Source organism: Aliihoeflea sp. (assembly GCF_052435475.1).
GTDB lineage: Bacteria > Pseudomonadota > Alphaproteobacteria > Rhizobiales > Rhizobiaceae > Aliihoeflea.
In genome coordinates, this window is sequence record NZ_JBQVMV010000012.1 from 1 (window position 1) to 55,074 (window position 55,074).

At 65.7% G+C, this 55,074-nt stretch carries 57 protein-coding genes (1 of these 57 only partly in view); 29 read left to right on the forward strand and 28 right to left on the reverse strand.

The genetic code is table 11. The annotated features are described in order from the left end of the window. Positions 1–204: 204 nt before the first annotated feature. From ACT6QU_RS13495 to ACT6QU_RS13510, 4 genes are all read right to left on the reverse strand, one after another. Positions 205–1,578, reverse strand: coding sequence for a glutamate--cysteine ligase (locus tag ACT6QU_RS13495; RefSeq protein ID WP_444564863.1), 1,374 nt, complete (start codon positions 1,576–1,578; stop codon positions 205–207). A gap of 115 nt (positions 1,579–1,693) precedes the next feature. Then, positions 1,694–2,428 (reverse strand): 16S rRNA (uracil(1498)-N(3))-methyltransferase, encoded by a 735-nt coding sequence (locus tag ACT6QU_RS13500; protein WP_444564864.1) that lies wholly within the window; start codon positions 2,426–2,428, stop codon positions 1,694–1,696. 57 nt (positions 2,429–2,485) lie between these two features. Beyond that, positions 2,486–2,908, reverse strand: a complete 423-nt coding sequence (locus tag ACT6QU_RS13505; protein WP_444564865.1) for a hypothetical protein — start codon at positions 2,906–2,908, stop codon at positions 2,486–2,488. Between the two features lie 72 nt (positions 2,909–2,980). Then, on the reverse strand, positions 2,981–3,628 hold the full coding sequence (locus ACT6QU_RS13510) for a DNA-3-methyladenine glycosylase I (protein ID WP_444564866.1): 648 nt from the start codon (positions 3,626–3,628) through the stop codon (positions 2,981–2,983). 172 nt (positions 3,629–3,800) lie between these two features. Between ACT6QU_RS13510 and ACT6QU_RS13515 the strand changes: the two genes are divergently transcribed. After that, positions 3,801–4,571 carry a L,D-transpeptidase gene (locus tag ACT6QU_RS13515; protein WP_444564867.1) on the forward strand — a complete coding sequence of 257 codons (771 nt, stop codon included), beginning with the start codon at positions 3,801–3,803 and terminating at the stop codon, positions 4,569–4,571. A gap of 152 nt (positions 4,572–4,723) precedes the next feature. Here ACT6QU_RS13515 and glcF read toward each other — a convergent pair whose 3' ends face one another. From glcF to ACT6QU_RS13540, 5 genes are read right to left on the reverse strand one after another with little or no spacing between them, the layout of a single operon-like run. Continuing rightward, a complete protein-coding gene (gene glcF, locus ACT6QU_RS13520; RefSeq protein WP_444564868.1) occupies positions 4,724–6,052 on the reverse strand; it encodes a glycolate oxidase subunit GlcF in 1,329 nt (442 codons plus the stop codon). Next, positions 6,052–7,254, reverse strand: coding sequence for an FAD-binding protein (locus tag ACT6QU_RS13525; protein ID WP_444564869.1), 1,203 nt, complete (start codon positions 7,252–7,254; stop codon positions 6,052–6,054). Before ACT6QU_RS13525 ends, glcF begins: the two co-directional genes overlap by 1 nt. Then, complete coding sequence (locus ACT6QU_RS13530) at positions 7,251–7,658, reverse strand: type II toxin-antitoxin system VapC family toxin (protein WP_444564870.1); 408 nt, start codon at positions 7,656–7,658, stop codon at positions 7,251–7,253. Before ACT6QU_RS13530 ends, ACT6QU_RS13525 begins: the two co-directional genes overlap by 4 nt. After that, positions 7,655–7,906: an AbrB/MazE/SpoVT family DNA-binding domain-containing protein gene (locus tag ACT6QU_RS13535; RefSeq protein ID WP_444564948.1), complete on the reverse strand. Its 252-nt coding sequence runs from the start codon at positions 7,904–7,906 to the stop codon at positions 7,655–7,657. Before ACT6QU_RS13535 ends, ACT6QU_RS13530 begins: the two co-directional genes overlap by 4 nt. A 59-nt stretch (positions 7,907–7,965) precedes the next feature. Next, the gene (locus tag ACT6QU_RS13540; protein ID WP_444564871.1) at positions 7,966–9,462 is read right to left on the reverse strand and encodes an FAD-linked oxidase C-terminal domain-containing protein; all 1,497 of its coding nucleotides are present in this window, start codon (positions 9,460–9,462) and stop codon (positions 7,966–7,968) included. A gap of 118 nt (positions 9,463–9,580) precedes the next feature. Here ACT6QU_RS13540 and ACT6QU_RS13545 point away from each other — a divergent pair, with 118 nt between their 5' ends. From ACT6QU_RS13545 to ACT6QU_RS13560, 4 genes are all read left to right on the forward strand, one after another. After that, entirely contained in the window at positions 9,581–10,354 is a 774-nt protein-coding gene (locus ACT6QU_RS13545; RefSeq protein ID WP_444564872.1) for a (Fe-S)-binding protein, read from the forward strand. Positions 10,355–10,562: 208 nt separating this feature from the next. Continuing rightward, positions 10,563–11,999: a LutB/LldF family L-lactate oxidation iron-sulfur protein gene (locus ACT6QU_RS13550; protein WP_444564873.1), complete on the forward strand. Its 1,437-nt coding sequence runs from the start codon at positions 10,563–10,565 to the stop codon at positions 11,997–11,999. After that, positions 11,996–12,664, forward strand: a complete 669-nt coding sequence (locus tag ACT6QU_RS13555) for a LutC/YkgG family protein (protein WP_444564874.1) — start codon at positions 11,996–11,998, stop codon at positions 12,662–12,664. The genes ACT6QU_RS13550 and ACT6QU_RS13555 overlap by 4 nt, the downstream gene beginning before the upstream one ends. 1 nt (position 12,665) lies before the next feature. Further along, entirely contained in the window at positions 12,666–13,406 is a 741-nt protein-coding gene (locus ACT6QU_RS13560; RefSeq protein WP_444564875.1) for a metallophosphoesterase family protein, read from the forward strand. Between the two features lie 31 nt (positions 13,407–13,437). On the opposite strand, the gene ACT6QU_RS13565 is transcribed toward ACT6QU_RS13560, so the two are convergent. Both ACT6QU_RS13565 and ACT6QU_RS13570 read right to left on the reverse strand, forming a co-directional pair. Then, positions 13,438–13,572 carry a hypothetical protein gene (locus ACT6QU_RS13565; protein ID WP_444564876.1) on the reverse strand — a complete coding sequence of 45 codons (135 nt, stop codon included), beginning with the start codon at positions 13,570–13,572 and terminating at the stop codon, positions 13,438–13,440. A gap of 236 nt (positions 13,573–13,808) precedes the next feature. After that, positions 13,809–14,513 (reverse strand): type 1 glutamine amidotransferase, encoded by a 705-nt coding sequence (locus ACT6QU_RS13570; protein ID WP_444564877.1) that lies wholly within the window; start codon positions 14,511–14,513, stop codon positions 13,809–13,811. Between the two features lie 70 nt (positions 14,514–14,583). Between ACT6QU_RS13570 and ACT6QU_RS13575 the strand changes: the two genes are divergently transcribed. Both ACT6QU_RS13575 and ACT6QU_RS13580 read left to right on the forward strand, forming a co-directional pair. Beyond that, a complete protein-coding gene (locus ACT6QU_RS13575; RefSeq protein WP_444836679.1) occupies positions 14,584–15,516 on the forward strand; it encodes a type II toxin-antitoxin system Phd/YefM family antitoxin in 933 nt (310 codons plus the stop codon). Then, positions 15,513–15,965: a PIN domain-containing protein gene (locus ACT6QU_RS13580; protein ID WP_444564879.1), complete on the forward strand. Its 453-nt coding sequence runs from the start codon at positions 15,513–15,515 to the stop codon at positions 15,963–15,965. The genes ACT6QU_RS13575 and ACT6QU_RS13580 overlap by 4 nt, the downstream gene beginning before the upstream one ends. Before the next feature lie 98 nt (positions 15,966–16,063). Here ACT6QU_RS13580 and ACT6QU_RS13585 read toward each other — a convergent pair whose 3' ends face one another. Beyond that, positions 16,064–16,837: a hypothetical protein gene (locus tag ACT6QU_RS13585; protein WP_444564880.1), complete on the reverse strand. Its 774-nt coding sequence runs from the start codon at positions 16,835–16,837 to the stop codon at positions 16,064–16,066. A 128-nt stretch (positions 16,838–16,965) separates the two neighbouring features. Here ACT6QU_RS13585 and ACT6QU_RS13590 point away from each other — a divergent pair, with 128 nt between their 5' ends. From ACT6QU_RS13590 to ACT6QU_RS13600, 3 genes are read left to right on the forward strand one after another with little or no spacing between them, the layout of a single operon-like run. Next, positions 16,966–17,286 (forward strand): PepSY domain-containing protein, encoded by a 321-nt coding sequence (locus ACT6QU_RS13590; RefSeq protein WP_444564881.1) that lies wholly within the window; start codon positions 16,966–16,968, stop codon positions 17,284–17,286. A 13-nt stretch (positions 17,287–17,299) separates the two neighbouring features. After that, positions 17,300–17,983 (forward strand): response regulator, encoded by a 684-nt coding sequence (locus tag ACT6QU_RS13595; protein ID WP_444564882.1) that lies wholly within the window; start codon positions 17,300–17,302, stop codon positions 17,981–17,983. Next, positions 17,976–19,301: an ATP-binding protein gene (locus ACT6QU_RS13600; protein WP_444564883.1), complete on the forward strand. Its 1,326-nt coding sequence runs from the start codon at positions 17,976–17,978 to the stop codon at positions 19,299–19,301. Before ACT6QU_RS13595 ends, ACT6QU_RS13600 begins: the two co-directional genes overlap by 8 nt. On the opposite strand, the gene hisG is transcribed toward ACT6QU_RS13600, so the two are convergent. From hisG to groES, 9 genes are all read right to left on the reverse strand, one after another. After that, positions 19,296–19,991 (reverse strand): ATP phosphoribosyltransferase, encoded by a 696-nt coding sequence (hisG, locus tag ACT6QU_RS13605; RefSeq protein ID WP_444564884.1) that lies wholly within the window; start codon positions 19,989–19,991, stop codon positions 19,296–19,298. The genes ACT6QU_RS13600 and hisG overlap by 6 nt on opposite strands. After that, positions 19,988–21,109, reverse strand: coding sequence for an ATP phosphoribosyltransferase regulatory subunit (locus ACT6QU_RS13610; RefSeq protein ID WP_444564885.1), 1,122 nt, complete (start codon positions 21,107–21,109; stop codon positions 19,988–19,990). Before ACT6QU_RS13610 ends, hisG begins: the two co-directional genes overlap by 4 nt. 175 nt (positions 21,110–21,284) lie before the next feature. After that, the gene (gene hisS, locus ACT6QU_RS13615; RefSeq protein ID WP_444564886.1) at positions 21,285–22,865 is read right to left on the reverse strand and encodes a histidine--tRNA ligase; all 1,581 of its coding nucleotides are present in this window, start codon (positions 22,863–22,865) and stop codon (positions 21,285–21,287) included. A gap of 324 nt (positions 22,866–23,189) precedes the next feature. Then, positions 23,190–23,570 carry a DoxX family protein gene (locus ACT6QU_RS13620; protein ID WP_444564887.1) on the reverse strand — a complete coding sequence of 127 codons (381 nt, stop codon included), beginning with the start codon at positions 23,568–23,570 and terminating at the stop codon, positions 23,190–23,192. A 150-nt stretch (positions 23,571–23,720) separates the two neighbouring features. Next, the gene (gene fumC / locus ACT6QU_RS13625; protein ID WP_444564888.1) at positions 23,721–25,112 is read right to left on the reverse strand and encodes a class II fumarate hydratase; all 1,392 of its coding nucleotides are present in this window, start codon (positions 25,110–25,112) and stop codon (positions 23,721–23,723) included. 47 nt (positions 25,113–25,159) lie between these two features. Next, positions 25,160–25,597, reverse strand: a complete 438-nt coding sequence (locus tag ACT6QU_RS13630; protein ID WP_444564889.1) for a YqaA family protein — start codon at positions 25,595–25,597, stop codon at positions 25,160–25,162. 113 nt (positions 25,598–25,710) lie between these two features. Beyond that, complete coding sequence (locus tag ACT6QU_RS13635; protein WP_444564890.1) at positions 25,711–25,881, reverse strand: CsbD family protein; 171 nt, start codon at positions 25,879–25,881, stop codon at positions 25,711–25,713. A 144-nt stretch (positions 25,882–26,025) separates the two neighbouring features. Continuing rightward, positions 26,026–27,675: a chaperonin GroEL gene (gene groL, locus ACT6QU_RS13640; protein ID WP_444564891.1), complete on the reverse strand. Its 1,650-nt coding sequence runs from the start codon at positions 27,673–27,675 to the stop codon at positions 26,026–26,028. A 62-nt stretch (positions 27,676–27,737) separates the two neighbouring features. Beyond that, positions 27,738–28,034, reverse strand: a complete 297-nt coding sequence (groES, locus tag ACT6QU_RS13645; RefSeq protein WP_444564892.1) for a co-chaperone GroES — start codon at positions 28,032–28,034, stop codon at positions 27,738–27,740. 171 nt (positions 28,035–28,205) lie between these two features. On the opposite strand from groES, the gene ACT6QU_RS13650 reads away from it, so the two are divergent. From ACT6QU_RS13650 to ACT6QU_RS13665, 4 genes are all read left to right on the forward strand, one after another. Further along, entirely contained in the window at positions 28,206–28,565 is a 360-nt protein-coding gene (locus ACT6QU_RS13650) for a hypothetical protein (RefSeq protein WP_444564893.1), read from the forward strand. A 69-nt stretch (positions 28,566–28,634) separates the two neighbouring features. Further along, on the forward strand, positions 28,635–29,486 hold the full coding sequence (locus ACT6QU_RS13655; RefSeq protein WP_444564894.1) for a TIGR01459 family HAD-type hydrolase: 852 nt from the start codon (positions 28,635–28,637) through the stop codon (positions 29,484–29,486). Positions 29,487–29,501: 15 nt separating this feature from the next. After that, positions 29,502–30,494 (forward strand): bifunctional riboflavin kinase/FAD synthetase, encoded by a 993-nt coding sequence (locus ACT6QU_RS13660; protein WP_444564949.1) that lies wholly within the window; start codon positions 29,502–29,504, stop codon positions 30,492–30,494. A gap of 78 nt (positions 30,495–30,572) precedes the next feature. Further along, on the forward strand, positions 30,573–31,373 hold the full coding sequence (locus ACT6QU_RS13665) for a MipA/OmpV family protein (RefSeq protein WP_444564895.1): 801 nt from the start codon (positions 30,573–30,575) through the stop codon (positions 31,371–31,373). On the opposite strand, the gene vapC is transcribed toward ACT6QU_RS13665, so the two are convergent. Together vapC and ACT6QU_RS13675 are read right to left on the reverse strand one after the other, a co-directional pair. After that, positions 31,368–31,760: a type II toxin-antitoxin system VapC family toxin gene (gene vapC / locus ACT6QU_RS13670; protein ID WP_444564896.1), complete on the reverse strand. Its 393-nt coding sequence runs from the start codon at positions 31,758–31,760 to the stop codon at positions 31,368–31,370. The two genes, ACT6QU_RS13665 and vapC, sit on opposite strands and share 6 nt — an antisense overlap. Continuing rightward, positions 31,757–31,966 (reverse strand): type II toxin-antitoxin system VapB family antitoxin, encoded by a 210-nt coding sequence (locus ACT6QU_RS13675; protein WP_444564897.1) that lies wholly within the window; start codon positions 31,964–31,966, stop codon positions 31,757–31,759. Before ACT6QU_RS13675 ends, vapC begins: the two co-directional genes overlap by 4 nt. Before the next feature lie 291 nt (positions 31,967–32,257). Here ACT6QU_RS13675 and ileS point away from each other — a divergent pair, with 291 nt between their 5' ends. Both ileS and ACT6QU_RS13685 read left to right on the forward strand, forming a co-directional pair. Then, positions 32,258–35,197 (forward strand): isoleucine--tRNA ligase, encoded by a 2,940-nt coding sequence (ileS, locus tag ACT6QU_RS13680; RefSeq protein ID WP_444564950.1) that lies wholly within the window; start codon positions 32,258–32,260, stop codon positions 35,195–35,197. Positions 35,198–35,979: 782 nt separating this feature from the next. After that, positions 35,980–36,624, forward strand: a complete 645-nt coding sequence (locus ACT6QU_RS13685) for a hypothetical protein (protein ID WP_444564898.1) — start codon at positions 35,980–35,982, stop codon at positions 36,622–36,624. A 4-nt stretch (positions 36,625–36,628) separates the two neighbouring features. On the opposite strand, the gene ACT6QU_RS13690 is transcribed toward ACT6QU_RS13685, so the two are convergent. Further along, a complete protein-coding gene (locus ACT6QU_RS13690) occupies positions 36,629–37,099 on the reverse strand; it encodes a nucleoside deaminase (RefSeq protein WP_444564899.1) in 471 nt (156 codons plus the stop codon). A 59-nt stretch (positions 37,100–37,158) separates the two neighbouring features. Between ACT6QU_RS13690 and ACT6QU_RS13695 the strand changes: the two genes are divergently transcribed. The 5 genes from ACT6QU_RS13695 (at position 37,159) to ACT6QU_RS13715 (ending at position 43,239) form a co-directional block, all read left to right on the forward strand. Further along, positions 37,159–38,898 (forward strand): pseudouridine synthase, encoded by a 1,740-nt coding sequence (locus tag ACT6QU_RS13695; protein WP_444564900.1) that lies wholly within the window; start codon positions 37,159–37,161, stop codon positions 38,896–38,898. Continuing rightward, positions 38,895–39,449: a 16S rRNA (guanine(966)-N(2))-methyltransferase RsmD gene (rsmD, locus tag ACT6QU_RS13700; protein WP_444564901.1), complete on the forward strand. Its 555-nt coding sequence runs from the start codon at positions 38,895–38,897 to the stop codon at positions 39,447–39,449. The genes ACT6QU_RS13695 and rsmD overlap by 4 nt, the downstream gene beginning before the upstream one ends. A gap of 114 nt (positions 39,450–39,563) precedes the next feature. Further along, positions 39,564–40,946 (forward strand): M16 family metallopeptidase, encoded by a 1,383-nt coding sequence (locus tag ACT6QU_RS13705; protein WP_444564902.1) that lies wholly within the window; start codon positions 39,564–39,566, stop codon positions 40,944–40,946. Further along, the gene (locus ACT6QU_RS13710; protein ID WP_444564903.1) at positions 40,943–42,337 is read left to right on the forward strand and encodes a M16 family metallopeptidase; all 1,395 of its coding nucleotides are present in this window, start codon (positions 40,943–40,945) and stop codon (positions 42,335–42,337) included. The genes ACT6QU_RS13705 and ACT6QU_RS13710 overlap by 4 nt, the downstream gene beginning before the upstream one ends. An 8-nt stretch (positions 42,338–42,345) precedes the next feature. After that, complete coding sequence (locus tag ACT6QU_RS13715) at positions 42,346–43,239, forward strand: patatin-like phospholipase family protein (protein WP_444564904.1); 894 nt, start codon at positions 42,346–42,348, stop codon at positions 43,237–43,239. Between the two features lie 155 nt (positions 43,240–43,394). Here the strand turns inward: ACT6QU_RS13715 and ACT6QU_RS13720 are convergent, their stop codons facing one another. Together ACT6QU_RS13720 and ACT6QU_RS13725 are read right to left on the reverse strand one after the other, a co-directional pair. After that, positions 43,395–44,849, reverse strand: a complete 1,455-nt coding sequence (locus ACT6QU_RS13720) for an MATE family efflux transporter (RefSeq protein ID WP_444564905.1) — start codon at positions 44,847–44,849, stop codon at positions 43,395–43,397. Then, a complete protein-coding gene (locus ACT6QU_RS13725) occupies positions 44,846–45,262 on the reverse strand; it encodes a VOC family protein (protein WP_444564906.1) in 417 nt (138 codons plus the stop codon). Before ACT6QU_RS13725 ends, ACT6QU_RS13720 begins: the two co-directional genes overlap by 4 nt. Before the next feature lie 160 nt (positions 45,263–45,422). Between ACT6QU_RS13725 and ACT6QU_RS13730 the strand changes: the two genes are divergently transcribed. The 6 genes from ACT6QU_RS13730 (at position 45,423) to lpxK (ending at position 51,035) form a co-directional block, all read left to right on the forward strand. Next, positions 45,423–46,763 carry a TldD/PmbA family protein gene (locus tag ACT6QU_RS13730; protein ID WP_444564907.1) on the forward strand — a complete coding sequence of 447 codons (1,341 nt, stop codon included), beginning with the start codon at positions 45,423–45,425 and terminating at the stop codon, positions 46,761–46,763. Further along, positions 46,750–47,547, forward strand: a complete 798-nt coding sequence (locus tag ACT6QU_RS13735) for a 3'(2'),5'-bisphosphate nucleotidase CysQ (protein ID WP_444564908.1) — start codon at positions 46,750–46,752, stop codon at positions 47,545–47,547. Before ACT6QU_RS13730 ends, ACT6QU_RS13735 begins: the two co-directional genes overlap by 14 nt. Positions 47,548–47,652: 105 nt before the next feature. Further along, a complete protein-coding gene (locus ACT6QU_RS13740; RefSeq protein ID WP_024589001.1) occupies positions 47,653–47,886 on the forward strand; it encodes a DUF4170 domain-containing protein in 234 nt (77 codons plus the stop codon). Between the two features lie 12 nt (positions 47,887–47,898). Next, the gene (locus ACT6QU_RS13745; RefSeq protein WP_444564909.1) at positions 47,899–48,681 is read left to right on the forward strand and encodes a lysophospholipid acyltransferase family protein; all 783 of its coding nucleotides are present in this window, start codon (positions 47,899–47,901) and stop codon (positions 48,679–48,681) included. Next, positions 48,678–50,006 (forward strand): lipid IV(A) 3-deoxy-D-manno-octulosonic acid transferase, encoded by a 1,329-nt coding sequence (gene waaA / locus ACT6QU_RS13750; RefSeq protein ID WP_444564910.1) that lies wholly within the window; start codon positions 48,678–48,680, stop codon positions 50,004–50,006. Before ACT6QU_RS13745 ends, waaA begins: the two co-directional genes overlap by 4 nt. Before the next feature lie 3 nt (positions 50,007–50,009). Beyond that, positions 50,010–51,035, forward strand: a complete 1,026-nt coding sequence (gene lpxK / locus ACT6QU_RS13755; RefSeq protein WP_444564911.1) for a tetraacyldisaccharide 4'-kinase — start codon at positions 50,010–50,012, stop codon at positions 51,033–51,035. A 206-nt stretch (positions 51,036–51,241) separates the two neighbouring features. On the opposite strand, the gene ACT6QU_RS13760 is transcribed toward lpxK, so the two are convergent. Together ACT6QU_RS13760 and mutL are read right to left on the reverse strand one after the other, a co-directional pair. After that, positions 51,242–51,478: a DUF2093 domain-containing protein gene (locus tag ACT6QU_RS13760; RefSeq protein WP_024589005.1), complete on the reverse strand. Its 237-nt coding sequence runs from the start codon at positions 51,476–51,478 to the stop codon at positions 51,242–51,244. A 55-nt stretch (positions 51,479–51,533) separates the two neighbouring features. Beyond that, on the reverse strand, positions 51,534–53,312 hold the full coding sequence (mutL, locus tag ACT6QU_RS13765) for a DNA mismatch repair endonuclease MutL (protein WP_444564912.1): 1,779 nt from the start codon (positions 53,310–53,312) through the stop codon (positions 51,534–51,536). A 136-nt stretch (positions 53,313–53,448) separates the two neighbouring features. On the opposite strand from mutL, the gene ACT6QU_RS13770 reads away from it, so the two are divergent. Together ACT6QU_RS13770 and ACT6QU_RS13775 are read left to right on the forward strand one after the other, a co-directional pair. Further along, complete coding sequence (locus ACT6QU_RS13770) at positions 53,449–54,996, forward strand: trimethylamine methyltransferase family protein (RefSeq protein WP_444564913.1); 1,548 nt, start codon at positions 53,449–53,451, stop codon at positions 54,994–54,996. A 43-nt stretch (positions 54,997–55,039) separates the two neighbouring features. Beyond that, on the forward strand, positions 55,040–55,074 hold the 5' portion of the coding sequence (locus tag ACT6QU_RS13775; protein ID WP_444564914.1) for a hypothetical protein. 196 nt of this gene lie beyond the right edge of the window; 35 of the gene's 231 nt are visible here — the first part of the coding sequence; it begins with the start codon at positions 55,040–55,042; its stop codon lies off the right edge, out of view.

The following is a 55,074-nucleotide window of genomic DNA, read 5'->3' on the forward strand; positions in this document are numbered from 1 at the left end:
TCGCATTGTGGCCGACCCTGGCCGATATCCACCCATCGCCAAAACCAAGCTGACCGCTCATCAAACCGCCTCCAAACAAAGACGACTGAATAACAATCAGCCAATTTTGCAACGATCTCCACAAGGGGGAGGGATAAAGGGTGGGGGTCCCCTTCAAAAAAAACAGCAACGGATAGCGAAGAGCCCGAACGCTCCCCGGCAAACCTAATACGCATACTCCAGAAACGCCGGCTCGATCGACCCGCCCCAGCGCGTGTGATACGCCCGCACCATCTCCTCCGCGCTCGTCGTCCCGCGCGCGATCACCTCGTCGAGCGGCGCGAGGAATCCCGTCTCGTCATAGCCTTCGCGATTCTTGCGCGCGCGGTTGGTCAAACCCGTCCGAGAAATCGACAGAACCTCGCGGCCGATTTCGCGCAGCGTGTGGTTGCGGAATGGCGTCGCGAGGCCCTGCGCCGGCACCGCGTCGCGCTGCTCCAGGCACTCCTGATACGTCCAGTCCGCCGTCAGTTCCTCGGCCGCATCCAGCGCCGCCTCGTCATAGAGCAGCCCGACCCAAAAGGCCGGCAGCGCACAGATGCGCCGCCACGGCCCGCCATCGGCCCCGCGCATTTCGAGAAAACGCTTCAGCCGCACATCGGGAAACAGCGTCGAAAGATGGTTCGCCCAGTCGCCCATGGTCGGCAGGCCGTCGGGAATCTCGTTCTTCAGCGCGCCGTCCATGAACTGGCGGAAGGTGACGTGCGTGACATCGAAATACCGCCCCTCGCGGATGAGGAAATACATCGGCACGTCGAGCGCCCACTCGACATAGTCCGCAAAGCCGAAATCGCGCGAAAAGCACATGTCCAGCATGCCCGCGCGCTGGTTGTCCGTGTCGCGCCAGATCTCGCCGCGCCAGCTTTGAAGTCCGTTGGGCTTGCCTTCGGTGAAGGGCGAATTGGCGAAGAGCGCGGTCGAAAGCGGCTGCAGCTTCAGCGAGACCTGCATCTTGCGCCGCATGTCCTCTTCGGAGGAAAAGTCCAGATTCACCTGGATCGTGCAGGTCCGGTACATCATGTCGAGCCCGTGGCTGCCGACCTTCGGCATGTAGGCGGTCATGATGTCGTAGCGTGATTTCGGCATACGCGGCGTCTCGGCCAGCGTCCATTTCGGGCTGCCGCCAAGGCCGAGAAAGCGGATGCCGAGCGGCTCGGCGATCTGGCGAAGCTGCGCCAGATGCGCATTGCCCTCGCGGCAGGTCTGGTGGATCGTCTCGACCGGCGCGCCCGACAATTCGAACTGCCCGCCGGGCTCCAGCGAGATCGCGCCCTGTCCGGTCGGCTCGACGAGCCCGATCGTGTGCCCAGCATCGACGATCGGGTCCCATCCGAGCGTCTTCTGCATCCCCTCGAGCAGCGCCCGAATGCCCTTGTCACCGCCATAGGGCACAGGCGCATGGCCGTCGACATAGAACGGAAACTTCTCGTGCTCGGTCCCGATTCGCCACTTTTCCTTGGGCTTGCAGCCCTCGGCGAGGTGAGCGACGAGCTCCGATTTCTCTTCGATCGGCCGGAAATCGGTCGTGTCGCGTGCCATGAAATGTCCCCGGGTCCCGAGCCTTGCGAAAGATGTGGGTGTGTTGGCCGCAAATGCCACCGCCGATCAAGCGAAAAATCCTGACCGCTGCGTCAACACGGGTTGATGGTGCGCCTCACCAGTCCCCCACCGTCGCCTGGATCACCGCAAGCGCCGCGACCGCCGCCGTATCCGCCCGCAATATCCGCGGCCCCAGCGGAATCGCGGTGACGAAATCGCGCGCATGCAACTGCCGCCGCTCATCCTCCGAAAACCCGCCCTCTGGCCCGACGATCAGTGCCAGCCTGCGCCCCTTCAAGCCCATCAACGCCGCAACCGGATTGTCCCCCGCCGCCGTCTCGTCGCAGAAGATCAGCACCCGCTCCGCATCCCACTCCGCCAGCAACCTCTCCAGCTTCACCGGCTCGCGAACAGTGGGCACCGCCAGCACGCCGCATTGCTCCGCCGCCTCCACCGCATTCGCCTGCAGCCGATCCGTGCCGATCTTCGTCATCTGCGTGTGCTGCGTGATGACCGGCTGCAGCACGCCCGCGCCCATCTCCACCGCCTTCTGGACCATGTAGTCCAGCCGCCCGGCCTTGATCGGCGCGAAGCAGTAGACGAGATCGGGGGTCGGGGGCTGCGGGCGGGTCTGCTCGGCGAGCGACAGCGTCACGCTCTTCTTCGAAACTGCCGCGACCCCGGCGCGCCACTCGCCGTCGCGCCCGTTGAAGACCAGCAATTCGCCGCCCTCGCGCATCCGCATGACGTTGGTGAGGTAGTGGCTCTGCTGCGCGGAAAGGGCGACCGTTCCGTCACCGGAAAGGGCGCCCTCCACGAAGAGCCGTTGCATCTTGTAATTCGCTCGCATGGCGAACCAGATGGGGCAGGGGCCGGCCCGCGGTCAAGTGCGGGCCGGCCGCCGAACTCACTCGGCGGGCGCTTCGTCCGTCTGCTCGGTCGGCGCCGTGCGCTCGGCCCTGTCTGCGCGCTTACCGCGTTCGCCGCGCATTCCGCCACGGAACGGACGGTCCTCGCTGGTCAGCATCCCGTCATCGTTGCGGTCCATGCGTGCGAACTGGCGCTCGACGCGGTTGTCGATGCTGGCGAGGAATTCCTCGCGCGAAATCTGCCCGTCGCCATCGGCGTCGAGCCGGTCGAAGCGGGCCTCGGCGCGCTCCGTGACGAAGGAGACGAAGCGCTCCTGGTCGACGCCGTCGGCGCGGATTTCCTTGCGCAGTTCGCGCATCATCTGGCGCGGCGACTGGTCGTCTTGCGCGGCGTCCTGCGCGAAGGCGACGGTAGAGGCGGCGAAACTGGTGATCAGTACGACGGCGATGGTCTTCTTCATGGCAAGTCCTCGTATGCGTTGTCCCTGAAGAGACTGTGCCTGCCGCAACCTTACCGGGAATTGTCCGCCGGATTAATTCGCCGTAATGGGCCGCTTCAGCTTCTGCCGCTCGTGCTCGACCTCGGCGCGGCAAAAGCAACCCTCGATATGGTCGTTGACGAGCCCCATCGCCTGCATGAACGCATAGACCGTCGTCGGCCCGACAAAGCTCCAGCCCTTCTTCTTCAGGAGTTTCGAGATGCGCGTCGACACCTCCGTCTTCGGGTTGGCCCGGAGCGCATCGAAGTCGAATACGTCCGGCCGCTCATGCGCCTGCGGCTCGAACGACCAGAAGAACGCGGCCAGCGATCCATGCTCCTCGACGAGTTCCACGGCCCGCCTGGCATTGTTGTAGACCGAGGCGATCTTGCCGCGATGGCGGATGATGCCGGCATTTTGCAGATGCCGCTCGATCTCGCTTTCGGGCCGCGTCGCCAGCACGCGGAAATCGAAACCGTCGAAGGCCTCTCGAAAATTCTCGCGCTTCCTGAGGATCGTCAGCCATGACAATCCCGACTGAAATCCCTCGAGGCACAGCTTTTCGAAGAGCCGGATGTCGGCCGTAACCGGCCGCCCCCATTCCGTGTCGTGATAGGTCTGGTAATCCGGCAGATTGCCATGCCAGGCACAGCGCAGTTGGCCGTCCCCGCCCTCGATCAATCCCGGAATGTCGCCCGCCATCTTTTTGTTTTTCCTCGTTAACGCCGCATTCACCACTGCCATGAACCGGCCGGTAACCACACCTGAAGCTTTACGCGAAGAACGGCATTTTATGAAAGCGGATTCACGCTTTCGTGGCAGCGCCTCCTGACAATGCGCGTTGAAACGACTGTCAATTCAGGTGAGACCGTCCATGAAATCCATTCTCCTTTGCGCGGCTTTGGCCGTGCTCCTGCCGGCCTCGGCCATGGCGCAGGACCGTTATGCCGAGCGCCCGCCGCTGGTCGTCAGCCCCGACCTTTCGGCGCCCTGGGTCATGCAGTTGCAGCGCGCGCCGCACGGCGCCCCGATCCGCGAGCGAACCGTTCGCCGGCAGGTTGCGCCCGGCGCCCGCATGGCCGTCGCGCCAGCCCCGATCGTCCGCCAGCGCTCGGTCGTGATCGCGCCCGATCCGGTGCACACGGCAGCGATGGCGCCTGCCGCGCCGCGCGATGCCGCCCCGCAGATGGACCCGATTTTCCTGCCGCAGGAAGTCGCGTATACCGGCCGCGAGAAGCCGGGCACGATCGTCATCGATACGAATGCCAAGTTCCTTTACCTCGTGCAGGAAGGCGGCACTGCGCGCCGCTATGGCGTCGGCGTCGGCAAGGAAGGCTTTTCCTGGCGCGGTTCGGAAACCATCACCCGCAAGGCCGAGTGGCCGGGCTGGACGCCGCCCGCCCAGATGATCGCGCGCGAGCGCGCCAAGGGCAAGATTTTGCCCGCGCACATGCCCGGCGGCCCGGAGAATCCGCTCGGCGCCCGCGCCCTCTATCTCGGTTCCACGCTCTACCGCATCCACGGCACCAACGCGCCCTGGACCATCGGCCAGGCCGTCTCGTCCGGCTGCATCCGCATGCGCAACGAAGACGTCACCGACCTTTACGAACGCGTCAAAGTCGGTACAAGGGTTGTGGTGAGCTGAACAATTCCCGGCGCGGTGGAAACTGCGCCAGGCGACAAAATTCCCGGAGAGGGGAAAGCGGGCATCGGGGGACGGTGACCGCGGCGACGGCAAGAACAATCAGAACCGTCGCTTGAAGGGCAGTGCGATCCGTCGCGCTGCCCTTTCGCTTTTTACTCCGCCGCTTCCATAACCCGCGCCTCGGGCACCCCCGCCGGTTTCGGCCCGCCATAGGCCCAGTCGAGCAATGCGACCGTATGCACGATCGGCAGGCTCGACCCCGACGCGATCTGCGTCATGCAGCCGATATTCCCCGTCGCGACGAGATCGGCACCCGTCGCCTCGATATTCGCCACCTTGCGGTCCCGCAGCTTGGCCGAAATCTCCGGCTGCAGGATGTTGTAAGTCCCCGCCGACCCGCAGCACAGATGCCCCTCGCGCGGCTCGCGCAGCATGAACCCCGCGCCCTGCAAAAGCATCTTCGGCAGGCTCGTGATCTTCTGTCCATGCTGCATCGAACAGGCCGAATGATAGGCAACACTCAGTCCCGGCCGCACTGCCGGCTCCGGCAGGTCCAACCCGGCCACATATTCCGTCACGTCCTTCGCCAGCCCCGACACGCGCGCTGCCTTCTCCGCATAGGCCGGGTCGAGCCGCAGCATGAAGCCGTAATCCTTGATCGTCGTCCCGCAACCCGAAGCCGTGATGACGATCGCATCGAGCCCGCCCTTGTCGACCTCGCGCATCCACGCATCGACATTCGCCCGCGCGAAATCGAGCGCCTGTTCTTCGCGCCCCATGTGATGCGTCAGCGCTCCGCAGCATCCTTCGCCGGCCGGCACCACCACCTCCACGCCGAGCCGCGTCAACAGCCGCACCGTCGCCTCGTTGATGCCTGGATCGAGCACCGACTGCGCGCATCCCGTCAGGATCGCCACCCGCCCGCGCTTGCCCGCCGACGCTTCATGCACCGCCGGACGAGAAACATCCGACGCCGCCGGCACACTCTTCGGCGCCAGTTCCAGCATCGCCGCCAGCGGCTTCAGCCCCGGCACGGCCCGAAACAGCCCGGCAAAAGCACGCCCGAACCCGGCCAGCTTCAGGCTCGCGCGCATCCGGTCCGGATAGGGCAGGGTGGCAGCGAGCAGTCTGCGCACCAGCCGGTCCATCAGCGGCCGTCGATAGGTCTTCTCGATATGCGCCCGCGCATGGTCGACGAGGTGCATGTAATGCACGCCGGAGGGGCAGGTCGTCATGCAGGAGAGGCACGACAGGCACCGGTCGATATGCGTAACGACGGTCTCGTCCGCCGGCCGGTCGTTCTCCAGCATGTCCTTGATCAGGTAAATGCGCCCGCGCGGACTGTCGAGCTCGTTGCCGAGCGTCACATAGGTCGGGCAGGTCGCGGTGCAGAACCCGCAATGGACGCAGCTCCGGAGAATCTTCTCGGACTCCGCCACATGCGGATCGGCGAGCTGCGCGAGGGAGAAATTCGTCTGCATCAGCCCATCCTGCCCGGATTGAGAATTCCCTTGGGGTCGAACTGATCCTTCAGCCGCCGTGCCAGCGCACCCAGCGCTCCCGCCTGCGGCTGAAACACTTGGCTCGCCGCGCGCACCGGCCCGCTTGCGCGCACCAGCGTCGCATGTCCGCCGCCGAAATGCGCGATCAGCGCGCGCAAGCCCTCGGCGTCCGGCTCGGCTTCCATCCGCGCCCAGATCAGCCCGCCCTGCCAGTCGTAGAAGACGTCCGCCCCGGCATGGAGCCGCAATTCCGCGACCATCTTCCACCCCTGGCTCGGCGCCATCGAAATCCGCCAGACCGGCCGGCTGGTGCCGTCGGCATAGGGCAGGCAATCGCGAATCTCGCGCCACACCAGCCGCGACTGCCCTTCTTCCAGAATCTCGACAGTGCCCTGCGCGGCAAGCAGCCCGGTCAGCGTCGCGAGCCGGTATTCGACCGACGGCCCGAACCCTTCGAGCCGCAGCAGCGTCGACGCCTGACCCTTCAACGCGCCGTCGAGAACTCGTCCCGTCACGCTCGGCGGCATATGCGCGGCCGACGAGACCTCCGCGCTCGAGCCCATCGCGGCCGCCATCGCGAACGCCGCCGGCCCGTCGTCGAGCCCGCGAATGACGAACGTCTTCTCTGTTTCGGCCGCCGGCAGCACCTTGAAGGTCAGGTCGGTGACCACGGCCAGCGTGCCCCAAGAGCCCGCCAACCCCTTGGAAAGGTCGTAGCCGGTCACGTTCTTCACCACCCGCCCGCCGGACTTGAACGCCTCGCCGCGCCCCGAAATCGCATGCACGCCCAGAATATGATCCCGCGCCGCGCCTGATTTCAGCCTTCGCGGCCCCGAAAGGTTAGCCGCCAGCGCCCCACCCACCGTGCCGCGCCCCGGCTCGGTCCCGAGCAGCGGCCCATAATCCATCGGCTCGAACGCAAACTCCTGCCGATGCGCCTTCAACAACGCTTCGACCTCGGCAATCGGCGTCCCCGCCCGTGCCGAAAGCACCAGTTCCTCCGGCTCGTAAAGAGTCACGCCCGTCAGCCCGGAAAGGTCGATAGCATGCTCCGTCTGCCCCGGCCGCCCGATCCCCCGCTTCGACCCATGCCCGACGATCTCAAGCGGCGTTTCTTCGGAGACTGCCCATTGCACAACATCGAGCGTTTCCGCGGCGGAGGAGGGGGTGAAGGTGGTCATGCGAGCGACGTCGCAAGCTCGGCTGAAATGCCGATTCTGCGAATTTGGGACACGGCCTTCCGATCAAACGAAACGAAAGTTTCACCACCCATCGCGGCACCGGCGGCGGCGATGACGCCATCGGCGAAGTCACCGCCCGCCTCATGAACTCTCAATCCCGTATCGATGGCGACTGCATCGATCGAGGCGTTCTCCATCCGGCCAAGTGTCGCGAGAGCGTCAGCAATTTCGGCGCGAGAAAAATGGTAGACGCTGTCCAGCACCCACGCGAGCTCAAGCGCGCAAGGGAGCGGGATCACCACCTTCTCAGCGCTAGAGACAATTGCGAATGCCTGTCTGGCTTGAGCTTCGTTGTCCCTGGTTGCGATGCGCACAAGAAGGTTGGTGTCCGCCGTAATTCTCATTTCAGCCCCGCCCATCCCTTCCTGATCGCCTCGTTCATCTCCTCGATCGTCGCGACCTTGTCGGTCTTTCCCGCAAGCATTCCGTATAGTTCGCTCCAGCTTCCCTTTTGCCGCACTGCCTTGATCGCAAGCTGCCCCCCGGGCAGGGGGTCGACTTCGACCTTCTGGCCAGGCTTCACACCAAGATGTTGGAGCAGTTCCTTTTTCAACGTCACTTGGCCCTTGGCTGTTACGGTTAGCGTGGTCATGGCTTCTTTCCCGCTGCGGCGAACCAAAAAGTAAGGCAAAAGTGCCTTACTTGCAATCATCAAAACCTCGGAATATCCGGAAACGCCACCTGTCCGCGGCTGATATGCATCCGGCCCATTTCCGCGCAGCGATGCAGTTGCGGAAACACTTTCCCCGGATTGAGCAGATGCTCCGGATCGAACGCGCATTTCACCCGGATTTGCTGGTTCAGGTCGATCTCGGTGAACATCTCCGGCATCAGGTCGCGCTTCTCGACGCCCACGCCATGTTCCCCGGTCAGCACCCCGCCGACCTCGACGCACAGCCGCAAGATGTCCGAGCCGAACGCCTCGGCGCGGTCGAGTTCGCCCGGCTTGTTCGCGTCATATAGAATCAGCGGATGCAGGTTCCCGTCCCCGGCATGAAACACGTTGGCGACTTCCAGCCCGTATTTCACCGAGAGTTCGCGCATCCGCGCCAGGACGGTCGGCAGTTCCTTGCGCGGGATCGTGCCGTCCATGCAATAATAGTCGGGCGAGATGCGTCCCACCGCCGGGAATGCCGCCTTGCGCCCAGCCCAGAAGACCGCACGCTCGGCGTCCGAGGTCGAAATCCGGCTCGTCGTCGCACCATTTTGCGCCGCCAGCCGCTCCACCTCGCCGATCAGATGATCGATCTCGGCCACCGGCCCGTCGAGTTCGACGATCAGAAGCGCCTCGACGTCGAGCGGGTAGCCGGCGTGGACGAAGGCCTCGGCCGCGTGGATCGCCGGCCGGTCCATCATCTCCATCCCGCCGGGAATGATGCCCGCGCCGATGATGTCGGCGACGCATTGCCCCGCCTGTTCGGAGGAGGGGAAGCCGACCAGCATCGCACGCGCGGCCTCCGGCTTCTGCAATATGCGCACCGTCACTTCGGTGACGACGCCGAGCAGCCCTTCCGAACCCGTCATCAGGCCGAGCAGATCGTAGCCTTCCGCGTCGAGATGCTTGCCGCCGAGCCGGATCACCTCGCCGTCGATCAGCACCATTTCGAGGCCAAGCACGTTATTCGCCGTCAGCCCGTATTTGAGGCAGTGCACGCCGCCCGAATTCTCCGCGACATTGCCGCCGATCGAGCATGCGATCTGCGAGGAGGGGTCGGGCGCGTAGTAGAACCCTTCCTCCTCGACGGCCTTGGTAATGCCGAGATTGGTCACGCCCGGCTGCGCGGTCACGGTCCGGTTGGCCAAGTCGATGTCGAGGATGCGGTTGAACCGGCTCATTACGAGCAGCACGGCATCGGCGAGCGGCAGCGCGCCACCTGAAAGCGAGGTGCCCGAACCGCGCGGCACGACGCGGATGTTGCGCTCGTTGCAATATTTCAGGATGCGCGAGACCTGAGCCGTCGTCTCCGGCAGCACCACGACCAGCGGCAACTGGCGATAAGCCGTCAGCCCGTCGCTCTCGAAGGCGCGCATCGCGTGCTCGGCCTCCACCACGCCTTCGTCCGGCACGATGATGCGCATGTCGGCGACGATTTCGGCGCGCCGCGACAAGGTCGCCTGGTCGGCGGCCGGCATGACGGGTCCTGACATCGAAGCTCCTCCCCTCGCTGGCCCTTCATGCAGTTATAACGAGCCGCGTCCGACTGGCCACTTGAAAAAACGCCCTCCGGGTCTATCGTGCCGGCCAACGAAAAGACGGGAAGCGCTCTTGCAACATCAATCGACGAAGCGACCGACGGTGGGCCTGTTCGTCACCTGCCTGGTCGACCTTTTCCGCCCCAGCATCGGCTTCGCCGCGGTCAAGCTGATCGAGGATGCCGGATGCGCGGTCGACGTGCCGATGGCACAGACCTGCTGCGGCCAGCCGGCGTACAATTCGGGCGACCGCGAAGACACGCGCGAGATCGCCAAGGCCACCATCGCCGCCTTCGAGGAGTTCGACTACGTCGTCGCGCCGTCGGGCTCGTGCACCGGCATGCTGAAGAAGCACTATCCCGCGCTCTTCGCCGGCGATCCGGCGTGGGAAATCCGCGCGGCGGAGTTTTCCAAGAAGGTCCACGAACTCGTCTCCTTCCTCACGGATGAGATGAAGGTCGAGGGCGTCACCGCCAGGCTCGCCGCCACCGCCACCTATCACGATTCCTGCTCCGGCCTGCGCGAACTCGGCATCCACGATCAGCCGCGCAAGCTCCTTGCCTCGGTCGAGGGGCTGAAGATCGCCGAGATGCAGGAAGCGGACGTGTGCTGCGGCTTTGGCGGCACGTTCTGCGTCAAATATTCCGACATCTCCAACGCCATCGTCACCAAGAAAACCGCCAACATCGAAACCGCCGGCGCCGACCTGCTTCTGGCGGGCGATCTCGGCTGCCTGATGAACATGGCCGGCAAACTCAAGCGCGACGGCTCGTCCATCGAAGTCCGCCACGTCGCCGAGGTCCTGGCCGGCATGACCGACCAGCCGCCGATCGGGGGGAAGTTGTGATGAGCGCTCACGCCCTACGTTGCCCCCCTCTGGCCTGCCGGCCATCTCCCCCGCAGGTGGGGAGATCAGTCTCGTCATCGAAACCGCGTGATCTCCCCCCTCGCGGGGGGTCCGAAGGACGGGCCGAGACACGTGGCTCGGGCCAGGGCGCCCGGCAGGCCAGAGGGGGGCGCGAAGGATCGCTACCGTCCAGGACGGGAGCCATCTAATGCAAATCACCTCCCCAACCTTCAAGGCCAATTCCGTCAAGGCCCTCTCCGACGCCCAGCTTCAAAAGGCGCTCGGCAATGTCCGTGCCGGCTTCATCGACAAGCGCAAAAAGGCCGTCGATGCGCTGCCGGAATTCGAGGCGCTGCGCGAAAACGGCAAGGCGATCAAGGACCATGCGCTCGCCCATCTTGACCTGTACCTGGAGAATTACGAGGCACAGGTGAAGGCGGCCGGCGGCCATGTCCATTGGGCGCAGACCGCCGAGGACGCGCGCAACATCATTCTCGATCTCTGCAAATCCCGCGGCGTCAAGACCGTCACCAAGGGCAAGTCGATGATCTCCGAGGAGATCGCGCTGAACGATGCGCTGGAGGCCGCCGGCGTGCGCCCGGTCGAGACTGATCTCGGCGAATACATCATCCAGCTCCGCGGCGAGCATCCGAGCCACATCATCGCGCCCGCCGTGCACCTGAACAAGGAGCAGATCGAGGCCGATTTCCGCCGCGTCCACACCCATCTGCCGGCCGACCGCGAACTCGTCGAGCACGAGAAGCTCCTGACCGAGGCGCGCGCCGTCCTCCGCGCCGAATATTTCAAGGCCGATCTCGGCATCACCGGCGCCAACTTCCTCGTCGCCGAAACCGGCTCGTCGATCATCGTGACGAACGAGGGCAATGGCGACCTGACGCAGATCCTGCCGCGCGTCCACGTCGTCATCGCCTCGATCGAGAAGATCGTGCCGACGCTGGAAGACGCCGCGCAGATCCTGCGCCTTCTCGCCCGCTCGGCGACCGGCCAGGACATGAGCGTCTATACAACCGTCTCCACCGGCGGCCGGCGCGAGGGCGACCCGGACGGGCCGGACGAATACCACGTCGTCCTGCTCGACAATGGCCGCTCGTCCATGCTCGGCACCGAATTCCAGGAGATGTTGCGCTGCATCCGCTGCGGCGCCTGCATGAACCACTGCCCGGTCTATCACGCCGTCGGCGGCCACGCGTACGGCTGGGTCTATCCGGGCCCCATGGGCGCGGTGCTGACGCCCTCGCTGATCGGCGTCGACAAGGGCGGGCACCTGCCCAACGCGTCGACCTTCTGCGGCCGCTGCGAAAGCGTCTGCCCGATGAAGATCCCGCTGCCGAAGATGATGCGCCACTGGCGCGAGCGCGAGTTCGAGCGCGGACTGAACCCGGCCGCTGCCCGCTACGGGCTAAAGACATGGGCCTTCTTCGCCAAGCGCCCGTCGCTCTATCGCTTCTTCGCCTCGCTCGGCATCCCGGCGCTTTCGGCCTTCGGTGGCGCGAAGCACCGCTTCTCCTGGCTGCCCTTCGCCGGCGGCTGGACGAAATATCGCGAACTGCCGGCGCCGGAAGGGCGAACCTTCCTGCAGCAATGGGCGCAGCGCGAAGCGAAAAAGCAGGAGCCGGTGCGATGAGCGGCCGCGACGCGATCCTCAACAAGGTCCGCGCCTCGCTCGGCGCCGGCAGTGAAAACCGTGCGGACGCCGTCCGCGACCGGCTTTCCGGCGCCCCGCGCGGCCTCATCCCCGAACGCGGCCAACTGCCCGACGCCGCCCGCATCGACCTCTTCACCACGCAGGCCGAAAAGGTCCACGCGACGACCGAGCGCCTGTCCTCCTACGCCGACCTCCCGGCCGCGATTGCCGCCTATCTGCGCTCGAAGAACCTGCCGGCCTCGATCCGCATGGGCGACGACGCCCGCCTCGCCGGCGCCGACTGGTCGACCCAACCCGCGCTCGAAATCCTGCACGGACCGTCGGACGGCAATGACGAGACCGGCCTCAGCCACGCCTTCGGCGCCGTCGCCGAGACGGGAACGCTGGTGCTCCATTCGGGCGGCGACAATCCGACCACCGTCAACTTCCTGCCCGAACATCATCTGGTCGTGGTCGATGCAAAGGACGTCGCCGGCGACCTCGAAACCGTGCTCGCCCGCATCCGCGACAAGTTCGGCAAGGGCCGGATGCCGCGCACCTTGAACATGATCACCGGCCCCTCGCGCTCCGGAGATATCGAGCAGAAAATGTTGCTCGGCGCCCACGGCCCGCGCGCGCTCCACATCATGGTCGTCGGCGGATAGCATGGAACTCGGCGTCCGATACGAGGACGCCGCCGCGCCCGAAGGCATGCGCCTTTACGCCATCGGCGACATTCACGGCCGCGCCGATCTCCTGGCGAAGATGCTCAGCCTCATCGAAGGCGAAATTGTCCGCGACCGGCCGGCCGACTGGCGCACCGTCTATCTCGGCGACTATGTCGACCGCGGGCCCGACAGCGCCGGCGTCATCGAAATGATCGCCCGGCGCGTCGCGGCAAACCCGCGCCACGTCGCGCTTCTCGGCAATCACGACAAGGTCCTTGCCGAGTTCCTCGCTGACCCCGAAACCTGGTGGCGCTTCGCCGATTTCGAAGGCGAGACGACCGCGCGCTCCTACGGCGTCCGGATCGACTTCTCGTCCGACGCCGCCATTCGCCAGAGCCGCGAAGCACTCCTCGCCGCCATGCCGCCCGCGCATATCGCGTTCCTGAACGGCCTGAAGCTGTCAGCGATTTTCGGAGATTTCTTCTTCTGCCATGCCGGAATCCGCCCCGGCGTCGCGCTCGACGCGCAGGACCCGGAGGACCTGATCTGGATCAGGCGCGAATTCTCAGATTATCCGGGCCTGCACCCCAAGCTCGTCGTCCACGGCCACACGCCGCATCACGAGCCGGAAATCCGCGCCAACCGCGTCAATCTCGACACATATGCTTTCGCCAGCGGCCGGTTGACGGCGCTGGCGATGGAGGGCCGCGAGAAGCGGTTTCTGGAAGTGACCGGCTAGCCTGCCAATTGCAGGCCGCTCAGGACCGAATTTACTCGGCGACGACGCCGTAGCCGTCGACGACCACGAAATCACCGGCCGCGTCGGCCGTGTAGATTCCGGCGCCCCAGAACACGATTGCGGAAAGCATGGAGAGGGTGATCAGGGTGGCGCGCACGGGGTTCATCTCGGTTGGGTCCTGCAACTCTTACAACGGGGTCCGTTACAAATCGGTTTCATCAGGAGAATCCGTGGCGCGAATTTTCGTTCCCCGCGATTTGTTTCGCGGTGGTTTCGAAAGGGCGCGTTTGGGCGGAATCTCCGTCTGATGCGGCCGCTGATCTAGGCCTCCAATCGGGCGAAAGCCAGACGGTCCAAGGCTTTGCCACGCCTATTTTTGGCAAGTTGCATTTCTGCAACTCTTCAGCCGCGGATGGCGGAAACCCATGCCTTGGCGAGCGCCAGTCCGGCCGCGTCGGCGTCCGGGCCGAAGCGTTCGGCCTGCCGTTTGTGGCGGCTGCCCCAATCGGGCTCGCGCTCGGCGATCCATCCGGCGAATCGCTCGTTCCATTCGCTCACGAGCGCCCGGTCGGCCTCGAAATGGAACTGGATGCCATAGGCCCGCGCCCCGATCCGGAACGCCTGGTTATGCGAAACGAGGTTGCCGGCAAGCCGCGACGCGCCGCGCGGCAACATGTAGTGGTCGTCATGCCACTGGAAGATCGGGAAGCGGGCGGGCAGGGCGCCCAGCACCGGGTCCTCCCGACCTTCCGGCGTCAGCACAATTTCGCGCCAGCCGAACTCCCGCGCCGCGCCGATCAGGTTCTGCGCCCCATGTGCGCGGGCGAGAAGCTGCGCACCGAGACAGATGCCGAGCACGGCCTTCCCGCTGGCGGTGAAATCGCGGATGAAATCGACGAGCCCAGGCAGATAGGGATGCTCGTCGTCGGCGAGCGCGTTCTGCCCGCCGCCGAGCACGATCAGCGCATCATGGTCGTCGCCATGCTCCGGCAGCACGCAGCCATCGTGCAATGCGCGGATGTCGATTTCCGCATCGGCCGCGTCGAGCGCCGGGCGCAACTGTCCAAGCCCGGTGCCGTCGAAATTCTGGATGACGAGAACGCGCATCGGCCTGCCTGATTTGCCCATCGATATTCGGCGGGTAACATGGACGGCGAAGCTCTGCCAAGGGATCGAAATGACGCTGCAAAATCGTGCCGACCCGCTCGGCGCCCTCCACGCCGTCGCCGCGCGCGGGCTGTTCACCGGCAATCGCGGCATCCTGCACGATCCCGACACCCGAAAGCTCACCGGCAGGCGCTGGACGACCCGCGCCTGGATCGTCTGCACCTGCGACTGGAAGGGCAGGCACCGCGACGTCTGGGGCCGTAACGGACGCGGCGGCGCCGGCTGGACCGAGCTCTTCTTCGCCGACGAGGTCACCGCGCTCGCCGCCGGCCACCGCCCCTGCTTCTCCTGCCGCCGCGGCCCCGCCCGCCAATTCCAGTCCGCCTTCGCCGCCGGCAACGGGCTCGCCTCCGTCACCGCCCCGCAGATGGACGTCCGCCTCCACGCCGAGCGCCGCCTCTCCTCCCGCACCGCGCCCGTCCAAGTCTCCCCAGACGATCTCCCCGACGCCGCCATGATCGAAGTCGCCGGCAACCCACTCGTCCGGCGCGACGGCAACTGGCTACGCTGGACCTTCGAAGGCTACCTACCGTCGCCGCGCCCAAACGCTTCCGCCCTGGCAATCACCCCACCCTCGACCATCGCCGCCCTTCGAGCCGGCTTCCGCCCGGTCTGGGCGGAGAAGTTTGACGACCGGGCAAAAAAGTCGCAATATGACTACAGTAGTCATATGAATGGAGCGGTTCCTGCCATGAAGGAAATCCAGTTGCGTCAGGCGAAGGCGACCTTGTCGCATGTGCTCGACGAAGTGACGGCAGGCGAAGCGGCCATCATTACCCGTCATGGCAGGCGAGAAGCCGTTATCTTGTCCTATGAGGAATATGAGCGCCTCCAGCGCGTGCCTTCATTGGGCTGGTTCCTGGTCAATTCGCCGCTCGAGGATGGCGATCTCGCGGTCACGAAGCGCAGATCGGCGCGAGCGCTACGTGACGATCCGTTTTGACGGCCTATCTCGTCGATACAAACATCGTCAGCCGCGTCGCGCCGGGACGTAGAAATACGAACGAGGACATGCGCCTCGCAGCCTGGATCGAGGCGCATGGAGAGAGCCTCAGCCTGTCGGTGGTGACGGCCGCGGAAATCCTCGACGGAATTGCCAAGGCAAGGCGAACGGGCGCGACCCAAAAGGCCGCACGACTCGCAGAATGGTGGCGCGAACTTTCCCATTACTGGTCGTCGCGCATCCTGCCGATCGACCTTGCCGTGGCCGTGGAAATCGGCCGGCTGCTCGATGTCGCCCGCGCGGCGGGTGAAGCGCCCGGCTTTGAGGATGTCGCGATTGCGGCGACCGCATCGGTCCATGGCATGATTGTCTTGACTGCGAACGAGAGACATTTCCGCCCGCTTGGCGTGGCGTTCGTCAATCCGCTGATTGAACTGCCTAAACCATAAAAAAGGCGGGCCGTTGCGACCCGCCTTTCTCCTCCCGGCCCGGCCCCGGACCGGAGGTCGCGCCCGCTGTTGAGAGGCGGGCGAAGTGCGACGACACGTCAGTCCCACTTTTCCTTGTAGATTTCGCCCGAATAGTCGACGTGAAGCTCGACCCGCTCGCCATATGCGTTCACGGCCTCCACCTCGTAGTGCTTCTTCTTGCGGTCGATGTCGCCGCGCCATTCATAGCCGGCATTCTCGACGATCTGTCGCAGTCCGGCATCGTCATAGGTCGGGTCGTCCATGGCGATGCGGCGGATATTGCCGGTGAAGTCGATATGCAGTTCGACCTCCGCGCCGTTCGGGCCGAAGGCTTCGACTTCGTAGTGGTCCTTCTTGCGGTCGACGTCGTAGCCGAACACGTAGCCGGCGTCCTCGGTGATCTTCTTCAGATCGATTCCGGTGCTCAGCGCCGTGTCGATCTCGCGCTGGTCGTCGGCATCCGCCCGCCGCTGAAGCCGACGTTCGCTGCCATCGGGCGATGCCTGTCCGGCCCAGGGCGGCGGCGTGTCGGGTTCCCGGATGACGATCTCGCGCCCGTCGCCATGCCTGATCCTGAAGGCGTCGAAGGTCCGCGAGGCGCCCGGTTCGCCGATGACCGTCACGTTCTCGTCGACCGACACCTCGGTCGTCCGCCACCACGCGGGGCCGGTCTCCACCAGGATGCGGCCCGAATCGTCTTCCAGCACGAACTTGTTGCCGAAAACGTCGGTGACACGCCCTTCGATCGTGATCGACCTGCTGGCCTCGAGGTCTCCGATGGCCGTCTGCGCCGCCGCCGGCGCTGCGCTCACGAGCGCGGCGATGAGAGCGGTCGAGGCAAATATGTTCATGTGGCTCAAACCTCGTCTCCCTGGTTCGGTCTTGTCGGATGGCAACGATAATGGCCCAGGCATGTTGAACGCCAGCCAAACGACACGGTTCAACTTCGGTTCAAGCCGCCCCGCTAAGAGAGTGTCCCATGAATTTCGGAACGATGAAAACGAGGCTGGCCGCACTGATCTGCGCATTTCTGGTCGCCGTCCCCGCGCTCGCGCAGGGCCGCGATGAAGTGCTGCCGCTGTCCGAGATCATCGCAGCCGTCGGTGAGCGATATCATGGTGAGGTGGTCGCTGCCGAAGTCGTGGCGGGCAACGATCCGGACCTGTATTATGAGCTTCGGCTCATCACGCCGGCAGGCAATGTCCTGCGGATCAGGATCGACGCGTTCACCGCGGCATTCATCGAGGTCGACGGGCGTGGGCTCGTCGATGCCCGCAAGCCGGTCTCTGGTCAACAGTAGGAACATCACTGGAATGAAAGCGCTCCTCGCCGAAGACGATACCCGGCTCAGCCAGCAGCTCGATGCCGCATTTCGTGAAGCCGGCTTCGTGCCGACGGTCGCCCATGACGGCATCGACATTGAGCATCTGGGCGCGAGCGAGCCTTTCGACGTGGCCGTGCTCGACCTCGGCCTTCCGTCGAAGGACGGCATTTCGATCCTTCAGTCCTGGCGCGGGCAGGGCGTGACGACGCCGGTCCTGATCCTGACTGCACGCGACGAATGGGCCGAGAAGGTCTCCGGTTTCCGCGCCGGCGCGGATGGCTACGTCGTCAAGCCGTTCCGCATGGAGGAGGTGATCGTGCGCGCCCGCAGCCTGATCCGCCGCGCCGCCGGTCACGCCCAGTCGATCATCACCTGCGGCGCGCTGGAATACGACACCCAGACGACGTCCTTCACGCTCGACGGCCTGCCGCTGAAACTCACCGCCTTCGAGGCGCAGATCCTGTCCTACATGATCCATCATCAGGACCGCGCGATCTCGCGCACCGAACTGTCCGAACATGTCTACGACCGCGACACCGATCGCGATTTCAATTCGATGGAAGTCATCATCGGCCGTCTGCGGCGCAAGATCGGAACCGACATGATCCGCACCGTGCGCGGCTGCGGCTACGTCCTGGCCGCCTCCAGCGAAAGCGAAGCCGAACGTGCGTAAGTCGCTTCGTCTGCGGCTTCTGGCCGGCGCGGCGATCTGGATCGCCGGCGCGCTTCTCGTCGCCGGCATGATCATCGCCTCGCTCCTGCGTGACTTCGTCGAGCGCAATTTCGACGAGCGGCTGAACGCGCAGATTCTCTCCATCATGAGCGCGGTTTCGTTCGATGCGGCCGGCACGCTGCAGCCCGGCGGCGTCGTCTCCGAGCCGCAATACCAGCAGCTCTATTCGGGCTGGTACTGGCAGATCGCCGATGCCGACGCGGTGCTCCTGAAGAGCGCGTCGCTGTGGGATGCGGATCTCGGCGCGGCGGTCGGCGAGATCGGTCAGTCGGGCCATGTCCCCGAGCTCGTCGGCCCGCGCGGCCGCGAACTTCATGCGCTCTACCGCGACTTCACGGCGCCCGGCGGCGGGTCAAACCTGCGGGTCACGGTTGCGGGTCCCGAGGCCGAGATCGAGGACGCGCTCGGCGGCATCGTCCCGCCGCTCGCCATCTCGCTCTTCGTCCTCGGCGTCGGCCTGATCTTCGCCGTGCTCCTGCAGATCCTCTATGGCCTGCGCCCGCTCGACGCGCTGCGCCGCCAGATCGCCGACATCCGCGAAGGCCGCGCCCAGCGGCTGCCCGATGCCGAGCATGTCGAATTGCAGCCGATGGTCACCGAAACCAATTCGCTGCTCGAACACAACCGCGCCGTCGTGGAGCGCGCCCGCAACCATGTCGGCAATCTCGCCCACGGCTTGAAGACGCCGCTCGCGGTGCTGGCGAACGACATTGCCGGCCGGCCCGATTCGGATGTCGCGGCCGACTGCGTGCGCACGATGGAGCGCCTCGTCGCCCATCACCTGCGGCGCGCCCGCTCGGCGGCGAGCCGCAACATCGTCGGCGTCTCGACCGAGGTCGAACCGGTCATCGGCGATCTGACGCTGGCGATGAGCCGCATCTATGCGGATAAGAATCTGGAGCTTCCGGTTTCGGCCGAAAAGGGCCTGAAATTCGCCGGAGACAGCCAGGATCTGGAGGAAATTCTCGGCAATCTGATCGACAATTCCTGCAAATACGCCCGAAACCGGGTCGAAATCGTCGCGAAAAAAGAGGGCGGGGATATCCTGATCGTCATCGACGACGACGGTCCGGGTCTCGATGCCGGCGAGCGCGAGCGTGCGCTCGGACGCGGCATCCGGCTCGACGAACGACCGATCGGATCGGGCCTCGGTCTCTCCATTGTCCGCGACATCGCCGAGCTCTACGGCGGCTCGCTGGAACTGGCCGCTGCCCCCTCGGGAGGCCTGCGCGCCTGCCTCGTCCTGCCGTCGCTATAGGGCGGCGACGGCCGCCACGATCTCGTCGACGACGGCCTGATCCGCGGCGGGCCGCTCCTTGATCGAAGAGAACAGGCACGCTTCCGATTTCAGGATCACGCCGTCGGCCAACACCTTGAGATGATTGGCCTTCAGCGTCGATCCGGTGGTCGTGATATCGACGATGATATCCGCCGAGCCCGCCGCCGGCGCGCCTTCCGTGGCGCCCAGGCTCTCGACGATCCGGTAGACCTGGATGCCGTGCGTGCGCGAAAAGAACTGCTGCGTCAGCCGCCAGTATTTGGTGGCGATCCGCAGCCGCCGTCCGTGCCGCTGGCGAAACTCGGCTGCGACGTCTTCGAGGTCCGCCATCGTCTCGACGTCGAGCCAGGCATCCGGCACAGCAACCACAACGTCGGCCCGCCCGAAGCCCAGGCGGGCACCGATGGCGGCGCGCTTTTGCCAGTCGGAAATCCCTTCGCAAACAAGGTCTTCGCCGGTGACGCCAAGGTCGATGGACCCCTGCGCGAGTTCGCGCGAAATCTCGGACGCGGAGAGAAACGCGACCTCGATGTCGTCGCGCCCTTCGATCCGCGCGCGGTAGCGCCGGTCGTCGTCGGGTGTCGCGACGGCGAAGCCCGCAGCGCCCAGTTTCTCGATGGCCGCATCCTTCAATCGGCCCTTGGAGGGGAGCACGAGCGTGATGGTCATGCGGCCTCTCCCTTCAAGGCTTCGATCCGATCGAGCCAGACGGAGAACCCCACCCCCGGAATCGGCGACTTCGCGCCGAGCAGGGTGAGCAGCCGGTCATAGCGGCCACCGCCGACGAGGGGCCGGTCGCGGCTGCCGGCTGAAATCTCGTAGACCAGCCCGGTGTAGTAATCGAGCGGGCGGCCGAAGCCGGCGTCGTAGTGGATCGCGGCTTCCGGCAGGCCGAGTTCGGAAATCGAGCGCGAGCGGGCGGAGAAGATGTCGAGCGCGGCGCCGAGCGAAATGCCGGCATCGCCGGCGAAATCGCGCAGCGCATTGCCGGCCTGGCGCAGCGGCGCATGGATGGCGAGGAAGGTCTTGAGCGCGCCGAGCGCCTCATCGGACAGCCGCACCGAGCGCAGTTCCGCCTTTTCGATCAGCCGGTTGGCGATCTCGGCGGAGGTTCGGCCGGCGCTCTCGGCAAGGCCCGTGTCGGTCATCAGGCCGGCGACGTGGGCGGCGAGCGCGTCGCGGTCGCCCTCGGCGATGAGCGAGGCGACGGGCTCGTCGAGCGTCAGCTTGCGCGACGGGTTGGCGAGGTCGTCGAGCGCGGCGTCCAGCATCTCCTTGGAGCCGAAGGCGCGGGCGAGGCGCTTTTGCCAGCCGCGCGGCAGGCCGAGCGCGGCCAGCACCGCCTCGAAGACGCGCTGGTCGCCGATGGTGATCGTGAGGTCGTGGTCTGGGAGCACGCCGGCCAGAAGCGCATGGGCGTCGGCGATGGAGCGCGCATCGGCGCGGGCGATGTCGGTCTCGCCGAGATCCTCGATGCCGGCCTGGAAGAACTCGTTGCCGCCCTCGCGCCGCTGGCGGAACACCTCGCCGAGATAGGCGTAGCGGCGCGGCGTCCCGGCCTTCGACGCGATGTGGTCGATGCAGACGGGGATGGTGAATTCGGGCCGCAGGCAGAGCGCCGCACCGGTCTCGTTTTCGGTGAGGAAGATGCGCCGGCGAAGGTCCTCGCCGGCCATGTCGAGGAAGGGGTCGGCCGGTTGGAGAATGGCGACGTCGACCATGCCGGCGCCGCGCGCGTCGAAGATGGCGCGGATGTCGTCGGCGATCTGGGGAATGCGGGAGGTCATTGGATTGCCGCTGCGTTTGGCGAGGTCGGCGCTCTACGGCGCCCCCCTCTGTCCTGCCGGACATCTCCCCCGCATGGGGGGAGATCACGCGGTGTCGATGACGAGCCTAATCTCCCCACCCGCGAGGGAGATGCCCGGCAGGGCAGAGGGGGGCGCGACGAAACGAAAACCCTCGTCATTCCGCGCCGTCCCGATCCGCCTTCTGCGCCTCGAGCACCCGACGCACGGCCTCGATCAGCCCGCTCTCCGGCACGGAAAACTGCGCCGGGCGACTTTCGCGCCATTCGGTGTTGTCGGTGATGCCTTCGGCGGCCTTGGCGCCGGCGATCAGATCCTTGATCTGGACTTCGCCCGCCGCGCGCTCGTCGCCGCCCTGGATCACGACGCAGGGTGCGCCGCGCCGGTCGGCGTACTTCATCTGCGCCTTCATGCCCGCGCCGCCGAGATACATTTCGGAGCGGATGCCCGCCGCGCGCAGGTCTGCGACCATCTTCTGGTAGCGGCCGAGGGATTCAGTGTCCTTGTCCATGACGAGGACGACGACCGGCGCGAGAACGTTTGCGGTGTCAAGCTTGCCGAGATTCTTCAGCGCCGTGACAAGTCGCGAGACGCCGATGGAAAAGCCGGTCGCCGGAACCGGTTCGCCGCGAAAGCGCGAGACGAGGCCGTCATAACGTCCGCCGCCGGCGACGGAGCCGAAGCGTACGACCTGGCCGTCTTCGTTGGTGACGTCGAAGGTGAGTTCGGCTTCGTAGACGGGGCCGGTGTAGTATTCGAGGCCGCGGACGACGGAGGGGTCGATCTTGATGCGGTTCGATCCATATCCTGCTGCTTCGCAAAGTTCTGCAATTGTCAGCAGCTCTTGGGCTCCCTGCCGCGTTGTTTCGTTATGTGCAGCGCTCCACGTGATTTTTGCACTCGTAACGTTGTCGTAAAAGAGTGCTCCGTCGTTAGCGAATTCCATGTCGGAGAGATCTCGGTCGCCGGCGCTCTTTATATCGGACAGATCGTAAGCTTCGGCCGTTGCTGTCATGACGATGGATTGCTGCTCGTCAGTCAGCCCTGCGCCCTTCGTAAAATCACCGCTCTCATCCATGCGGCCTTTACCAAGCAGCGCACGAACCCCTTCAGGACCGAACTTGTCCAGCTTATCAATCGCGCGCAGCACGCCGAGCCTGCGTCCGGCATTCTCGTCGCCGCCGAGGCCGATTGCCTCCAGAACTCCGTCCAGCACCTTGCGGTTGTTCACCCGGATCACGTAGTCCCCGCGCTTGATGCCGACGGCTTCGAGCGTATCGGCCATCATCATCGCCATCTCGGCATCCGCCGCGACGCCCGGCGTGCCGACGATATCCGCGTCGAACTGCATGAATTGCCGGAACCGTCCCGGGCCGGGCTTTTCGTTGCGGAAGACCCAGCCGGAGCGGTAGGAGCGATAGGGTTTGGGCAGGCGCTCGAAGTTCTCGGCGACGAAGCGGGCGAGGGGGGCGGTGAGGTCGTAGCGCAGAGACAGCCACTGCTCGTCATCGTCCTGGAACGAGAAGACACCCTCGTTCGGGCGGTCCTGGTCGGGCAGGAATTTGCCGAGCGCGTCGGTATATTCGATCATCGGCTGCTCGACCGGATCGAAGCCGTAGAGCTCGTAGACCTCGCGGATTTTGGCGGTCATGGCGTCGACGGCGCGGATGTCGTCGGCATGGCGGTCGACGAAGCCTCGCGGAAGCCGCGCCTTCATTTTTTCCGCCTTGTCGACCATGTCTGAAATCCGCCTGCGATGATTGGAAAAGCGCCCGGAACGGGCGCGCCGTGTCGTAACCGATAGGAACGAAGGCGGCAAGTGTCGGGGAATGCTGGCCGACGGCAGCGCTCCCCCTCTCCGCCTCGCTGGCGCTCGGCACCTCTCCCCCAGAGGGGGCGAGGAAACGACGGCAGCGATGACGCTTTTTAGCCTGGTTTTCCTCGCCCCCATCGGGGGAGAGGTGGCTCGGGCGAAGCCCGAGACGGAGAGGGGGGCTTGCACCGCAAATGAAAAGGCGGGCCGGAGCCCGCCTTTGGCGACTGGAGATCGCTGTTTGAAAACTTACGCGCGGGCGGCGACGGAGACCGAGCCGGGACCCGAGACCGAGAGGGCGAGGAAGCCGCCGGCCATGGCGAGGTTCTTGAAGAAGTTGTTGAACTGGTTCTGGTCGGCGAAGTCCATGTGGCCGAGAAGGGCGGTGGCGACGCAGAAGAGCGCGAAGGCATAGGCGACATAGCGCGTCTTGAAGCCGACGACGATGGCGATGCCGCCGAGCACCTTGAGCGCGATGATGAGCCAGGTGACGAGCATCGGCGCGGGCAGGCCGAGCGAGCCCATATAGCCGGCAAAGCCGCCCGGCGCGGTGAGCATGCCGAAACCGGAAATGAGGAAGAGCGCAACCAGAAGGATGCGGGCGAAGAGAAGGACGGCGTCGTTGGTCATGGCGGTTTGAAACCCTTGGGAGGAGGAGTAGATGTCCCCTATCTACTTGCGCCCATGCAATTGTGCGAGCCGTCCCGCACGCGACACTACGTTCAGGATTGGTGAACGATGTGGGGGAGGGTGTTCACCGGTCAACAAGGGTTTTCCCGTTCACCCCGGGTGGATCATGTTCTCCGGCCGCACGATGCGGTCATAATCCTCAGCGGTGACATGCCCGCTAGCGATGGCTTCCTCGCGCAACGTCGAGCCGTTCTTGTGCGCGGTCTTGGCGATCTTCGCAGCGGCATCATATCCGATGGTCGGTGCGAGCGCTGTGACCAGCATCAGCGATTTCTGGACGAGCTCCGAGATGCGTTCCTCGTTCGCTTCGATGCCGGCGATGCAGTTGTCGGCGAAGGAGCGCGTGGCGTCGCCGGCAAGGCGGACGGACTGGAGGACGGCATTGGCGATGACGGGTTTGAAGACGTTGAGCTCGAAATGGCCCTGGCTGGCAGCCATGCCGACGATGGTCTGGTTGCCCATGATCTGCGTGGCGACCATGGTCAGCGCCTCGGCCTGGGTCGGGTTGACCTTGCCGGGCATGATCGAGGAGCCGGGCTCGTTTTCGGGCAGGAGGAGCTCGCCGAGACCGGAGCGCGGGCCGGAGCCGAGGAAGCGGATGTCGTTGGCGATCTTGAAGAGATCGGCGGCGAGGGCGGCGAGGCTGCCGTGGAAATGGACGGCCGCGCCGTGGCTCGCCAGCGCCTCGAACTTGTTTTCGGCCGTGCGGAAGGGCAGTCCGGTCAATTCGGCGACGCGGGCGGCAAAGCCCTGGTCGAAGCCGGCGGGCGCGTTGAGGCCGGTGCCGACGGCGGTGCCGCCCTGCGCCAGCGCGTGGACGTCGTGCAGGCTTTCCACGATCCGGCGCCGGCCGGCGACGAGGGCCGCGACATAGCCGGAAAATTCCTGGCCGAGGGTGAGCGGCGTGGCGTCCTGCGTGTGGGTGCGGCCGATCTTGATGATGTCGGCGAAGGCGGCGGCCTTTTCCTGCAGGGCGGAGATCAGGTGGTCGAGGCCGGGCAGGAGCGTCGCATGCGCCTCGCGCACGATCGCGATGTGGATCGCGGTCGGGAAGGTGTCGTTGGACGACTGGCTCATATTGACGTGGTCGTTGGGATGGATCGGCTTTTTCGAGCCCATCTGACCGCCCATCAACTCGATGGCGCGGTTGGCGATCACCTCATTGGCGTTCATGTTGGACTGCGTGCCCGAGCCGGTCTGCCAGACGACGAGCGGGAAATTGTCGTCGAGCCTGCCGTCGACGACCTCCTGCGCGGCCTCGACGATCTTCCCCGCGCGCTCCGCGTCGAGAATGCCGAGCGCGAGGTTCGTCTCGGCGGCAGCGCGCTTGACGAGGCCGAGCGCGTGGACGAGCGGCAGTGGCATCTTCTCGGTGCCGATGCGGAAATTCTCGATGGAGCGCTGCGTCTGCGCGCCCCAATAGCGGTCTGCGGGCACGTCGATTGCGCCAAACGTGTCGGTCTCGGAACGGGTTTCGGTCATTCAATGCTCCCTCGGTTGGTTGGCATATGGGGCATCGCAGGCGGAGTTCAAAGAAGCGAGGCGAGGCCGAGGACGAAGGCGTAGCGTGCGGTCTTGGCGAGGCCGACGATGACGAGGAAGACGAGCAAGGGGACGCGCAATATGCCGGCGACGACGGTCAGCGGATCGCCGATGATCGGGACCCAGGACAGGAACAGCGACCAGAGGCCATAGCGCGCATACCAACCTTCGGCGCGCGCGATCTGGGATGGGGAAGCCGGGAACCAGCGACGGTCGCGGAACCGGGTGACGAGGCGGCCGAGGAGCCAGTTGATGCAGGAGCCGAGCGTGTTGGCGAGGCTGGCGACGGCGAGGAGGGCGAGCGGATCGGCGGCGCGGGCGGCGTGCAGGCCGGCGAGCACGGCCTCCGACGTGCCGGGCAGGAGCGTGGCGGAGGTGAAGGCCGAGACGGCGAGCGCCCAAAGGGCGGCGAGTTCGCCGGTCATGCGGGGAGAAGGGATGCGGTCATGCCGCTTGGTGCCCCGCCGGGGCATGACTGGCAAGAGGGCTCGAAAAAGGGCGCCGCGGGGGCGCCCGTCAATTCGAATGCGGAGGCGTCTTACTTTGCGCGTTCGCGCGCGTTGCCGACTTCCTTCTGGACCTTGCCGGCGGTCTTCTCGGCCTTGCCCTTCATCTCGGTCTTCGTCGAGCCCGTCGCCTTGCCGGCGGCTTCCTTCACGGCGCCCGTGGTCTGCTTGGCGGCGCCCTTGACCTGATCCTTGTTCACCATCGTCATCTCCTTGGAAACACCGACGAATTGTCGGGCGCGAGAGGAACGCCGGTTGTGACCTTTGGTTGCAGGAATGCGCGATCACAAATGCGAAAAGGGCGCCCCGAGGGACGCCCTTTCCAATCAAGTAGGGAGGAGGACCTCCTAGAAGTCCATGCCGCCCATGCCGCCCATGCCACCGGGCATTCCGCCCGGCATGCCGCCGGCCGATTCCTTCTTCGGAGCCTCGGCGATCATCGCCTCGGTGGTCACGAGAAGGCCGGCAACCGAGGCTGCGTCCTGCAGAGCGGTGCGCACGACCTTGACCGGGTCGACGATGCCCATCTGGATCATGTCGCCATATTCGCCGGTCTGGGCGTTGTAGCCGTAGGTCTCCGAACCGTTGTCGAAGATCTTGCCTGCAACGATCGAGGCTTCCGCACCAGCGTTGGTCGCGATCTGGCGGGCCGGAGCCTGCAGTGCGCGGCGCACGATGTTGATGCCGGCTTCCTGATCGGCGTTCTCGCCCTTGGCGGTGATCAGCTTGGAAGCGCGCAGGAGGGCGGTGCCGCCGCCGGGAACGATGCCTTCTTCAACGGCCGCGCGGGTCGCGTTGAGGGCGTCGTCGACGCGGTCCTTCTTCTCCTTGACTTCGACTTCCGTCGAGCCACCGACGCGGATGACGGCGACGCCGCCGGCCAGCTTGGCAAGACGCTCCTGCAGCTTCTCGCGGTCGTAGTCCGAAGAGGTCTCTTCGATCTGCGCCTTGATCTGCGCGACGCGGCCTTCGATTTCCGACTTCTGGCCGGCACCGTCGACGATCGTCGTGTTTTCCTTGGTGATGGACACCTTCTTGGCGCGGCCGAGCATGTCGAGGCCGACATTCTCGAGCTTGATGCCGAGGTCTTCCGAGATCACCTGGCCGCCGGTGAGGACGGCGATGTCCTCGAGCATGGCCTTGCGACGGTCACCGAAGCCGGGAGCCTTGACGGCAGCGATCTTGAGGCCACCGCGCAGCTTGTTGACGACGAGCGTGGCGAGCGCCTCGCCTTCGACGTCTTCCGAGATGATGACGAGGGGCTTGGACGACTGGACGACGGCTTCAAGGACCGGCAGCAGCGCCTGTAGGTTCGACAGCTTCTTCTCGTGCAGGAGGATGTAGGCGTCCTCGAGCTCGGCGACCATCTTTTCCGGGTTGGTCACGAAGTAGGGCGACAGGTAGCCGCGGTCGAACTGCATGCCTTCGACGACTTCGAGTTCGGTCTCGGCGGTCTTGGCTTCCTCGACGGTGATGACGCCTTCGTTGCCGACCTTCTGCATGGCCTCGGCGATCATCTCGCCGATTTCCTTCTCGCCATTGGCGGAGATGGTGCCGACCTGGGCGACTTCAGCCGAGGTGTTGATCTTGGCGGCCGACGAAACGAGGTTCTTGACGACTTCCGAAACGGCCAGATCGATGCCGCGCTTCAGGTCCATCGGGTTCATGCCGGCGGCAACTGCCTTGGCGCCTTCCTGGACGATCGACTGGGCGAGAACGGTCGCGGTCGTGGTGCCGTCGCCGGCGATGTCGTTGGTCTTCGAGGCCACTTCGCGCACCATCTGGGCGCCCATGTTCTCGAACTTGTCCTCGAGCTCGATCTCCTTGGCGACGGTGACGCCGTCCTTGGTGATGCGCGGTGCGCCGAACGACTTGTCGATGACGACGTTGCGGCCCTTGGGGCCGAGCGTGACCTTCACCGCATTGGCGAGAATATCGACGCCGCGCAGCATGCGCTCGCGGGCGTCGCGGCCGAACTTAACTTCTTTTGAAGCCATTTGTCTTTGCTCCCGGGCTCAAGAGCCCTTTGAATGAGTGGATGGTTGGACGGGACCGGCTATCAGCCGATGATGCCCATGATGTCGGCTTCCTTCATGATCAGAAGGTCTTCGCCGTTGAGCTTGACTTCGGTGCCGGACCACTTGCCGAACAGCACGCGGTCGCCATGCTTGACGTCCAGCGGAACGAGTTTGCCGGCTTCGTCACGGGCGCCCGAGCCGACGGCGATGACTTCGCCTTCCTGCGGCTTTTCCTTGGCGGTGTCCGGGATGATGATGCCGCCCTTGGTCTTTTCCTCGGAATCGACCCGGCGGACAACCACGCGGTCGTGGAGCGGGCGGAACGTCGACTGTGTCATGTGACTTTGATCCTCGATACGGATGATGGTAGGGGTTCCCTCCGTCCGGAGAACCGGACTTCGTTAGCACTCCCATCAGGTGAGTGCCAACTGGCCGGTGAGATAGGCCCGCCGCAAACGGGAGTCAAGAAGCTGGCAACGCGAAGACGATCCTCCTTCGGCTTTTTCGGAATGTTCGGCCGCTCGTCCGACCTGCGCCAGCTCGACGCGGCGCTGCGCGGCGTCGACCTGCATCCCGCGCTGGTGCCCGAGGGCGTCAAGATGACCATCGTCAATCTGATGAAGGACCACGGCATCGACGAGATGCCCGAAGCCTATCCGGCCGTCGCGGAAATGTTCGGCTATTCGGTGATGGGCGCCAACGCGTTCGAGGCCGTGCATGGCGGCGAACGGCTGAAGGCGATCGAGGCGCGGGTGGAAAAGGCGCTGGAAGCGGGCGAGGGGATGGACGCGCAGCTTCTGCTGCTCGCGGTCCACGCAAAGCTGATCCAGCCCGAGATCGTGACACGTTACGGCATCGAGGCGACATGAAAGCGGATGACTCGAGGGCGGCGTTCCGCTAGATGCGGGACCATCTCCAATCGCGCTGACGAGCCTGAAATGCCCAATCTGATCGACACGCTGGACGACCTCGCCGACGGCTATTCCGTCATTTTGAGCGATGTCTGGGGCGTGGTCCACAATGGCGTCGACCCCTTTCCGGATGCCTGCGCGGCACTGAAGCGCGCGCGCCAGAAGGGCAAGATCGTCATCCTCATCACCAATTCGCCGCGCGTTCGCGACGACGTGGAAGACCAGCTCGCCGCGATCGGCGTGCCGCGCGACTGCTGGGACTATCTGGTGACCTCCGGCGACGTGACGCGCGATCTGATCGCTGAAGGCCCGCGCCGCATCTTCCATCTCGGCCTCGACCGCGACCTGTCGCTCTATGACGGGCTCGACGTCGAACTGGTCGAGGAGCAGGAGGCTTCCGGCGTCGTGTGCACCGGCATGTTCGACGACGAGAGCGAAACGCCCGAGGATTATGCGGAAATGCTGCGCCGTTTCCGCTCGCGCGACCTGCCTTTCATCTGCGCCAATCCCGACATCGTGGTGGAGCGCGGCGACAAGCTGGTCTGGTGCGCCGGCGCGCTCGCCCGCGACTACGCGCAGCTTGGCGGCCGCTCCTTCGTCGCCGGCAAGCCGCACCAGCCGATCTACGTCGCAGCGCTGATCCTCGCCGCGCAGGCGCTCGGCCGGCAGGTCAAGCCGCGCGACGTGCTGGCGATCGGCGACGGCGTGATGACCGACGTCAAGGGTGCGGTGTCGAACGACATCGACATATTGTTCGTCACCGCCGGCATCCACGCCCGCGAATACGATGCCGATGGCGCCCCGGATGTGGCGCGCCTCGCGACCTTCCTCGACAGCCACGGCTATGCGCCGGTGGCTTCTATCCCACGACTTCGTTAGGTGACCCTAGGCTCCATGCCCGGCGATTTCGCCCATATCTGCGGAAGCGATGCGCTGCCTGAACGCCTGCGCGGCGCCGTCGTCGCGATCGGCAATTTCGACGGTGTCCATCGCGGCCACCGCGCGGTGCTCGACCGGGCGCAGGAGGAAGCGCGGCGGCTTGGCGCGCCGGCGCTGGTGCTGACCTTTGACCCGCATCCACGCACGCTCTTCCGTCCCGACATCCCTCTCTTTCGCCTGACCTCGTCGGCGATGAAGGCGCGCCTTCTGGCAGCCTGCGGCTTCGACGGCATGGTCGAGCAGCGTTTCGACAGGGATTTGGCGGAGTTGTCCGCCGAAGAATTCGTCGCGACGATCCTCGTGGGACGGCTCGGCATCGCCCATGCGGTGACCGGCTTCGACTTTCATTTCGGCAAGAACCGAGGCGGCGGTCCTGCATACCTGATGGAGGCGGGCGGACGCCACGGCTTCGGCGTGACGCTGGTCGACGCCTTTCGCGACGAGGGGGCGGAGATCGTCTCGTCGAGCCGCATCCGCGAATTGCTGGCCGAGGGCGAGGTGGCGGAGGCGGCCGGGCTGCTCGGCTACCGCTTCGCGGTGGAGGCGGAAGTCGTCGGCGGCGAGAAGCTCGGCCGCACGCTCGGCTACCCGACCGCGAACATGGTGCTTTCGCCGGATGTGCATCTGGCCCACGGCATCTACGCGGTGCGAATGAAGCGTGCAGACGGCGCGCTCCATGATGGCGTTGCGAGCTTCGGCCGGCGGCCGACCGTTGCCGAGAACGGCGCGCCGCTGCTCGAGACGTTTCTGTTCGATTTTTCCGGCGATCTTTACGGCGAGACTTGCCAGGTCGGCTTCTTCGCCCGGTTGCGCGGCGAGGAGAAGTTCGACGGGCTCGACGCGCTGACCGCGCAGATGAAGCGCGACGAGGCGGAGGCGCGCGCCGTGATGGAAAAGGCACAGCCCGTGGGTGAACTCGACGCCGCGCTCCACTTCGCCGCGCTCTAAACATTTGTTTACTTGAGAAGGTGCTTCGTAGCGGGCATGGGCGATTGTGCGCGTGACGCGTGTGTCGAGGAGATGAGAATGTCGAAATTTGCAGTTGCCGGTGCCGTTCTTTGCTTCTCGACCATGCTGGCGACGCCGTCGCTCGCGCAGCCGGGCTGGTTTTCCGGCGACTGGAGCCTGACGCTCGGCGTCGCCGCGCTGTCGATTCCCGAATATGAAGGCGACGACAAGTATCGCTTCGTCGCGCAGCCCATCGTCTCGTTCGGCCGTCAGGGCACCGAGCGGCGCTTTTCCTCGCGCAACGACAACATCTCCATAGGCCTGATCGACACCGGCACCTTCCGCGCCGGCCCGACCGGCAAGCTCGTCTTCGAGCGCGATGGCGGCGATTCGGACGATCTCGTCGGCCTCGACCCGATCCGCTTCGGAGTGGAACTGGGCGGTTTCGCGGAAGTTTATCCGACCGACTGGCTGCGCGTGCGCGGCGAAGTGCGCCACGGCATCCGCGCGCATGACGGCCTGGTCGCGGACCTTTCCGCCGACGCCTTCATGAACCTCTCGCCCACCGTCCAGATTTCGGCCGGCCCACGCGTCTCGATGGCCTCGAGCGACTATTTCGACGCCTATTACGGCGTCTCGGCAACCGAGTCTCTGGCCTCGGGCCTCGCCCCCTACACGCCCGAAGGCGGGTTCCGCTCGGTCGGCGTCGGCGCCGCGATCAAGTGGGACGTGACGGACAAGGTCGAAACGAGCCTCTTCGGTGAGTATTCCCGGTTGGTTGGTCCGGCGGCCGATTCGAGCCTCGTGCGCGAGCGCGGCGACGAGAACCAGTTCATGATCGGCGTGTCGGCGACGTATCGCTTCGATTTTTCGCTATAGGGCGAGTTGCAGGCCGAGATGTTCGGCAAAGGGGCGAAAGTCGCGATCCTGATGGAGCAACTGGTGTCCGTTCTGGATGCAGTAGGTCGCAATCAGGACGTCGACCGATCGGCGAACTGTGACTCCAAGGCCTCGCAGATGACGATAGTTGGCGGCAGCGAGTGAGGCTGTGCGGTCGTCGAGCATGGTCGTAAACTGGAAACGACGCAGATTTCGTTCGATACGCTGGGCATGACCATCGTCACGTGCGCCTTGGAGCACTTCGAACAGAACCAGGTCGCCGACGATGATGGAACCTGCATCGTCGATCTTGTCGAGCCTGTTCACCGCTTCGGTGGATTGGTTGCGTAGTTGCCCGATCCAGACGGAGCTATCGACGACGATCATCGACCGCCATGCGTCCAGCCTTCGCGCATCGCATCGAGGTCGCCTTCCCACCCGAGGCCCTTGAGGTCCTTGAGTGCCTGTCGTCGGCCATGATTCAAGACGATCTGACGCAAGGCTTCTTCGACGGTCGCCTTCTTGGTGGTGAGGCCAGTGGCTTCCATGGCCTGCTTCATCAATTCGTCGTCGAGTTCGATATTGGTTCGCATGTCGCGCTCCATGTGTATATTCTGATCTAAGTATACACATTCAGGCTCCCATCATCAACCACAGGAAACCCCTTTATTCCCGTCCGCGCCTCCGCTAAAAGCGCCCGATGTCTGACTTGCCGACCATGATCGCGCGGACGATACGAATTATTGGCCCGGCTGTCCGGGTGGCCTGATGGCTGCCGGACGGTCCGGGTTGCTGCCGTTTGCCGCGCCGCCCTCTTCGCGCGCGCTCCCCTTACCGACATTGATTGACGCGCGAACCTTGCCGTTCGCCACAGGGCCATGACGATGACCGACGCTGCCGAGAAGATCGACTATTCGAAGACGCTTTACCTGCCGCAGACGGAGTTTCCGATGCGCGCGGGCCTGCCCGAGAAGGAGCCGCAGATCGTGGCGCGGTGGCAGGAGATGGGGCTCTACAAGAAGCTGCGGAAGGAGGCCGAGGGCCGTCCGCTCTTCGTGCTGCATGACGGCCCACCCTATGCAAACGGCAACATCCATATCGGTCATGCGCTGAACAAGATCCTGAAGGACGTCATCACGCGCTCGTTCCAGATGCGCGGCTACGATTCCAACTACGTGCCGGGCTGGGATTGCCACGGCCTGCCGATCGAGTGGAAGATCGAGGAGCAATATCGCGCCAAGGGGCTCGACAAGGATCAGGTGCCGGTCAACGACTTCCGCCGCGAGTGCCGCGAATTCGCGCAGAAATGGATCGACGTGCAGGCCGAGGAGTTCAAGCGCCTCGGCGTCGAGGGCGATTTCGACAATCCCTACACGACGATGAATTTCCACGCCGAGGCGCGGATCGCCGGGGAACTCTTGAAGTTCGCAAGCTCGGGCCAGCTTTATCGCGGATCGAAGCCGGTGATGTGGAGCGTGGTCGAGCGCACCGCGCTGGCGGAGGCCGAGGTCGAGTATCAGGATTACGAGAGCGACACGGTTTGGGTGAAGTTTCCGGTTCGCTCAGCACATCACGATCCCGATGATCGGGCGATCCGAGACCTTATGAATGCCCATGTCGTTATCTGGACAACAACGCCCTGGACAATTCCTGGAAATCGGGCAGTCGCCTATTCGCCGCGTATTGCTTACGGCCTTTACGAGGTTATTTCTGCCGAAAACGATTTCGGACCAAGGCCGGGCGAGAAGCTCATTTTTGCCGATGCGCTCGCCGAAGAGTCATTTTCCAAAGCTAAGTTGGCTTTCAAACGACTTCGCGCTTTGGCACCTGAGGAAATGTTTCCTCTGACGTTGTCGCATCCGCTCAAAGGCCTCGGTGGCGGCTATGACTTCGTCGTGCCGATGCTCGCAGGCGATCACGTCACCGATGACGCGGGCACAGGCTTCGTTCACACCGCGCCGGGCCATGGCCGCGAGGATTTTGACGCGTGGATGGATGGCGCGCGCGATCTGGAAGCGCGGGGCATCCCGACGAAAATCCCCTTCACCGTCGACGACGCCGGCTTCTTTACCAAGGACGCGCCGGGCTTCGGGCCTGATCGCGAGGGTGGTGCGGCGCGCGTCATCGACGACAACGGCAAAAAGGGCGACGCCAACAAGGCCGTCATCGAGGCGTTGATCGGTGCGAACGCGCTGTTTGCGCGCGGGCGGCTGAAGCACTCCTATCCGCATTCCTGGCGGTCGAAGAAGCCGGTGATCTTCCGCAACACGCCGCAATGGTTCGTCCATATGGACATGGAACTGGGCGACGGCACCACACTTCGCTCGCGCGCGCTGAAGGCCATCGACGACACTCGTTTCGTGCCTGCCGCCGGCCAGACGCGCCTGCGCGCTATGATCGAAGACCGGCCTGACTGGGTGCTGTCCCGTCAGCGTGCCTGGGGCGTGCCGATCTGCGTCTTTGCCGACGAGAATGGCGAGGTGCTGATCGACGAGGACGTCAACAAGCGCATCCTCGACGCATTCGAGGCCGAGGGCGCCGATGCCTGGTTCGCGGCCGGAGCGCGCGAGCGCTTCCTTGGGGCCAAGGCGAATGAGCCGTGGACGATGGTCACCGACATTCTCGACGTCTGGTTCGATTCCGGCTCGACCCATACCTTCACGCTGGAGGATCGCCCGGACCTGAAATGGCCGGCCGACGTCTATCTGGAAGGCTCCGACCAGCATCGCGGCTGGTTCCATTCCTCGCTTCTGGAAAGCTGCGGAACGCGTGGTCGTGCGCCCTACGACACCGTCGTCACCCATGGATTCACCATGGACGAAGACGGCCGCAAGATGTCGAAATCATTGGGCAATACCGTCACGCCGCAGGACGTGATGGGCAAGTCCGGTGCCGATATTCTGCGCCTGTGGGTCATGACGACCGATTATTGGGAAGACCAGCGGCTCGGCAAGAACGTGCTGCAGACCAATATCGACGCCTACCGCAAGCTGCGGAACACGATCCGCTGGATGCTCGGCACGCTCGCCCATGACGAGGGCGAGGAGGTCGCGTTCGCCGATATGCCCGAACTCGAGCGGCTGATGCTGCACCGGATTGCCGAACTCGACGAGGTGGTGCGCAAGGGCTACGACGCGTTCGACTTCAAGCGCGTCACCCGCGCGCTGATCGACTTCATGGTCGTCGAGCTGTCGGCCTTCTACTTCGACATCCGCAAAGACACGCTCTATTGCGACGCGCCCTCGAGCACGCGGCGCAAGGCGGCGATCGTGGTGGTGCGCAAGTTGTTCGACAATCTGGTGAAATGGCTCGCGCCGATGCTGCCGTTTACCTGCGAGGAAGCCTGGCTGGAGCGCTATCCGAATGCGGTGTCGGTGCATCTTGCGCAGTTCGACGCGGTGCCAGCCGAGTGGCGCGATGCGGCGCTGGCGGAGAAGTGGCGCAAGGTTCGTCAGGTCCGCCGCGTCGTCACTGGCGCGCTGGAAATCGAGCGCAAGAACAAGACGATCGGTTCCTCGCTCGAGGCGGCACCGGTCGTCTACGTCGCCGATGCGGATTTGCTGGCGGCGATCGCAGATCGCGACATGGCCGAAATCTCGATCACCAGCGGCATCGAGATCGTCGAGGGCACGGCGCCGGATGGCGCGTTCATACTGGACGACGTCAAGGGCGTCGGCGTCGTGTTCAATCGTGCGTCGGGCGAGAAATGCGCGCGCTCCTGGCGCTTCACCGACGATGTCGGGCAGGACGCCGACTTCCCTGACGTATCCGCACGCGATGCGGCGGCGCTTCAGGAGTTGCGCCGGCTCGGTCGTCTGGGTTGATGGCAGGGCGCAGTGGCGCTATATTCGGTTTTGGAGTGAAGACCCGGCTGCAACCGGGCCTCCGTTTCTTGGCTATACGAAGATGACCCGGACGCGCAAACGCCAGCCCGTCCGGGTTTTTCGTATCTCCAAGGTCACGACGATTGGTATCATCGTAAACCTCCACGCTGAAGGCAAAGCCGTTGCCACGGCCGGGTTGGCTCATCCTCCCGGTCGCGCCGGCTGGCTCGACGCTGCTGCTTCTGCCCCCAACGAGTTGATTTTAGACGTAGATTTTCGAACCGCAAGGACGGGAATTACGCTTGCTCGCCGGCTGGCTTGATGGCTGGGCGCTGCGGCGCTATATTCGGTTCTGGAGTGGAGACCCGGCGGTAACCGGGCCTCCGTTTCGCCTTAGATAATGAGATTGACCCGGAGGTGCAGTGACCAGCCCCTCCGGGTTTTATTCATTCTAAAGCTGACACTCAGCGGCAAGAACCACATCGCGTCACTCCGTGTTGAAAGCAAAGCCGTTGCCACGGCCGGGTCGGCTCATCCTCCCGGTCGCGCCGGCTGGCGCGGCGCTGCTGCTTTTGCCCCCAACGATTTGAATGTAGACCGCATTCCGTTCCTGCAACAAGCGGTTGCGCTGGTGACGGCGAAGTGTGTTGGCAAGGGCCTGGCTGCCGTTGCGCGGGCAGGCGGGTCATGCGATACAGGCACCCCGAGATTGGACGCCTTGTTGTCGCCGCGTTTGCGGGCGAAGGCGCGCTGGGGCTGCAGCCACGACGGAAGAGGGTATGATGAGCAATGCAAGACTGACGGCGAACCGGATGCTGCCGGCCGGACTGGCCCTTGCTTCCGCCTTGACGCTGGCCGGCTGCATGGGGCCGACCTATGGCACCGGCACACCTTCGGACCAGCAGCTTCTCGAGGACGTCACCGGCATCCTTTCGCTGGCGCCCGAACAGCGCGAGCCGATCAACTACCAGCCGCGCGGCGATCTCGTGCGCCCGGCTTCGACGGCGGTCCTGCCCCAGCCGCAGCAGAGCGCGGCGAGCGGCCAGGCATGGCCGGAATCGCCCGAGGCGCGGCTTGCCCGCGTTCGCGAGGAGGCGACGCTCAACCAGGACGACAATTCGTACAGTTCCGGCCTGCGCGGAGCGCGGATGGCCGGTGGCACGACAGACTGGGACAGTTCGAAGGGCATCGCGATGAACGACGTCGATCGCGTCAACCAGCGTGAGGAGTTCAACCGCCGGCTCGCCCAGTCGCAGTCCCGCGATCCGAACCAGCGGCGCTTCCTGTCCGAGCCGCCGACGCAGTATCGCCAGCCGGCGCAGACCGCACCCGTCGGCGATGTGGGCGAAGACGAATGGCGCAAGGAACGCGCTGCCCGGCAGGCGCAGGGCAAGGTGACCTGGCGCGACATGATCCCAGGCCTTTAATCGGCTAATTGCGCTGCGACCTGAAAAAGGCGCGCAGCAGCGTTGCGGATTTCTGTTCCGAAAAGCCCGAATAGGTTTCGGGCGCGTGGTGACAGGTGGGTGAGGAATAAAAGCGCGGCCCGTTGACGACGGCGCCGCCTTTTTCGTCTTCCGCGCCGAAATAGAGCCGCCGGATGCGCGCGAAGGAAATCGCCGCTGCGCACATGGCGCATGGCTCCAGCGTGACGTAGAGATCGAGCCCGGTAAGGCGTTCCTGGCCGAGCGCGGCGCAGGCTTCGCGGATGGCGAGCATCTCGGCATGGGCGGTCGGATCGTTGAGCTCGCGGGTGCGGTTGCCGGCGCGTGCCACGACCTCGCCGTCACGGACGATGACGGCGCCGACCGGCACTTCGCCGCGCGTGGCGGCGGCCTCGGCCTCGCCGAAGGCCAGCGCCATGAAGTCCGGCCGCGCCGATTGGGACTGATTCTGAGACATTTCACTCGCAGAGCTGAAAACGCTCTGATAGTTACCCGCGCTGAAAGGCAAAGGCCACAATGACCGACGACAATAAGAACAAGGGCCGCTCCGGCGACCGCACGGGCAACCGCAAGCCATACGCGGCACGCGACGGTGAGCGCAGCGAGCGTCCGCAGGGCGCGCGCGGCAAGCCGTTCGTCAACCGCGAAGGCGCGGGCTCCGGCGAGGATCGGCCGAAGCGTCGCTTCGACGGCGAAAAGAAGCCCTTTGCCAAGCGCGAGGACGGCGATCGCAAGCCGTTCCAGAAACGCGACGGAGACCGCAAACCGTATGCGGCGCGAGATGGCGAGAACAAGCCGTTCGTGCGCCGCGAGGATGGAGATCGCAAACCCTACGTGAAGCGCGAGGATGGCGATAGCAAGCCTTTCCAGAAACGCGACGGGGACCGCAAGCCCTATGCCGCGCGCGATGGCGAGAAGAAGCCGTTTGCGCGTCGCGAGGACGGGGACCGCAAACCCTTCCAGAAGCGCGACGGCGACCGCAAGCCCTTTCAGAAGCGCGATGACGACCGTCGCCCGCAAGCCGACAATGTGGCCGAAGCCGCGCGTGGCGAGGAGCGGATCGCCAAGCGGTTGGCGCGCGCGGGCGTCGCCTCGCGCCGCGATGCCGAGGACATGATCGCCGCCGGCCGCGTGTCGGTGAACGGCAAGTTGCTCGACAGCCCGGCGCTGAATGTCACCGGAAAGGACCGGATCGAGGTCGATGGCGAGCCGATCCCGGCGATCGAGCGCACGCGGCTCTTCCTATTCCACAAACCGTCTGGCGTGGTGACGACCAACAAGGACCCGGAAGGCCGACAGACCGTTTTCGACGTTCTGCCGAAGGGCCTGCCGCGCCTGCTGACCGTCGGCCGTCTCGACATCAACACCGAGGGGCTTCTGCTCCTGACCAACGATGGCGGCCTTGCGCGCACGCTGGAACTGCCGGCGACGGGCTGGCTGCGCCGCTATCGCGTGCGCGTCCACGGCAAGGTCGAGCCGGAAAAGCTTGAGGCGTTGAAGGACGGCATCGCGGTCGACGGCGTCTTCTACGGCGCGATCGAGGCGGTGCTGGAGCGCGAGCAGGGCACCAATGCCTGGATTTCGGTTGGCCTGCGCGAGGGCAAGAACCGCGAGGTCAAGAACGTGATGGGCGCGCTCGGCCTCGAGGTCACGCGCCTGATCCGCGTCTCCTACGGGCCGTTCCAGCTTGGCGAACTCGCCGAGGGCGAAATCCAGGAACTGCGCGGACGCCATTTGCGCGACCAGCTCGGCGACAAGCTGATCGCCGAATCGGGAGCCGATTTCGACGCGCCGGTGATCAAGGAATTCTCCAACCAGCCGGTGGCGCAGCGCGTCAGCGAAGAGGATGCGCGCAAGCCCGCGCCGCGCAAGCGCGACAAGGACGAACGGCGCGAGGATGCGCTGGGGCGCTTGCAGACCTCGAAGCCAGGCGGGCGCGGCGGCCCGAAGGGCGCAGGCTTCAAGGGCGCCGGCGGCAAGGGTGCGGATTCGAAGGGCGGCGGCAAGGCCGGCTTCGAGAAGAAGGCCGAGCCGCAGCGCTCGCGCACCGCCAATGTGTGGATGGCGCCGGGCGCCAAGGCGGTGGGGCCGAAGAAGGCCGCGCGCCGCGCCGAGGAGACCGAGGGCAAGCGCTATGCCGGCAAGCCCCGGCCGCAGGGCGCCGAGGGTCCGAAGGGCCCGCGTCGTGATGATCGGCCCGGCGGCAACAGGCCCAGCGGGCGTCCGGGCGGCAATCGCGGAGATCGCGACCGATGAGGATCGTCGGCGGCGCGTTTCGCGGCCGACCTCTGGCGACACCCAAGACGAACGCGACCCGCCCGACGAGCGACCGCGCGCGCGAAGCGGTCTTCAACGTCATCGCGCATCGCTACGGCGACCATCTCGACGGTGCGCGCGTGCTCGATCTTTTTGCCGGCACCGGGGCGCTTGGGCTCGAAGCCCTGTCGCGCGGCGCGTCCTATGGCGTCTTCATCGAGGAATCGGCGGAGGGGCGCGGATTGATCCGTACCAATGTCGAGGCGTTCGGCCTTTCGGGCCGGACCAAGATATTTCGCCGCGACGCGACGAAGCTCGGCGAGGCGGGAACGCTCCAGCCCTTCGACCTCGTTTTTGCCGATCCGCCCTATGGCAAGGGTCTTGGCGAACTGGCGCTTGTCGCGGCACGAGACGGCGGCTGGCTGAAGCCCGGCGCGCTCTGCCTCGTCGAGGAAGCGGCCGCAACGCCCTTCCAGCCGCCGGCCGGTTTCACGCTCGACGAGCGGCGCGACTATGGCGACACGACCATCGCCTTTTGCCTCGCTGCCTGATTTCGGCCTCTCTCGGTCTCCAGACATGACGAAGATTTAATCGGCGCGCCGGTTCTTCGTCCGTGGCGAACGCGCTATCTGTCGTCCAACGCACATCAAACCGAGGACAAGCGAATGCATCTGATGCCCGCCGCAATGGCGAGAGGTCTGGCAGGAACGGCGATCGGTCTCGCGCTCCTGTCGGGTGCAGCGTCCGCGCAGGACGCGAGCGCTACGCCGGCCGAAAACCAGATCGCCGACTTCACGCTCGACAATGGCCTCGAAGTGGTGGTGATCCCCGATCGCCGCGCGCCTGTCGTCACGCATATGCTGTGGTTCAAGGTCGGCTCGGCAGATGAGGAGCCGGGCAAGTCGGGCATCGCGCATTTCCTCGAACATCTGATGTTCAAGGGCACGGACGAGCATCCGCAGGGCGAGTTCTCGGCTCGCATCGCCGAGGTCGGCGGGCGCGAGAACGCGTTCACCTCCTACGACTACACGGCCTATTTCCAGCAGATCGCGCCCGAGCATCTGGAGACGATGATGGAATTCGAGGCGGACCGGATGACCGGCCTCGTGCTCACGGACGCCGTCGTCGATCCCGAGCGGCAGGTGGTGATCGAGGAGCGCAATTCGCGCATCGAGACGCAGCCCAATTCCATTCTCGGCGAATCGGTCAACGCCACGCTTTACCAGAACCACGGCTACGGCGTTCCGATCATCGGCTGGATGCACGAGATCGAGAAGCTGAACCGCGCCGACGCACTAGAGTTCTACCAGCGTTACTACGCGCCGAACAATGCGGTGCTGGTCGTCGCCGGCGATGTCGATGTCGAGGAGGTGCGCGAGCTTGCGACCGAATATTACGGCGCCATCCCGTCCAACCCGGAACTGGGCGCACGCACGCGCACCGAGGAGCCGGCGCAGCGCACCGCGCGCACGGTGACCTATCGCGACGAGCGCGTGACGGTGCCGGGCTATTCGAAATCCTGGGTGGTGCCGTCCTATACCACGGCCGAGGAGGGCGAAGCCGAGGCGCTCGATCTCCTGGCCGAAATTCTCGGCGGCGGCATCCGCTCGCGGCTCTATCAGTCGCTGGTCGTGGAGCAGGGCATCGCATCGTCGGCTGGTGCATATTTCCGCGGCACCGCGCTCGACGCGACGATTTTTGGCGTCTATGGCGCGCCGCGCGGCGAGGCGACGCTCGAAGATGTCGAAGCGGCCGCGGATGCGGAAATTCGTAAGATCGCCGACGAGGGCATCACCGCCGACGAGCTGGAAGCGGCGAAGAACCGCTATCTGCGCTCGATCATCTTCGCGCGCGACGACCAGTCCGGCATGGCGAACCTTTACGGTTCGGCACTGACGACGGGCTCGACCGTCGCCGATGTCGAGGCATGGCCCGAGCGCATCCGCGCCGTCGAGGCCGATGCTATCAAGGCCGCCGCCGCGCGTTATCTCGACCAGAACCGCTCGGTGACGGGCTATCTTCTGCCGCAAGAGGAGGGCCGCTCGTGAGCTTCCCGTTCAAGGCATCGACTTTCACCACGGCGCTGGCAAAGGCCGTTGGCGCGACCGCGCTGGCGCTGACCATCGCCTGGCCCGCCTCGGCCGCCGTCGACATCCAGGAAGTGCGCTCGGATTCAGGCGTCACGGCCTGGCTCGTCGAGGATTACACGATCCCGATGATCGCCATCAATTTCGCCTTCGAGGGCGGCTCGATCCAGGACCCGGACGGCAAGGGCGGGCTCGTCAATTTGATGAGCGCGCTGTTCGACGAGGGCGCAGGTGACCTGGAATCGAACGCATTCCAGGAAGCGCTCGACAATGCCGGCGCCGAGATGTCGTTCGAGGCATCGACGGACGCGCTCTATGGCTCGATGCGGCTCCTGTCCGACAACAAGGACGAGGCGCTCGACCTTCTGGCGCTGGCGGTCAACGAGCCGCGCTTCGACGAGAACCCGGTCGAGCGGATGCGCCAGCAGATCCTGACCGGCATCCGCGCCAATTCCCGCGATCCGCAGCGTCAGGGCATGCGCGAGTTCTCGCGCATGCTCTACGGCGACCATCCCTATGCGCAGGAGCGCGAAGGGACCGAAGAGACGATCACCACCGTGACGCCGGACGACCTGCGCGCCGCGCATGGCGATCTCCTGGCGAAGTCGAACCTGCATGTCGCCGTCGTCGGCGCCATCGATGCTGAAACGCTGAAGGCCGATCTCGACCGCATTTTCGGCGGTCTGCCCGACGAGGCGCAATTGAAGGACATCGCCCGCGTCGAGCCGAAACTCGGCGAGGAAGTGCTCTACGAATTCGCCTTGCCGCAAAGCACGCTTCAGCTCGTCTATCCGGGCATCGAGCGCGACGACCCGGAATTCTTCGCCGCCTATCTGATGAACCATATCCTCGGCGGCGGCACGTTCTCCTCGCGCCTCTTCAACGAGGTGCGCGAGGTGCGCGGCCTGACCTACGGCATCGGCTCGTGGCTGCAGGGCCGCGAATACTCGAACGCGCTTGCCATCTCGACCTCGACGCGCGCCGACCAGGTCACGCAGGCGCTCGACGTGATCAAGGACCAGGTGGCGAAGTTCATCGAGGAGGGGCCGACGGAAGAGGAACTGGCCAAGGCCAAGACCTACGTGGTCGGCGCCTATGCGATCAACAATCTGGACTCCTCCGCCTCGATCGCGCGCACGCTTCTGGAACTGCAGCGCGACGATCTGGGCATGGACTATATCGAAACGCGCGTCGACGAGATCGAATCGGTAACGCTTGACCAGGTAAGGGCATCGGCGCAACGCTTGCTCACCGCCGAGCCGTCGCTGCTGGTGATCGGGCCGCAGGCAAAGGAAACCGACACCGGCAACGGCGCGGCGGCCGGCGAGGAAGACACCGACACGTCGAACTGAGAAATGCCATGGATGCGCCCGTTCCGACCCTGATCGAAAGCGAAAATGCCCGGCCCGCCGCCACCAGCGGGCCGACATTCGCACTGGCGCTCGGCGGCGGTGGTGCGCGCGGGCTGGCGCATATCCACGTCATCGAAACGCTGGACGAACTCGGCATCCGACCGACCATGATTTCGGGCTCCTCGATCGGGGCGATCATGGGCGCGGGCATGGCGGCGGGAATGACGGGAACCGACATCCGCGACTATGCCCGGGCCGTGCTCGGCAAGCGCGCCGAAGTGGCGAGCCGGCTGTGGCGCTCGCGCCCGCAATCGCTCGCCGAGATGCTGGAAGGTGGCATCAGGTTCGGCCAGTTCAACCTCGAGCGCATCCTGCGATCCTTCCTGCCGGGCGAGATTCCCGACACGTTCGAGCAGTTGCAGATCCCCCTCAAGGTGACCGGGACCGACTTCTTCGCCCACGACCTCGCCGTGCTCGACACGGGCGACCTGCGCTCCGCGCTCGCCGCCTCGGCGGCTCTGCCGGCCGTCTTCCGGCCGGTGCGGCGCGAGGGAAAATTGCTGATCGACGGCGGCTTCTACGATCCGGTGCCGTTCGATCTCGTCCAGGACGCCGCCGATATCGTCATCGCGGTCGACGTCGTCGGCTATCCGACGAAGGAGACGCCGAAGGGGCCGGATTCGATCGACCTCCTGTTCGGCACCAGCCAGATCATGATGCAGTCGATCATCGCCCTCAACTTGACCCGCTGCCAGCCGCAAATCCTCATCCGCCCGCCGGTTTCGGAGTTCCGGGTGCTGGACTTCATGAAGATGGAGCTGGTGATGGCGGCGACGGAATCGATCCGGGATGAGCTGAAGCGGTCGATCGATTCGGCGGTGGAGGCGCGGGAAGGGAAGTAGCAGGACGAGGGTCATCCCGAACGTGCGTGGCGCGGAGCGACATGCGCGTATCCCGGGAGCCATTCCGTGAGATCAAAGGTCACGGAATGGGTTCCGGCTCTCGCCTCGCTGCGCTCGGACTTCGGCCGGAATGACGCGCGTCGTGCCAAGAAACCCTACTGCAACGTCGACGCCTTGCCTGTCGAAAAGGCCGAGTTCGCGGCCGGTGGCGCGTCGGGCAGGACTTCGCCGGCCATCATGCGCGGGCCGATGCCGCGGACGGTGCGGAAGGCGATGATGACGGCGGCGATGCCGAAGAAGACGGCGCCGAGCGCCCAGCCGGCGATGACGCCCTTGGCGCCGAAATATTGCGCGCCGAGCCAGACGAACGGGATGACGCCGAGCGTCGAGCGGCCCCAGTTGAGGACGGTCGAATAGGTGGCGTAGCCCAGATTGTTGAAGGCGGCGTTGGCGACGAAGAGCGCGCCGTTGAAGAGGAACGACCCCGCCGCGATCGTGCAGAAGAAGACGACCAGCGCGCGCGCCTCGCCCGTCGCACCGAAAAGGCCGGCGATCGGGCCGGCGAAGATGGCGAGCAGCGCCCAGACGGCCAGGACGTAGAGCAGGGTGAAGAGCAGCGCGTCGCGCAGCGCATCGTTCAGCCGGTCGTAGCGCCGCGCGCCGTAATTCTGGCCGAGGATCGGGCCGATCGCACCGGAAAGCGCGAAGATGACGCCGAAGGCGACCGGCAGAATGCGGCCGACGATCGCCCAGCCGGCTACCGCCTCATCGCCGAACGCCGCCATTTCGACGGTGACGTAGGCATTGCCGACCGGCGTTGCGAGCTGGGTGAGGACGGCCGGCACGCCGATGCCGAAGAAGGGGCGCAGCGCCGCCTTGAAGCCCGAAAGGTCCGGCATCTTCATCAACCGGTGGACCTTGTGCGCGCCGTAGAGGCCGACGGCCAGCAGAAGGGCCCGCGAGATGACGGTCGAGATCGCCGCGCCGTCGAGGCCGAGCCCGAAGCCGAAGATGAAGATCGGATCGAGGATGGCGGCCGCGATGCCGCCGGCGAGCGTGACATACATGGCGCGGCGCGCATCGCCTACACCGCGCATGATGCCGGTCGTCGCCATGCCGACGGCGACCATGGGCATGGAGGGGATGACGATCTGCAGGAAGCGCGTCGCCAGTTCCTGCGTCTGCCCGCGCGCCCCCAGAAGGCCGACGAGATCGTGCAGGAAGGGCCACATGCAAGCGGCAATCAGGATGGTGGTCGCGGCCATGTAGAGGACCGACGCGCCGCCCATGCGCGCGGCCTCCTCGCGGTCGCCGCGCCCGAGCGCGCGCGACACGACGGCCGAGGTCGCGATGGTGAAGCCGATCGCCACCGAGATGGTGAAGAACATCAGCGTCGAGGCGAAGCCGATGGCGGCGGCGAGTTCCTGCACGCCGAGCATCGAGATGTAGAAGAGATTGAGCGCGTCGACGAAGAAGACGGCGATCAGCCCGATGGAGCCGGTCGCCGTCATCGTCACGACATGGCGCATGGTGGAGCCGGTGACGAACTTGCCCTGTTCGCGCGGTGGTGGCGCGTCGGGGACAGGGGCGTCAGCCGGCGTGTCGGTCAATGGGCGAAGACCTTGTCCATCGACTTGAAGCCCTTGAATTCGAGCGCGTTGCCGGACGGATCGCAGATGAAGAGCGTCGCCTGCTCGCCCGGCTCGCCCTTGAAGCGAACCTGCGGCTTTTCGATCCATTCGACGTCATCGCGCGCTTCGAGACGTTCGGCGAGCGCGGTCCAGTCGGCCATTTCGAGGACGACGCCGAAATGCGGGATCGGCACGACGATGCCGCCGACCTGGCCGTCGCGCGCGGCCTCCTGGACGCCGGGGCGCAGATGCGCCGACATCTGATGGCCGAAAAGGTCGAAATCGACCCAGGTGTCGGAAGAGCGGCCAATGGCGCAGCCGAGCACGTCGGCATAGAAAGCCCGCGTCTGTTCGAGATCGCGGACCGGGAAGGCGAGGTGGAAAGGCGTCACGTCGATTGTCCTTGCATGTTTTCGTCTGCTGCGGGTGGGCACGGCAAGGCGCCCGAACGCGGCTCAGCCATTGCACATGTCGGGCGCGAACAATAGATGGGGCGGATACGTTGCCCGCCAATGCCGCCCGCCACTGCATTCGACCAATCAGGACATTTCCATGAGCCAGATCGAGACCGCCAGGCTGCAAGACCTCGTTGCATCGCTGGTCGAGGCGGCGAAGCGCGCCGGCGCCGACGCGGCCGATGCGGTGGCGGTGCGCTCGCGCTCCGCCGACGTGACGGTGCGGCTCGGCAAGGTCGAGGGGACGGAAGCGGCCGAAAGCGACGACATCGCACTGCGCGTCTTCATCGGCCGGCGCGTGGCGAGCGTCTCGGCGGCGGCCGGCGCGAATGCGGACGAATTGGCGAGCCGCGCGGTGGCGATGGCGAAAGTGTCGCCGGAAGACCCGGTGCAGGGCCTTGCCGACAAGGACCGGCTGGCGCGCACGATCCGCGACCTCGACCTGTTCGACGGAACCGAGATCGACGCGGCGCGCATGCGCGAGGATGCGCTTGCGATGGAGGATGCGGCGCGCGCGGTGACGGGCGTCACGAACTCCGGTGGCGCCTCGGCGAGCGCAGGCATGGGCGGGCTGGTGCTGGCGACCTCGGATGGATTTCTCGGCCAGTACATGGCGACGCGCTTCGGCCGCTCGGTGAGCGTGATCGCCGGCGAGGGCACCGGCATGGAGCGCGACTACGACTTTTCCTCGCGGCTGCATTTCGCCGACCTCGACGCACCGGAAGCGATCGGCCGGCGGGCGGGCGAGCGGACGGTGCGGCGGCTGGGAGCACGCAAGGCGAAGACCGGCCCGGTCGACGTGATCTTCGATCCGCGCGTCGCGCGGGGCATTGCAGGGCATCTGGCCGGCGCGATCAACGGCGCGTCCGTGGCGCGCAAGACGAGCTTCCTGCGCGACAGGATGGGCGAAAGGGTCGCCTCCGCCGTTATCACCGTGACCGATAACCCGCTGCGCGTGCGCGGACCCTCCTCGCGGCCCTTTGATGGCGAGGGGATCGAAGGCGAGGTGCTGACCATGGTCGAGGACGGCGTGCTCAAGCACTGGCTCCTGTCGACTTCGGCCGCGCGCGAACTTGGGCTGACGACGAATGGCCGCGGCTCGCGGGCGGGCACTTCGGTCAATCCGGCCTCGACCAATTTCGCCATCGAGCCGGGAACGGCGTCGCCGCAGGACATGATCTCCGGGCTGAAGCGCGGCTTCTACGTCACCGAGGTTTTCGGCCAGGGCGTCAACATGGTGACCGGCGAATACAGCCGCGGCGCCTCGGGCTTCTGGATCGAGAATGGCGAATTGACCCACCCGGTCTCCGAAGTGACCATCGCCTCGAATTTGAAGACGATGTTTCTGGGCATGGTGCCGGCGAACGACGTCGACCGCAATTTCGGCACCGCCGCCCCGACGCTGCTGATCGAAGGAATGACGCTTGCTGGCGAATGACGACCACGCCGAACTGGCGCTGATCCGCGAGGCCGCGCGCGAGGCGGGGCGCATCGCCATGCGCTATTTCGGCAAGACGCCGGACGTGTGGATGAAGACCGGCCAGTCGCCGGTTACCGAAGCCGACATCGCCGTCGATCGCTTCCTGAAGGCCGAACTTCTGGCTGCGCGACCGGATTATGGCTGGCTGTCGGAAGAGACGGTGGCCGACACGTCGCGGCTTTCCGCGCGGCGCACCTTCGTCGTCGACCCGATCGACGGCACGCGCGGTTTCATCAACGGCCTCGACATGTGGTGCGTTTCGATCGCGATCGTCGAGGATGGGCGTCCCATCGCCGGCGTTCTCGACGCGCCGGTGAAGGAGCAGATTTTCGAGGCGACGCGCGGCGGCCCGGCGCTGCGGGACGGCGACGCGATCAAGGTGCGCGTGGCGGGCGACGTGCCGATCGTCGCCGGCCCGAAAACGATGACGAAGACGCTTCTGCCCGGCATCGGCCAGACGGTGAAGGTGCCCTACATTCCCTCGCTCGCCTACCGCATCGCGATGGTCGCGGACGGCGAGATCGACGCCACCTTCGTCAAGCCGAACGCGCATGACTGGGACCTGGCGGCGGCCGACCTGATCCTGCGCCGCGCCGGCGGCGAGGTGCTGACGCCGCAGGGCCTCGCGCCGCTTTATGCCGGAACCAGCCCGCGCCACGGCACGCTCGTCGCAGGTTCCGGCGCGCTTTTGACCGCGATGATCGAAGAGGCGCGCGATCCGGACTGGTCGCAAGGCTGGTAGTGGCTGGCTGGTAGGTTCCAAAAATCCGCGAACTGATCTAAGCATTGCCCGCCGGGTGCTTCGCGCGCTCGAACCCGTTTCATGAATAGCAAAAGCGATTGTCCGATGGCTGAAGAAAGCTCCAACCAACAACTCCTGCATCTCGTGTTCGGCGGCGAACTCACCTCGCTCAAGGGCGTGCAGTTCAAGGATCTGGCGAGCCTTGATGTCGTCGGAATCTTCCCCGACTACAAATCCGCCGAGGCCGCATGGCGAGCCAAGGCGCAGGAAACCGTGGACAACGCCCAGATGCGCTACTTCATCGTGCATCTGCACCGCCTGCTCGAACCGCAGAGCTGATCTGTCCGCCGGATGGGAAAGAAGACCATCAGCAATACCGACAGCATCGAGGGCGCCGCAGCGCCGCGCCGCCGGCCGCTGAAGGCGGCGTGGAAAAGGCTGCGCGGGCCGCTGGCCGAAACGCCGGCCGCCAAGAATGCGCTCGCAGCCGGCGTCGTCGCGCTGTTGCGCGCGATCAAGGCGACCAACCCACTTGCCGCCGGTTCCGACGATCCGCTCGCGGCGATCCGGCCGCACGAGCCGGTGATACTGGCGCTCTGGCACGGCCAGCATCTGCTTGCGCCGGCCTATCTGCCGCGCGAATTGCGCTTTACCGCGCTCTTCTCGAAGAGCCGCGACGCTGAACTGAACGCGCTGGTTGCCGAACGCCTCGGCTTCGGCATCGTGCGCGGTTCGGGCGGACGCGAAGGGCATGACACCGACAAGGGCGGCGCGCGAGCGCTGATCATGCTGAAGCGCATTCTCGACCAGGGCCGCAACGTCGCGATGATCGCCGACATTCCGCACGGCACGCCGCGCGACGCCGGGCTCGGCATCGTCACGCTGGCGCGCATTTCCGGCCGGCCGATTATTCCCGCCGCGCTGGCGACGAGCCGCCGCAAGGTGCTCGACAGAAGCTGGGACAAGACCGCCATCAATCTGCCATTCGGCCGGGCCGGCATCGCGATCGGCGATCCCATCCGCGTGCCGGCCGATGCCGACGACGCGGCGATGGAAGACGCGCGCCGCGATGTGACGGCCGCGCTGAACCGGGTCACGGCAAGGGCATACGGGCTGGTGGGAGCGACGGCATGAGCGAACGCTGGGCGCGCGCGCTGCTCACCACCTACCGGCTCGCCGGCGCGGCTGCCTACCCGCTGATCGGCGGCTATGTCGCCTATCGCGCGAGTCGCGGCAAGGAGGACCGCAAGCGCCGACGCGAGCGCTATGGCGTCACGCAGGTCGCAAGGCCGGACGGGCCGCTGGTCTGGGTCCACGCCGCAAGCGTCGGCGAGACTCTGGCGGTCGTGCCGCTGGTCAAGAAGATCGCCGCCGACGGCATCCATGTCGTGCTGACGACGGGAACGGTGACCTCCGCCGGCGTCGCCGACGAGCGCCTCGGCGACGCGATCATCCACCAATATGTGCCGCTCGATCTGAAGCCCGCCGTCGACCGTTTCCTCGACCATTGGGAGCCCGACCTCGCCATCATCGCCGAATCCGAGATCTGGCCGATGACGATCCTTGAACTTGGCGCCCGGCGGGTGCCGCAGGTTCTGGTCAATGGCCGGTTGTCCGACCGCTCCTTTGCCCGCTGGAGCAAGCGCGCGCACCTCGCCGAAGCGCTGTTCGAGAACCTCGCCCATGTCGTCGCGCAGTCCGAGACCGATGGCGAACGCTTCCTCGCGCTCGGTGCGCGGCCGGTGACCGTGTCGGGCAATCTGAAGGTCGACACCGTTCCACCGCCGGCCGACCTCGCCGCGCTGCAGGCGCTGAAGGATGCCGTCAGCGCACGCCCGACATGGGCCGCCGTCTCGACCCATGAGGGCGAGGAGGAGATCGCGGCCAACGTCCATCTGGCGCTGAAGAAGCGGCATCGCAACGTCGCGACCATCATCGTGCCGCGCCACCCCGACCGCGCCGACGCGGTTGCCGAGATGTGCGCAGGCAAAGGGCTGAAGGTCGCGCGGCGCTCGAAGGGCGAGCCGATCGCGCCCGATACCGACGTCTATCTGGGCGACACGATCGGCGAGATGGGGCTCTACCTGCGGCTGACCGAGATCGCCTTCGTCGGCCGTTCGCTGACGGGCGAGGGCGGGCAGAACCCGCTCGAACCGGCGATGCTCGATACGGCGGTCCTGTCGGGCAAGAACGTGCAGAACTTCCGCGATGCCTACCAGACGCTGATGCAGGCCGGCGGCGCCAAGCTCGTGCGCGACGAGGCGATGCTGGCGGGTGCGGTGAACTATCTCCTGACCAATGACGCGGCGCGTAGCGAGATGATCCGTGCCGGCGCCAACGCCGTCGCCGACATGCGCGGGGCGCTGTCGAAGACGCTCGCCGCGCTCGATCCGTGGATCACGCCGCTCGTCGTCAAGGCGCGGCTGATGAACGGCGCGCGGCCGAACGGCAAGGGCTGACCGGTGAGCGAGGCGCCTCCCTTCTGGTGGCACAAGCCCGACTGGCGCGCCTGGTCGCTGTGGCCGCTGTCGAAGCTCTACGGCCTCGCCGCCCGCCATCGTCTCCAGACCGCGCCGCGCAAGCGGATCGACGTGCCGGTGCTGTGCATCGGCAATCTGACGGTCGGCGGCACCGGCAAGACGCCGGTGGCGATCGCATTCGCCAGGCAGGCAAAGGCGATGCGGCTGAAGCCCGGCTTCCTGTCGCGCGGCCATGGCGGCTCGGTTTCCGGCGCGCATCTGGTCAACCTCCACCATGACGGCGCGCGCTATGTCGGCGACGAACCGCTGCTTCTGGCCGCCCACGCGCCGGTCGCGGTGTCGGCAAACCGCGCCGAAGGCGTCAAGCTCCTGCTGGGCGAGGGCTGCGACTTCGTCATCATGGATGACGGCTTCCAGAGCGCGCAGATCCATATCGACTACGCCCTCGTCGTGGTCGATGCCGAACGCGGCATCGGCAACGGCCACACCATCCCCGGCGGTCCGATGCGCGCCTCGCTGGTCGACCAGATGCGCCATCTGACGGCCCTGCTCGAAATGGGCGAGGGGAATGCGGCTTCGACCGTCGTGCGCCACGCGGCGCGCGCGGGCCGGCCGGTCTATCGGGCAAAGACCCGGCCGCTACCGCTGGAAGCGATCCGCGGCAAGCGCTGCCTCGCTTTCGCCGGCATCGGCAATCCGGAAAAATTCTACCGCACGGTGCGCGAACTGGGCGGCGAGGTGGCCGCAACCCGCAGCTTCGCCGACCACCATTTCTACAGCGCCGACGAGGCGCGCGACCTGATGCAGGACGCCGACAAGGACGGGCTTATACTTGTCACCACCGCCAAGGACGCCATCCGGCTGGCGCACGGATCGCAGGCGCTGGAGGAGCTTCACCATCGGGCTGAGGTGGTGGAGATCGACGTGGCGTTCGAGACGGGTGTGACGCCCGGCGCGGTGATCGGGGAGACGCTGAAGGCGTGGAGAAGGCGGCGGCTGGAGGGGTGATTCTTGCGTCGATCCGACGTGCGCCCCCTCCGACCCTTCGGGCCACCTCCCCCGTAAACGGGGGAGGACCCAGCGTCGAGCGCGCCGGCAATATGATCTTCCCTGCAAGGCGCGCAGGAACCGCAGCCGATGACGGCCGCGACTTTGATCCTCCCCTGCGAAGCGGGGGAGGTGGCCCGAAGGGTCGGAGGGGGCGCCGCGGAAGCCTACCCCTTCGCCCGCGCCCTCAAACCCGGATTTTCCTGCAATTCCCGGTTCAGCGAAATCTCGGCATTCGCATAAGGCTCCTGCCGCGCGACGCTCCAGTATTTGAGCTCGTCGAGCGGAATCGACTCGCCGGTCACCGCGCAGCGTACGAACGATCCCGGCGTCATCACCTGGAAATCGCCGTCGAGATAACGGATGCGGGCTTCCTTGCCGCCGGGGCCTTCGAAACGGTTCATGGGATGCGCCTTCTGGTCCCGGTGGTTCCGCCACAAATGCGGTGTCAGGTCAAGCTTATCTGCGCCCGAAAAGCCGCTCGATGTCGGCGAGCTTGAGCTCGACATAGGTCGGACGGCCGTGATTGCAGGTGGCCGAGCCCGGCGTCGCCTCCATCTGGCGCAAGAGCGCGTTCATCTCGTCGGGCTTCAGCCGGCGGCCCGAGCGGACGGAACCGTGGCAGGCCATGGTGGCGGCGATGTGGTGGAGCCGGGCGGTCAGCGTTTCGACCGTGTCATTGTCGGCGATCTCGTCGGCAAGGTCGCGGACGAGTTGCTGCACGTCCATTTCGCCCAACATCGCCGGCGTCTCGCGCACCGCGACCGCGCCCGGCCCGAAACGTTCGATCGAAAGCCCGAAGCGGGCGAGCGTCTCGGCCTGCGCGATGAGGCGTGATGCGTCGTCTTCGGACAGGTCGACGATCTCCGGCAGGAGCAGCATCTGCGCCGGCAGCGGCCGCGAATGCAGCGCGGTCTTCAGCGCCTCGTAGACGAGGCGTTCATGCGCGGCATGCTGATCGACGATGATGAGCGAGCGGTCGGTCTGGGCGATGATGTAGTTTTCGTGCACCTGCGCGCGGGCGGCGCCGAGCGGCTGGGCGAGGGCCTCCGGGGCGGGCTCCGAAAGGCCTGCGCGATGGTCTGCGGAGGCGATCGTGTCGGCGAAAACGCTCTGCGCGGCTTCGGCGAAGCCGGTGTCGAGCGGGCGCTGGAATGAAGTCGCGGCGTCGAAGCCGGGCGACAGGCGTGGCGGCGGCGCGCGGAACATTTCGGCCATAGAACTCGCGGCCGACGTCGAGCCACGGATGCCGGCGGTGCCGAGCGCCTGCCGGATCGCGCCGACCATCAACCCGCGCACCAGACCCGGATCGCGAAAGCGCACGTCTGCCTTGGCCGGATGCACGTTGACGTCGACCAGCGCCGGTTCGATGTCGACGAAGAGCGCCGTGACGGCATGGCGGTCGCGCGGCAGGACGTCAGCATAGGCGCCGCGAATGGCGCCGGTGAGCATCTTGTCGCGCACCGGGCGGCCGTTGACATAGACATATTGCTGGAGCGCGTTGGCCCGCGTGAAGGACGGGATCGAGGCATGGCCGGAGAGCCGGACGTCGGGGCGCTCGGCGCGGATTTCGAGCGCGTTGTCGGAAAAGTCGCGGCCCATCACCTGCGCGATGCGCTCGCGCTGGCCGGCGGCGTCGTCGCTCGACGCGGCGAGGTCGAGGGTCGTGCGGTCGGGGCCGGAGAGCGTGAAGCGCACATGAGGGAAGGCGATGGCGATGCGCTTGACCATCTCGGAAATAGCGGCAGTCTCGGCCCGCTCGCTCTTCATGAATTTGAGCCGCGCGGGCGTGGCGAAGAAGAGGTCGCGCACCTCGACCATGGTGCCCGGATTGGCGGCGGCGGGCCGCACCGGCGAAACGCGCCCGCCCTCGACGACGATCTCCGCACCGTCGCCTGCGCGCGTGCGCGAGCGGATCGTCAGCTTGGCGATCGAGCCGATGGAGGGCAGCGCCTCGCCGCGAAAGCCGAGCGAGCGGATGTCGAGAATGTCGTCGGTGAGCTTCGAGGTGCAGTGCCGCCCGATGGCGAGCGCGAGGTCCGCAGCATTCATGCCGAAGCCGTCGTCGGTGACGCGGATCAGTTGCAGCCCGCCGCCGGCCGTCGCGATCTCGACGCGGCGCGCGCCGGCGTCGAGTGCGTTTTCGACCAGTTCCTTTACCACGCTGGCAGGCCGTTCGATGACCTCGCCGGCGGCGATCTGGTTGACGATGGTTTCGGACAATTGGCGGATGGGCATCGGCGAAATCTAGCCGGAATCGGCAGGCCGCGCGAGGGCGCGGCGGCGCTTATGGACAGGTTCGGGTCGGTCGCGGCCCTTGGCGGGGCTTCCTGGATGCGCCTAGAGTGCGCTTACGCAGGGAGAGGAGCCCGACATGCTGGACGAAGTGCAGGGCAAAAGGCGCGAGCGGAGCGGACGCGAGGCGCGGCGCGAGGCGCGCGCGGGCGGGCAGGCGGGGCCGGGCAGGCCCTATATCGTCCGCAACATCCCGACCTACGACATACTGTCCGAGGAAAATCTTCTGCGCATCGAGGCGACGGCCGACCGCATCCTCGCCGAAATCGGCATCGAGTTCCGCGACGACGACATCGCGCTCGACCACTGGCGCAAGGCAGGGGCCAAGGTCGACGGGGTGCTGGTCAAGTTCGAGCCCGGAATGCTGCGCGAGGTATTGAAGACGGCGCCGGCCGAATTCACGCAGCACGCGCGCAATCCGGCGAATTCGGTCAGGATCGGAGGCAGGAACGTCGTCTTCTCGCCCGCCTACGGCTCGCCCTTCGTGATGGATATCGAGCGCGGCCGGCGTTACGGCACGCTGGAGGATTTCGAGAATTTCATCAAGCTGGCGCAGGCTTCGCCCTTTTTGCATCATTCCGGCGGCACGATCTGCGAGCCGGTCGACGTGCCGGTCAACAAGCGCCATCTCGACATGGTCTACGCCCATATCCGCTATTCCGACCGCCCCTTCATGGGCTCGGTGACGGCCGAGAGCCGCGCCGAGGAGTCCATCGATATGGCCCGGCTGGTCTTCGGCCGCGACTTCGTCGACCAGAACTGCGTCATCCTCGGCAATGTCAACGTCAACTCGCCGCTTGTCTGGGACGGCACGATGACGAACGCGCTGCGCGCCTATGCCCGCGCCAACCAGGCGGCAGTGATCGTGCCCTTCATCCTCGGCGGCGCGATGGGACCGGTGACCAATGCCGGAGCCATAGCGCAATCGCTGGTCGAGACCATGGCCGGTTGCGCGCTGACGCAATTGGAGCGGCCCGGCGCGCCGGTGATCTTCGGCAATTTCCTGTCATCCATGTCGCTCAGGTCAGGATCGCCCACCTTCGGCACGCCGGAGCCGGCGATCGGCTCGATGGTCATCGGACAGCTTGCGCGGAGACTGAACCTGCCTCTCAGATGCTCCGGCAATTTCACAACGTCGAAACTGCCCGACGGCCAGGCGATGAACGAGGGCACGATGTCGATGCTCGCCGCCGTCCATTGCGGCGCGAACTTCATCCTTCATTCGGCCGGCTTCCTCGACGGACTCCTGTCGATGTCCTACGAGAAATTCGTCATGGACGCCGATTTCTGCGGCGCGCTCCACACCTATCTCGACGGCGTCAAGGTCGACGACAACCAGCTCGCCTTCGACGCCTTCGCCGAGGTCGGGCCGGGCAGCCATTTCTTCGGCTGCGCGCACACGATGGCGAATTACGAGACGGCGTTTTGGGATTCGAGCCTCGCCGACAACGAGGCCTTCGAGAAATGGGAGGACGCCGGCGGCGAGGACGCCATGGACCGCGCCAACCGGCTCTGGAAGAAGCAACTCGCGGAGTTCGAGGCACCGCCGCTGGACGTCGCGGTGGATGATGCGCTGAAGGATTTCATCGCCAGGCGCAAGGCGGCGAATGACGATGCGTGGTATTGAGGAGAGCGTTTGTGCGGCCGCTCCGTCGTGTTATGATTCCTGCATGACCAAGCTATTCCAAATGGCGGTGGAAGCCGC

Coding starts and splice junctions, on each gene's coding strand:
- ACT6QU_RS13495 (WP_444564863.1), bottom strand. CDS start 1,578: ATGGCACGCGACACGACCGATTTCCGGCCGATCGAAGAGAAATCGGAG.
- ACT6QU_RS13500 (WP_444564864.1), bottom strand. CDS start 2,428: ATGCGAGCGAATTACAAGATGCAACGGCTCTTCGTGGAGGGCGCCCTT.
- ACT6QU_RS13505 (WP_444564865.1), bottom strand. CDS start 2,908: ATGAAGAAGACCATCGCCGTCGTACTGATCACCAGTTTCGCCGCCTCT.
- ACT6QU_RS13510 (WP_444564866.1), bottom strand. CDS start 3,628: ATGGCGGGCGACATTCCGGGATTGATCGAGGGCGGGGACGGCCAACTG.
- ACT6QU_RS13515 (WP_444564867.1), top strand. CDS start 3,801: ATGAAATCCATTCTCCTTTGCGCGGCTTTGGCCGTGCTCCTGCCGGCC.
- glcF (WP_444564868.1), bottom strand. CDS start 6,052: ATGCAGACGAATTTCTCCCTCGCGCAGCTCGCCGATCCGCATGTGGCG.
- ACT6QU_RS13525 (WP_444564869.1), bottom strand. CDS start 7,254: ATGACCACCTTCACCCCCTCCTCCGCCGCGGAAACGCTCGATGTTGTG.
- ACT6QU_RS13530 (WP_444564870.1), bottom strand. CDS start 7,658: ATGAGAATTACGGCGGACACCAACCTTCTTGTGCGCATCGCAACCAGG.
- ACT6QU_RS13535 (WP_444564948.1), bottom strand. CDS start 7,906: ATGACCACGCTAACCGTAACAGCCAAGGGCCAAGTGACGTTGAAAAAG.
- ACT6QU_RS13540 (WP_444564871.1), bottom strand. CDS start 9,462: ATGTCAGGACCCGTCATGCCGGCCGCCGACCAGGCGACCTTGTCGCGG.
- ACT6QU_RS13550 (WP_444564873.1), top strand. CDS start 10,563: ATGCAAATCACCTCCCCAACCTTCAAGGCCAATTCCGTCAAGGCCCTC.
- ACT6QU_RS13555 (WP_444564874.1), top strand. CDS start 11,996: ATGAGCGGCCGCGACGCGATCCTCAACAAGGTCCGCGCCTCGCTCGGC.
- ACT6QU_RS13560 (WP_444564875.1), top strand. CDS start 12,666: ATGGAACTCGGCGTCCGATACGAGGACGCCGCCGCGCCCGAAGGCATG.
- ACT6QU_RS13565 (WP_444564876.1), bottom strand. CDS start 13,572: ATGAACCCCGTGCGCGCCACCCTGATCACCCTCTCCATGCTTTCCGCA.
- ACT6QU_RS13570 (WP_444564877.1), bottom strand. CDS start 14,513: ATGCGCGTTCTCGTCATCCAGAATTTCGACGGCACCGGGCTTGGACAG.
- ACT6QU_RS13575 (WP_444836679.1), top strand. CDS start 14,584: ATGACGCTGCAAAATCGTGCCGACCCGCTCGGCGCCCTCCACGCCGTC.
- ACT6QU_RS13585 (WP_444564880.1), bottom strand. CDS start 16,837: ATGAACATATTTGCCTCGACCGCTCTCATCGCCGCGCTCGTGAGCGCA.
- ACT6QU_RS13590 (WP_444564881.1), top strand. CDS start 16,966: ATGAATTTCGGAACGATGAAAACGAGGCTGGCCGCACTGATCTGCGCA.
- ACT6QU_RS13595 (WP_444564882.1), top strand. CDS start 17,300: ATGAAAGCGCTCCTCGCCGAAGACGATACCCGGCTCAGCCAGCAGCTC.
- hisG (WP_444564884.1), bottom strand. CDS start 19,991: ATGACCATCACGCTCGTGCTCCCCTCCAAGGGCCGATTGAAGGATGCG.
- ACT6QU_RS13610 (WP_444564885.1), bottom strand. CDS start 21,109: ATGACCTCCCGCATTCCCCAGATCGCCGACGACATCCGCGCCATCTTC.
- hisS (WP_444564886.1), bottom strand. CDS start 22,865: ATGGTCGACAAGGCGGAAAAAATGAAGGCGCGGCTTCCGCGAGGCTTC.
- ACT6QU_RS13620 (WP_444564887.1), bottom strand. CDS start 23,570: ATGACCAACGACGCCGTCCTTCTCTTCGCCCGCATCCTTCTGGTTGCG.
- fumC (WP_444564888.1), bottom strand. CDS start 25,112: ATGACCGAAACCCGTTCCGAGACCGACACGTTTGGCGCAATCGACGTG.
- ACT6QU_RS13630 (WP_444564889.1), bottom strand. CDS start 25,597: ATGACCGGCGAACTCGCCGCCCTTTGGGCGCTCGCCGTCTCGGCCTTC.
- ACT6QU_RS13635 (WP_444564890.1), bottom strand. CDS start 25,881: ATGGTGAACAAGGATCAGGTCAAGGGCGCCGCCAAGCAGACCACGGGC.
- groL (WP_444564891.1), bottom strand. CDS start 27,675: ATGGCTTCAAAAGAAGTTAAGTTCGGCCGCGACGCCCGCGAGCGCATG.
- groES (WP_444564892.1), bottom strand. CDS start 28,034: ATGACACAGTCGACGTTCCGCCCGCTCCACGACCGCGTGGTTGTCCGC.
- ACT6QU_RS13650 (WP_444564893.1), top strand. CDS start 28,206: ATGTTCGGCCGCTCGTCCGACCTGCGCCAGCTCGACGCGGCGCTGCGC.
- ACT6QU_RS13655 (WP_444564894.1), top strand. CDS start 28,635: ATGCCCAATCTGATCGACACGCTGGACGACCTCGCCGACGGCTATTCC.
- ACT6QU_RS13660 (WP_444564949.1), top strand. CDS start 29,502: ATGCCCGGCGATTTCGCCCATATCTGCGGAAGCGATGCGCTGCCTGAA.
- ACT6QU_RS13665 (WP_444564895.1), top strand. CDS start 30,573: ATGTCGAAATTTGCAGTTGCCGGTGCCGTTCTTTGCTTCTCGACCATG.
- vapC (WP_444564896.1), bottom strand. CDS start 31,760: ATGATCGTCGTCGATAGCTCCGTCTGGATCGGGCAACTACGCAACCAA.
- ACT6QU_RS13675 (WP_444564897.1), bottom strand. CDS start 31,966: ATGCGAACCAATATCGAACTCGACGACGAATTGATGAAGCAGGCCATG.
- ileS (WP_444564950.1), top strand. CDS start 32,258: ATGACCGACGCTGCCGAGAAGATCGACTATTCGAAGACGCTTTACCTG.
- ACT6QU_RS13685 (WP_444564898.1), top strand. CDS start 35,980: ATGAGCAATGCAAGACTGACGGCGAACCGGATGCTGCCGGCCGGACTG.
- ACT6QU_RS13690 (WP_444564899.1), bottom strand. CDS start 37,099: ATGTCTCAGAATCAGTCCCAATCGGCGCGGCCGGACTTCATGGCGCTG.
- ACT6QU_RS13695 (WP_444564900.1), top strand. CDS start 37,159: ATGACCGACGACAATAAGAACAAGGGCCGCTCCGGCGACCGCACGGGC.
- rsmD (WP_444564901.1), top strand. CDS start 38,895: ATGAGGATCGTCGGCGGCGCGTTTCGCGGCCGACCTCTGGCGACACCC.
- ACT6QU_RS13705 (WP_444564902.1), top strand. CDS start 39,564: ATGCATCTGATGCCCGCCGCAATGGCGAGAGGTCTGGCAGGAACGGCG.
- ACT6QU_RS13715 (WP_444564904.1), top strand. CDS start 42,346: ATGGATGCGCCCGTTCCGACCCTGATCGAAAGCGAAAATGCCCGGCCC.
- ACT6QU_RS13730 (WP_444564907.1), top strand. CDS start 45,423: ATGAGCCAGATCGAGACCGCCAGGCTGCAAGACCTCGTTGCATCGCTG.
- ACT6QU_RS13740 (WP_024589001.1), top strand. CDS start 47,653: ATGGCTGAAGAAAGCTCCAACCAACAACTCCTGCATCTCGTGTTCGGC.
- ACT6QU_RS13745 (WP_444564909.1), top strand. CDS start 47,899: ATGGGAAAGAAGACCATCAGCAATACCGACAGCATCGAGGGCGCCGCA.
- waaA (WP_444564910.1), top strand. CDS start 48,678: ATGAGCGAACGCTGGGCGCGCGCGCTGCTCACCACCTACCGGCTCGCC.
- ACT6QU_RS13760 (WP_024589005.1), bottom strand. CDS start 51,478: ATGAACCGTTTCGAAGGCCCCGGCGGCAAGGAAGCCCGCATCCGTTAT.
- mutL (WP_444564912.1), bottom strand. CDS start 53,312: ATGCCCATCCGCCAATTGTCCGAAACCATCGTCAACCAGATCGCCGCC.
- ACT6QU_RS13770 (WP_444564913.1), top strand. CDS start 53,449: ATGCTGGACGAAGTGCAGGGCAAAAGGCGCGAGCGGAGCGGACGCGAG.